We start from the raw sequence: 49,197 nt of genomic DNA, 5'->3' as shown, positions 1-49,197 counted from the left end.
CTCTTGAAATCGGCCAGGCTGTCCCCATTTTAGGGGCTTGACGTCCCGCGTGGACCCCTGACACCCCCTCTGCGACCCTGCTATGGAGCCAACCATGACCAAGCAAACCCATGCCTTCCAGGCCGAAGTCAAACAGATTCTGCATCTGGTGACGCATTCGCTGTATTCGAACAAAGAGATTTTCCTGCGCGAGCTGGTCTCCAATGCCAGCGACGCCTGCGACAAACTCCGCTTCGAGGCCATCAATAACGATGCGCTGTTTGGCGGCGATACCGATCTGGCCATCCGCATCCGCTTTGACAAGGATGCGCGCACGCTGACCATCAGCGACAACGGCATCGGCATGAGCGCCGAAGAAGCTGCCTCGCACCTGGGCACGATTGCGCGCAGCGGCACGCGCGAATTCATGGCCAGCCTGGAAGGCGAGCAGAAGAAAGACGCCCAGCTCATCGGCCAGTTTGGCGTGGGTTTTTATTCGGGCTATATCGTGGCCGACCGCATCACCGTAGAAACCCGCCGCGCTGGGTTGCCCGCCGATCAGGGTGTGCGCTGGAGCAGCGAAGGCACGGGCGAATTCGATCTGGAAACCATTCCGCGCGAGCAGCGCGGGACCGACATCATCCTGCATCTGCGCGAGGGCGAGGATGAGTTTCTGTCCAGCTGGAAAATCAAATCGGTGGTGGGTAAATACTCGGACCACATCTCGATTCCCATTCTGATGCGTGAAGAGAAGTGGGACGAAGAGAAATCCGAATACCAGCTGACCGACACCTGGGAAACCATCAACAAAGCCTCGGCGCTGTGGACGCGCAGCAAAAGTGACATCACGCCGGAGCAGTACCAGGAGTTTTACAAGCAGATTTCCTACGACCAGGCCGACGCGCTGGCCTACACGCACAACCGGGTCGAAGGCCGCAGCGAATACACGCAGCTGCTGTATATCCCGGCCAAGGCGCCGATGGATCTGTGGAACCGCGAGCGCCGGGGCGGCGTGAAACTGTATGTCAAGCGCGTGTTCATCATGGACGACGCCGAAGCGCTGATGCCCAGCTATCTGCGCTTTGTCAAAGGGGTGATCGACAGCGCCGACCTGCCTTTGAATGTGTCGCGCGAGCTGCTGCAGGAAAGCCGCGATGTCAAAGCCATCCGCGAAGGCTCGACCAAGCGCGTGTTGTCCATGCTGGAAGCGCTGGCCGACAGCGAAAGCGCAGACGACAAAGCCAAATACGCCGATTTCTGGACCGAATTTGGTGCCGTGATCAAGGAAGGTGTGGGCGAAGATTTTGCCAACCGCGAGCGCCTGGCCAAACTGCTGCGCTTTGCCAGCACGAAGCACGATGCGGGACAGACGGTGAGCCTGGCCGATTATGTGTCGCGCATGAAAGAAGGCCAGAAAGCCATTTACTACATCACCGCTGATACTCTGGCGGCGGCCAAATCCAGCCCGCAGCTGGAAATCTTCCGCCAGAAGGATCTGGAGGTGCTGCTGCTGACCGACCGCGTGGACGAGTGGATGCTGTCGCACCTGTTCGAATTCGAAGGCCATAGCCTGACCAGCGTCGCCAAGGGGTCGGTGGACCTGGGCGATTTGCAGGACGAGGCCGAGAAAAAGCAGGCCGAGGAAAGCGCCAAGGCCGCGCAGCCGCTGGTGGATCGCATCAAGACTGCGCTGGGCGATCGCGTCAAGGACGTGCGCGCCACGTCGCGCCTGGTGGATTCCCCGGCCTGCGTGGTGGTCGCTGATCACGATATGAGCGCCCACCTGGCGCGTCTGCTCAAGCAGGCCGGGCAGGAGGCGCCCAGCGTCAAGCCGATTCTGGAGATCAACCCCGGCCACGCGCTGATCAAGGGCATGGAAGGCAGCGCGCAGTTCGATGATCTGGCCCACATCGTGCTCGATCAGGCGCTGCTGGCCGAAGGCGCGGCCATCGACGACCCGGCGGCTTATGTCAAGCGCGTGACGGCGCTGCTGGTGCAGGGCGTGCCGGTCTGACTCAGGCTGCGGCGGCCTGATTCCTGCGGGCTTCAGCGATCCCTGAAGCCTGGCCTGGGCCAGGTCTGAACCCGGGCATACCCTGGCGTTCAGCCCGGGATCAGAATCGGGCGCGCCCACCTGGTATCATCCCTGCAGATGGGCGGCAACCGCCCCCCGCGATGCAGGAGCAGCAGGCATGCTAATTGGTGTCCCCAAAGAGACCCTCAAGGGTGAAACCCGGGTGGCGATCAGCCCGGAGGTGACGAAAAAGCTGGTGGCCCAGGGCCACACCGTTCAGGTCGAGCAGGGGGCGGGCCAGTCCGCCCACTGGCCTGACAGCCACTACGAGGCCGTTGGCGCCACGGTGGTCGATGCGGCCACGGCGCTGGCCAGCGACATGGTCATCACCGTGCGCGCGCCGCAGGACGGCACGCGTCGCCAGCTCAAAAGCGGCGCGGTGCTGATCGGCATGCTCGATCCCTTTGACACCGACGGCCTGCAGGCGTTGGCCGATGCGGGCGTGACGGCGTTTGCGCTGGAAGCCGCGCCGCGCATCTCGCGCGCGCAGAGCCTGGATGTTCTGTCCAGCCAGGCCAACTTGGCCGGTTACAAGGCCGTCATGCTGGCCGCGCACCACTACCCCAAACTGTTCCCCATGCTGATGACAGCTGCGGGCACCATCAAGGCCGCCCGCGTGGTCGTGCTGGGCGTGGGCGTGGCGGGCCTGCAGGCCATCGCCACCGCCAAGCGTCTGGGCGCGGTCATCGAGGCGTCCGATGTGCGCCCGGCCGTGAAGGAGCAGGTCGAATCGCTGGGCGGCAAGTTCATCGACGTGCCTTACGAGACCGCCGAAGAGCGCGAAGCCGCTGAAGGCGTGGGCGGTTACGCCCGTCCCATGCCCGCAAGCTGGCTGGAGCGCCAGAAGGCCGAAGTCGCCCGCCGCGTGGCGCAGGCCGACATCGTCATCACCACCGCGCTGATCCCGGGCCGCGACGCGCCCACGCTGGTCACCGCGGCCATGGTCGAATCCATGAAGCCCGGCTCGGTCATCGTGGACATGGCGGCCGGGCGTGGCGCGCAGACCCAAGGCGAGGATGGCCGTGGAGGCAATTGCGAACTCAGCCGCCTGGACAGCACGGTCAACCACGGCGGCGTGACGGTTCTGGGCCCGGGCAACCTGCCCGCCGAAGTGCCCACCGACGCCTCGGCGCTGTACGCGCGCAACGTGCTGGATTTTCTCAAGCTCATCGTCAAGGACGGGCAGCTGGCGCTGGACCTGGACGACGAAATCGTCCGCGCCTGCCTGATGACCCAGGGCGGCGCCCTGCTGCGCGGCAAGGGCCCGGCGCCTGCCGCGCCCGCCCCCGAAGCTCCAGCCGAGCCCGAAGCGACGGCCCCGCAAGCAGAGCCCGAGGTTGCGCCAGCCCCCGAAGCTCCAGCCGAGGCCGCTCCCGAATCTGCGGCCGAGCCCGCCCCCGAAACCCCTGCCAAGGAGTAAAGCATGGAAGCAGTGACGCACGGCATGATGAACCTGACGGTTTTCGTGCTGGCCATTTATGTCGGATACCACGTGGTCTGGACCGTGACCCCCGCCCTGCACACGCCGCTGATGGCGGTGACCAACGCCATTTCGGCCATCGTCATCGTCGGCGCCATGATGGCGGCGGCGCTGACGCATTCGCCCTTTGGCAAGCTGATGGGCGTGCTGGCGGTGGCGCTGGCGGCGGTGAATGTGTTCGGGGGCTTCCTGGTCACCCGGCGCATGCTGGAAATGTTCCAGAAAAAAGACAAGCGAGGGGCCTGACATGGGTGCCAACACCATTGCGTTTTTCTACCTGATCGCGTCGATCTGCTTCATCCAGGCGCTCAAGGGCCTGTCGCACCCGACGACCTCGATCAAGGGCAACAAGTTCGGCATGGCGGGCATGGCCATCGCCATCGTCACCACCTTTTTCCTGATCGCCAGCCAGGCGCGCGCCAACGGCGAAGGCGTGGGCTGGGGCTACATCTGGGTGCTGATTGGCCTGGGTGCTGGCGGTTACGCGGGCGCGCAGATGGCCCGCCGCGTCGAAATGACGAAGATGCCCGAGCTGGTCGCCTTCATGCACAGCATGATCGGCATGGCGGCGGTTTTCATCGCCGTGGCCGTGGTCGCCGAACCCTATGTGTTTGGCCTTGGCGGCATGGACGGCGAAGGCAGCGGCATTCCCACTGGCAACCGCCTGGAGCTTTTCCTGGGCGCAGCCATCGGCGCGATCACCTTCAGCGGCTCGGTCATCGCCTTCGGCAAGCTCAGCGGGCGCTTCAGGCACCGCATCTTCCAGGGCGCGCCGGTCACCTTCCCCAACCAGCACAAGATTAACCTGGGGCTGGGCATCGCCATCGCGGTGCTGGGCCTGCTCTTCATGCTGACGCAAAGCGGCTTTGTCTTCTTCCTGATCGTGATGGTGGCGTTTGTGCTGGGCGTGCTCATCATCATCCCGATTGGTGGCGCGGACATGCCTGTGGTGGTCTCGATGCTGAACAGCTACTCGGGCTGGGCGGCGGCAGGCATCGGCTTTGGCCTGAACAACCCCATGCTGATCGTGGCGGGCTCGCTGGTCGGCGCTTCGGGCGCCATCCTGAGCTACATCATGTGCAAGGCCATGAACCGCTCGTTCATCAACGTCATTCTGGGCGGTTTCGGCGGTGAAGCGGCCGACGCGGCCAGCGGTGAGGCCGTGCAGCGCAACGTCAAGAGCGGCAGCGCCGACGACGCCGCTTTTGTGCTGGGCAATGCCGAAACCGTCATCATCGTCCCCGGCTACGGTCTGGCGGTGGCGCGCGCGCAGCACGCGGTGAAGGAGCTGGCGGCCAAGCTCACCGAGAAGGGCGTGACCGTCAAGTACGCCATCCATCCGGTGGCTGGCCGGATGCCGGGCCACATGAACGTGCTGCTGGCCGAGGCCGAAGTGCCCTACGACCAGGTCTTCGAGATGGAAGACATCAATGGCGAGTTCGGGCAGGCCGACGTGGCCATCATTCTGGGCGCCAACGACGTGGTGAACCCCGCTGCGCACACCAAGGGCAGCCCGATTTACGGCATGCCGATTCTTGAGGCCTACAAGGCGCGCACCGTCATCGTCAACAAGCGCTCCATGGCCGCAGGTTACGCGGGCCTGGACAACGAGCTGTTCTACATGGACAAGACCATGATGGTCTTTGGCGATGCCAAGAAAGTCCTGGAGGATATGGTCAAGGCGGTGGAATAATGCAGACGGCCCCCAGAGGCCGTCGCATCACCCCAAGGAGACCTTCATGCACCGTCGCCCCTGGCTGGCGCACTACCCAGAGAGTGTGCCGCACGAGATCGATCTGAGCCGATACGCCTCGCTGGGGGCGCTGTTCGAGGACAGTTTCCAGCGCTTCCGGGAGCGCAGTGCCTTTGTCTTCATGGGAAAGTCCATGAGCTATGGCGAACTGGACGAGGCTTCGCGCACCATGGCGGCCTACTTCCAGTCGCTGGGGCTCAGGCCCGGCGACCGGGTCGCGGTGATGATGCCCAACGTGATGCAGTATCCCGTCTGCGTGGCGGCCGTGCTGCGCGCCGGGTTGGTGCTGGTCAACGTCAACCCGCTTTACACCCCGCGCGAACTGCGCCACCAGCTCAATGATTCGGGCGCGAAGGCGCTGGTCATCATCGAAAACTTCGCCCGCACTTTCCAGGAGGTGCGCCGCGAGGTCGGCGTCGAGCATGTGGTTCTGGCCACCATGGGCGACAGCCTGGGGCTGCTCAAGGGCCTGCTGGTCAACACCGTGGTGCGCCACGTCAAGAAACTGGTCCCTGCCTTTGATTTGCCCGGCGCAGTGCCCTGGCCCCAGGCCCTGGCCCAAGGTCGCCAGGCGCGCTTCACGGCCCCTGAGATTTCGCCCGACGCCATCGCGGCGCTGCAGTACACCGGCGGCACCACGGGCGTGAGCAAAGGGGCGGTGCTGTCCCATCGCAACCTCATCGCCAACACCCTGCAGTGTCTGGCCTGGATGGCCCCGGCGGCCAACACCGTCCCGGCCGGACAGCAGGTGACGCTGGCCTGCGCGTTGCCGCTGTATCACATCTTCGCTTTCACGGCCAACATGATGTTCGCGCTGGCGCTGGGCGGGCGCAACCTGCTTATCCCCAATCCGCGCGATCTGCCTGCGCTGTTCAAAACGCTGCGCGCCAACCCGGTGCATATTTTCCCGGCGGTGAACACGCTCTTCCAAGGCATGCTCAACCACCCGGATTTCGCCACGGTGGACTGGAGCCAGCTGAAAATCTCGCTGGGTGGCGGCATGGCGGTGCAGAGCAAAACCGCCAAAGACTGGCTGGCGCGCACCGGCTGCGCCATCTGCGAAGGCTATGGCCTGTCGGAAACCTCGCCTGTGGTGTCGGCCAACCTGGTCAACAGCCGCGAGTTCACCGGCACCATCGGCCTGCCGCTGCCGGGCACCGACGTGGCCATCCTGGACGACGCGGGCCAGCCCGTGCCCGACGGCCAGCCCGGCGAGATCAGCGTGCGCGGCCCGCAGGTCATGCAGGGCTACTGGCAGCGCCCCGACGAAACCGCCAAAGTGATGACCCCAGACGGCTATTTCCGCACCGGCGACATCGGCGTGCTGCAGGAGAGCGGCCGCGTGAAAATCGTCGATCGCAAGAAGGACATGATCCTGGTCAGCGGCTTTAACGTCTATCCCAACGAGATCGAAGACGTGATGACGCAGATGCCCGGCGTGCTGGAATGCGCCTGCGTGGGCGTGCCCGACGAGCACACGGGCGAGGCGGTGAAGATCGTCGTCGTGCTGCGCGATCCGGCCGTCACCGAGGCGCAGATCCGCACCTTTTGCAGCGAGAACCTGACCGGCTACAAGCGCCCGCGCCACATCGAGTTCCGCACCGAGCTGCCCAAGACGCCGGTGGGCAAGATTCTGCGCCGCGAACTGCGCGACAAGACCGCCTGAGCGCGGGCCGCTGGCTACAATCGCCCGCTGCACACAGCCCGGGAGTGACCATGTCGGCGCGTTTTTTCTGTCCAGAAGTGGCGCCCGGCGCCTGGCGGGCGGGCCTGGAGCTCGAACTGCCCGAAGGCGCGGCGCGCCACGTCCAGGTGCTGCGCCACCAGCCCGGCGACGCGTTGCGCCTGTTTGATGGCCACGGCGGCGACTGGCAGGCCACGGTGCTGGCCATGGCGCGGCGCAGCGTGCAGGTGCGGCTGGATCAGCCGCTGCCCGTTCACCGTGAGCTGCCCGCGCCCATACACCTGGCCGTGGGCATGCCGGCCAACGAGCGCATGGACGCGCTGGTCGAAAAAGCCACCGAGCTGGGCGTGACCGCGCTGTGGCCGCTGCACACCCGCCGCAGCGTGCTGCGCCTGAGCGGCGAGCGCGCTGCCAAAAAAATCGCCCACTGGCAGGCCGTGGCCGTGTCCGCCGCCGAGCAGTGCGGCCGCGACCGCATCCCCGCCGTGCATCCGGTGCAGGACTGGGCGGCGTTCTGGGGCCAGTCCTGGCCGCGTCTTTCGGCGGGCGATGCTGCAGGCGTCTCTGCTGCCACCATGTCCGCCCATGTCCTGACGCTGGAGGAAGGCGCTGAGCCTTGGTGGCAGACCTGCGCGGCGCAGGCGACGCCAGTCGCTGTCCTGCTGGCCAGCGGCCCCGAAGGCGGGCTGGACGAAGCTGAACTGGCTCAGGCGCGTGCCGCCGGAGCGCAGCCCGCCAGCCTGGGCCCGCGCGTGCTGCGCGCTGACACGGCGCCGCTGCAGGCGCTGGGTGTCTGGGCCGCACGGTGGTCGGCATGACAGGCCCGCGCGGCAGACGCCTGGCCATCGTCGGCGGCGGACCGGCTGGGCTGATGGCGGCGCAGCAGGCCCTGGCGGCGGGGCTGGAAGTGGATCTCTTCGAGGCCAAGGCCACGGTGGGGCGCAAGTTCCTGCTGGCCGGGCGCGGCGGCCTGAACCTGACGCACAGCGAGGCCCGTCCCGCTTTTGACGCCCGCTACAGCGCGGGCGAGGACGCCCACGCGCCGGTGTCCGCCGTGTCGCGCTGGCTGGACGCGCTGGGTCCGCAGGCCGTGCAGGACTGGGCGCAGGCGCTGGGCGTGGCGACTTTTGTGGGCAGTTCGGGCCGCGTTTTTCCGGTCGAGATGAAGGCCGCACCGCTCTTGCGGGCCTGGCTGGCGGCGTTGCGCCGCGCCGGGCTGCGCCTGCACCCGCGCCACCGCTGGCTGGGCGCGCAGCGCGATCCGGCCGGCTCGGACGGCGCCTGGTCACTGCGCCTGGCCACGCCTGCGGGGGAGGTCGAACACCGCGCCGACGCCCTCCTGCTGGCTCTGGGTGGCGGCAGCTGGCCGCAGCTGGGCTCGGACGGTGCCTGGTGGCCCACCCTGCAGGCCATGGGCGCGACGCTGCGGCCGCTGTCGCCCAGCAACTGCGGGCTGGATGTGGACACGGGCCAGCCCAGCGGGCCGGGCTGGAGCGCCCACCTGGCCCAGCGCCACGCGGGGGCTGCGCTGAAATCCATCGCGCTGGCCCTGCCTGAGGCGCAGGACGGGCCCGGCCGCTTCTGGCGCGGCGAAGCGGTCATCACCGCCACCGGCCTGGAGGGCCCGCTGGTCTACCGGCTTGGGCCGCAGTGGCGGCGGCGCTGCGCACAGCCGGGTCGCATCGGCCCTGATCTGTGGATGGATCTGTTGCCCGACTGGTCGCCCGATCGCGTTCGGCAGGCGCTGTCGCGCGGGCGTGGCAGCAAATCGTGGAGCAGCCACTTGCAGAGCACGCTGCCGCTCACGGCCCCGAAAGTGGCGCTGCTGTTCGAAATTCTGGGCCGCGATCTGGGCCGTGATGAGGGCCGTGATGGCGGCCAGGAAGGCAGCGCCGAGGCCATCGCCCGGCTTGGAGCGCGCATCAAGGCGCTGCCGCTGCGCGTGGCGGGCCCGCGTCCGCTGGCCGAGGCCATCTCGACCGAGGGCGGTGTCGCTCTGGAATCGCTGGACGAAGCGTTGATGTGGCCCGCGCAGCCCGGCCTGTTCCTGGCGGGCGAAATGCTGGATTGGGACGCGCCCACCGGCGGCTACCTGCTGACCGCCTGTCTGGCCAGCGGCTGGGTCGCGGGCGAGGGTGCCGCACGGTGGCTGGCCGACCGCCCGGTGCGGGCTTGAGGCAGGTGCCAGACTTCTGCCCCTATAATCACGCCGCCTTTCGTTCACTTTCAAACCGCTGCGCATGACCATCAAAAGCGATCGCTGGATACGGCGCATGGCCCAGGAGCATGGGCTGATTTCGCCGTTCGAGCCGGGCCAGATCCGTCAGGACACCGAAGGCCGCAAAGTGGTCAGCTACGGCACGTCCAGCTACGGCTACGACATCCGCTGCGCGCGCGAGTTCAAGATCTTCACCAACGTGCACTCCACGGTGGTTGATCCGAAGAACTTCGACGAAAAAAGTTTCGTCGATTTTGAAGGCGACGTCTGCATCATCCCGCCCAACAGTTTTGCGCTGGCGCGCACCGTGGAATATTTCAGGATTCCGCGCAACGTGCTGACCATCTGCTTGGGCAAAAGCACTTACGCACGCTGCGGCATCATCGTCAATGTGACGCCGTTCGAGCCAGAGTGGGAGGGGTATGTGACGCTGGAATTCTCCAACACCACGCCGCTGCCGGCCAGGATTTACGCGGGCGAAGGCTGCGCGCAGGTCCTGTTCTTCGAGAGCGACGAGGTCTGCGAGACCAGCTACAAGGACCGCAAGGGCAAATACCAGGGACAGCGGGGCGTCACCTTGCCCCACATCTGACGTCAGGCCCGGTCGGGCGCGGGGCACTGCCGGGGCGGCAGCGGCCTGCATTCCACCCGAACCGGGGATGGCGGCCTCCGCGCTGCGCGTGGAACATGAGAACTAATTCCGGGAACGGACCGTCTGGCATCCAGTGGCCAGGCGGCGAAGGAGTGTTTCTGATGTTTTTTCGCTGTTGCAGTACAAGGAGTTCCCGGCATGAAGGTCTCGCCCCGTCCTGAGCCGCTGGTCAAGCACTGGTTTGATGTTTTGCCCCTGAAGGTCCAGGCCCCCGTTCACGCGCTGTGCGCCCTGGTCCAGTCGTGCGATGACGAACTGCTGCGGGGCGTCCACTGGGGCAATCTGGTCTTCAGTTATCGGGGGCGGGCCCTGCTGGCCATCTCCACCCACCGCACCCACATCAATCTGCAGGTGTTCAACGGATCGCTGCTGCTGTCGCGCTTTCCCATGCTGCTGGGCTCCGACAAGCAGGCCAAGCATCTGAAGTGTCCCTTGGGCGATCCACTGGACGAGGCGCTGGTGTGCGATCTGGTGCGCGCCAGCATCCGCCTGGCGGGCACGCGTGTGCCGCACTTCCAGGAGGGCGCCACGCCCATCCAGGCCCCCGACGCGGGCTGGAGCGCGCCCGCGGGCAGCCGCCCGCCGGTGGTGATTTCGCGCGTCAGCCGCCGCCGCATCGTGCTGCCGCAGGCTGCGCCCGAAACGGGCACCGAGGCGCGGGCCGAAGTCCCGATGCCCGTTTCGGCGGCCGGGGAGGATGAGGGCGTGGAGCGGGGCTGAACAGGCCGCAGGGCCTTCAGCCCCGGCGACTTGCCCCATGCAGGCTCTCGAACACGGCCTGTGGCGATTCATTCTGACGTTTTGAATCGGACCAGGCCTGGCGCCAGCGCCGGGCGCCGTCCACGCCGTGGTACAGGCCCAGCATGTGGCGCGCCATGGCGGGCCAGCGCGGCGGGTGGGGCTTGTCGGCGCCAGCGGCCAACTGCCGCGCCATGTAATCGACCATCTGCGCCTCAATCGCGCGGCGGCGGGCCAGGTCGGCGGCCTGGCCCGCGTCGCTGCGGTCTGCAGCGCAGGGCACCTGGGCCGGATCGCGCCACAGCGTGTCGTCCCAGTCGGCCATCAGCCAGGGCTGGTGGTAGGCAGCGCGGCCGACCATGACGCCATCGACGTGCGCCAGGTGCTGCGCGATGGCGGCGTTGTCGGCCACGCCGCCGTTGAGCACGAGGGTGAGGTGCGGAAACTCGCGCTTCAGGCGGTAGACCGTCTCGTAGCGCAGCGGCGGAATCTCGCGGTTGTCTTTGGGGCTGAGCCCGTCCAGCCAGGCGCTGCGCGCGTGCACGATGAACACGCTGCACCCAGCCTGCGCCACGGTGCCGACAAAATCGCGGACAAAGCCGTAGCTGTCCTGGCGGTCGATGCCGATGCGGTGCTTGACGGTGACGGGCAGATCGCAGGCCTGGCGCATGGCGTCCACGCCGCGCGCGACCAGATCGGCCTCGCCCATCAGGCAGGCGCCAAACGCGCCGCGCTGCACACGCGGGCTGGGGCAGCCGCAGTTCAGGTTGACCTCGTCATAGCCCCAGCGCTGTGCCAGCGCCGCGCAGGCGGCCAGATCGGCTGGTTCGCTGCCGCCCAGCTGCAGCGCCACGGGGTGCTCGGCGGTGTCGAAATCCAGATGCCGCCCCTGATCGCCGTGCAGGAGCGCGCCGGTGGTCACCATCTCGGTGTAAAGCCGCGTGCGCCGCGTGATCAGCCGGTGGAAATAGCGGCAGTGCCGGTCCGTCCAGTCGAGCATGGGGGCGACGGCAAGGCGCCAGGGGGAGGGCCGTTCAAAGGGTTCCAGTTGATGCATGGGGGCTGAGTTCGTCACAGGTGGCGCGCCAGGCTCATGCGCTGATGCAGGATACGCACGACGCCGACGCCGTTCGGCTCCAGGCGGTAGATGATCAGGTGCGAGCCCACTTGGCGGGACCGGTGCGAGGCGGGAAGATCGGGCCTGCCGTGGCCAGCGGCCAGCGGGTCGGCGCTGATCGCAGTCAGGGCCTGGTCCAGTCTGTCGCGGTAGGCCGCAAGCTGAATTGGGCCCCATGTCTTTGCGGTGTAGCGCAGGATGTCCAAAAGATCCTGCTGCGCTCGGGGCGCTAGCCGCAAGGGTCTGGGCTCAGGGCAGGACATCGGGGTCCATGGGACGGCCCTGCTGAGTGGCATCCAGTGCGATGCGGGTGAGATCGTCCATGAGTCGCGGGGTCCAGGCGATGCCTTCCCCCCGGTCGAGCTCGTTGTCTCCCGCCTGGATGGCCGCCCGCCAGGCGGTCAGGCGGGCGTCTTCCGCCTGCATGCGTCGCAGCGCATCGCGGATGACTTCGGTGGCGTTGCCATAAAAGCCCGTCCGGACTTTCTCTCTGACAAAACCTTCCATTTCGGGGGACAGGTTGAGGTGCAGGCTCATCGGATCATCCTTTGAAGTCGATGCTGACACAGCGTATCCATGGCATGGATATCGGTCAAGCGCCACCGCCCTTCTCGTTGCCCTTCTGCGCAATTTTCTCCCCCAGCCTGGCCCGCAGGGCGTTGAGTTTGGCTTTGGGGTCGACGCCCTCGGCGACTTCGTGCAGCTTCATCTCGCCGATGAAACGGCTGGGGATGCCGGCCACCCATTCGCGGCCGCGCTTGCGCCGCTTGAGGGTGGAGACGGCCAGCGTGCGGCGCGCGCGGGTGATGCCGACGTACATCAGGCGGCGCTCTTCTTCCAGGCGCTCGGGCGTCATCTCGTCGGCTTCGGAGCGGAAAGGCAGCAGCCCTTCGTTGACCCCGGCCAGCACCACGTGTGGCCACTCCAGCCCCTTGGCGGCGTGCAGGGTCGATAGCGTGACGACGTTCTGCTCCTCGCCGCGCTCGGCCAGCGAGAGGATCACGTTCACCGTCTGCGCCACTTCCAGCACGGTCTGGCGTGGGGATTCGGTGGTGGCGCCCCCTTCGGCGGAAATCTCGCCGCCGCAGCGTTTGGCGATCCAGTCGATGAAATCCAGCACATTGCCCCAGCGTGTGGTGGCCAGGCGCTCGTTTTCCTCGCTGTCGCGCAGGTGCTGCTCGTAGCCGATGGTTTTGAGCCAGTCCAGCAGCAGCACCTTGGCGTCTTCGGCGCCGCTGGTGTGGCGCGCGGCGTACTCCAGCTCGTTCACATAGCGGCCGAATTCGTGCAGGCCATCGATGGCGCGGGCGGGCAGGGCGGTGTGCAGGCTGTCGCGGAACAGGGCCTCGAACAGGCTGATTTTCCAGCGCCCGGCGAATTCGCCCAGCTTGCCCAGGCTCTGGTGGCCGATGCCGCGCTTGGGCGTGGTGACGGCGCGCAGAAAGGCCGGATCGTCGTCCGGGTTGACCAGCAGACGCAGCCAGCCGCACAGATCCTTGATCTCGGCGCGGTCGAAATAGCTCTGGCCGCCCGACACCTTGTAGGGAATCTGTGCCTTGCGCAGCGCCTGCTCCAGCGGCCGCGACTGGTGGTTGGCGCGGTAGAGCACCGCAAAATCCTTCCACTCGGAGGCGCCCGCGTGCTCGCCGCTGCCGCGCAGGGCCTGGATGCGGGCGACCAGGCGCTCGGCCTCGTGCTCGTCGTTGTCGGCCTCGGACAGCCGCACGGGCTCGCCCTCGCCGAATTCGCTCCAGAGCTTTTTCTCGAAGATTTTCGGGTTGAGCGCGATCACGTTGTTGGCCGCACGCAGGATGGCGCCGGTCGAGCGGTAGTTCTGCTCCAGCGGAATCACGCGCAGGCCGGGGAAATCGTCGGGCAGGCGGCGCAGGTTGTCGATGGTGGCGCCGCGCCAGCCGTAAATGCTCTGGTCGTCGTCGCCCACGGCGGTGAAGGGAATCACCCGCCCGTCCGGCCGCTGCACCAGCGCCTTGAGCAGGTCGTACTGCACGGCGTTGGTGTCCTGGTATTCGTCGACCAGCACATGGCCCAGCAGCGCCTGCCACTTGGCCTGGACCTCGGGCGTGCGCTGCAAAAGCGCCAGCGGCATGCCGATCAGGTCGTCAAAATCGACGGCCTGGTAGGCGGTCAGGCGCTCCTGGTAGAGCTGCATGATGCGCGCGGTCACGCGCTCTTCGTCGTTCTGGGCGGCGGCGGCGGCGCCTGCGGCGTCCAGCCCCTGGTTTTTCCACAGGCTGATCGCCCACTGCCACTGGCGCGCCTGCTTGGCGTCGGTGCTGCCGCCCGCGTCGCGCAGCACGGAGAGCACGTCATCGCTGTCCAGGATCGAGAATTTTTCCTTCAGCCCCAGGTGGTGGCCGTCCTCGCGCAGCAGGCGCACGCCTAGCGAGTGGAAGGTCGAGATCAGGATCTTGCCCGCCGCGCGTCCGCCCACGAGGCTTTTGACGCGTTCGCGCATCTCCTGCGCGGCCTTGTTGGTGAAGGTGATGGCGGCGATCTGGTCGGGGCGGTGGCCCTGGTTGAGCAGGTGGCCGATCTTGTGCGTGATCACGCCGGTCTTGCCCGAGCCCGCGCCCGCCAGCACCAGGCAGGGGCCGGACAAATGGTAAACCGCCTGCATCTGTGCAGGATTGAGCTGGACACTGGCCATGGATCAGTCGGGTTTCACGCGGGCATGATCCAGCGCTGGCGTGCGCCAAACACCGCATCCGGATAAGCCGAACGCCCCCGGCTGCCGTTGTAGCGGCCCAGGGCCATGAAGAGATCGCCGTTTTCGCGGTCGATGTAGTGGCGCAGGATGACGCAGCCAAAGCGCAGATTGGTCTGCATGCGGAACAGCAGGCTGACGTCGCCATTGCCGATCAGCCGCATCCAGAAGGGCATGACCTGCATGTAGCCGCGCGCGCCCACGCTGCTGACGGCGTATTTGCGAAAAGCGCTCTCGACCTGGATGAGGCCCAGCACCAGCGCGATCTCCAGCCCCGCGCGGCGCGATTCGTACCAGACGGTGGCCAGGAAATCCTGGCGGTCCAGATCGTCGTCCATGCGGCCCTGCAGGCGGGCGTTCATGGCGGCGAACCAGCGGCCGTATTGCGCCTGCATCTCGGGCGTGGGCAGCACGGGCACGGGCGGCGCGCCGTTGGACACGGCAGCCGACAGCGCGGTGCGCACGGCGTTGCCCAGTGGCTCTTCGGCCTGGCCCTTGCCGCCGTAGCCGTACTGCGCCTGCGCGCCCGCCGCCAGCGGCAGCAGGCCCGCGCCCAGCGACCAGCGCAGCGCACCGCCCAGCAGGCGGCGGCGGCTCAGAGGGTCCAGCGGCGTGTCGGTGGCGGCGGAAGGCAGATCGGTCAGCAGGCTCATGCCGCCGATTTTAGGTGGCTCAGGATGGCATCCAGCGCCGCATCGGCGCCGATTTTGACCGCCTCTTCATCGCTTCGGCCCTGCATTTCGAGCTGGCCTTCCTTCAGGCCACGGTCGGACAGCACCACGCGCAGCGGCACGCCGATCAGCTCCCAGTCGGCGAACATGGCGCCCGGGCGCTCGCCGCGATCGTCCAGGATCACGTCGACGCCCGCCTCCAGCAGCTGCTGGTAGAGCTGCTGCGCGGCCTGCGCAACGGGCTCGCTGCGGTCCATGCCGATGGGGCACAGCACCACGCTGAACGGCGCCATGGCCACCGGCCAGCGGATGCCGCGCGCGTCGTGGCGCTGCTCGATGCTGGCGCCCAGCAGGCGCGTCACGCCGATGCCGTAGCAGCCCATTTCCATCAGTGCGGGCTTGCCGGTCTCGTCCAGGAAGGTCGCGTTCATGGCCTTGGCGTACTTGGTGCCCAGGTAGAAGACGTGGCCGACCTCGATGCCGCGCTGGATGGCCAGCAGGCCTGCGCCATCCGGGCTGCGGTCGCCCTCGACCACGTTGCGGATGTCGGCGACCAGATCGGGCTCGGGCAGATCGCGGCCCCAGTTGACGCCGGTGTAGTGGGTGTCGACCTGGTTGCCGCCACAGACCCAGTCGCTCATCAGCGCGACGGTGCGGTCGGCGATGACGCGCAGGCCGGCCGGGCGTCCGCCCGCAAAGACGGGGCCCAGGTAGCCGGGCTGGCTGCCAAAAACCGCTTCGATTTCGCGCAGGTGGGCGAAGCGCCAGCCGTGCTCGAAGCCCGGCAGCTTGCCGACCTTGACCTCGTTCATGTCGTGATCGCCGCGCAGCAGAAGCAGCACGACCTGCGCCCGCGCGGGCGTGCCTGCGGCCTCGTCGGCAGGGATGTCGCAGGCCAGAACCAGCGATTTCAGCGTCTGCTGCAGCGGCAGTTTCAGGAAGGCGGCAACATCGGCGCAGGTGCTGGCGCCGGGCGTGGGGGTCAGCGCCAGGGCTTGCGTGGGCGCGGCGCGGGCGTCCAGCAGCGGCAGGGCTTCGGCCAGCTCGATGTTGGCGGCGTAATCCGACTGCGGGCAGTAGACCAGCGCGTCTTCGCCGGTGTCGGCGATGACCTGGAACTCGTGCGACAGATCGCCGCCGATGGCGCCGGTGTCGGCGCGCACGGCGCGGTAATCCAGTCCCAGACGGTTGAATATGGCGCAGTAGGCGTCATACATGCGCTGGTAACTGACGGCGGCGGCCTCGGGGCTGCGGTCGAAGGAGTAGGCGTCCTTCATGGTGAACTCGCGCCCACGCATGATGCCAAAGCGCGGGCGGCGCTCGTCGCGGAACTTGGTCTGGATGTGGTAGAAATTTTTCGGCAGCTGCTTGTAGCTGCGCAGCTCCTGGCGGGCGATGTCGGTGACGACTTCCTCGCTCGTGGGCTGGACGACGAACTCCTTGTCGTGGCGGTCGCGCACGCGCATCAGCTCGGGGCCCATGGTGTCGTAGCGGCGCGTTTCCTGCCACAGGTCGGCGGGCTGGATCACGGGCATCAGCATTTCGATGCCGCCTGCGCGGTTCATTTCTTCGCGGATGATGTTTTCCACCTTGCGGATCACCCGCAGCCCCATGGGCATATAGGTGTAGATGCCCGCCGCGAGGCGCTTGATCAGCCCGGCGCGCATCATCAGCCGGTGGCTGGTGATTTCCGCGTCAGCGGGCGCTTCCTTGAGGGTGGAGATGAAGAACTGGGATGCTTTCATGGGGTGGTGCGCCGGGCCGGTGATGCGATAATGGCCACAATTGAAAATTGGGGTTCGATTATGCTTGACCGTGACGGGTATCGGCCTAACGTCGGCATCATCCTGTTGAATGCGCACAACCAGGTCTTCTGGGGCAAGCGCTTGCGCACCCACTCCTGGCAGTTTCCCCAGGGCGGGATCAAGCAGGGTGAGACGCCGGAAGAGGCCATGTTCCGCGAACTGCACGAAGAAGTGGGCCTGACGCAGGCCCATGTGCAGATTCTGGCGCGTACGCGCGACTGGCTGCACTACAACGTGCCCGCCCACTTTGTGCGGCGCGAGGCGCGCGGCCATTACAAGGGCCAGAAGCAGATCTGGTTCCTGCTGCGCCTGACCGGCCGCGACAGCGACCTGGACCTGCGCGCCACCAGCCACCCCGAGTTCGACGCCTGGCGCTGGAGCGAGTACTGGGTGCCCATGGAAGCCGTGATCGAGTTCAAGCGCGGCGTCTACGTGGCAGCGCTGTCCGAGCTGGTCGGCCATCTTCCGCCCGACGCGGGCCGCGTGTCGACCGTGCCGCCGGAGGGCTACCAGCGCATGGGTCAGCCTCGGGCGGGACGTCCGCGCAGCGGCCCGCGCCCACCGCGCCGCGAAGGGCTGGATGCTCCGGCGACCGAAGCCGATCCCGGCGCCGCAACCCCCGACACCCGTCCCGGCTGAACCGTGTTGTGCAGTCGCCAGCACCCCCTTGTGCAGGTGCAGCAAAATCGGGCGTTTGGTGGTTTAATCCGCTGTCACTTTCATTTGGACACCTCTCATGGTCCCTCATCTGGTTACGTCACTGACTGGTCCCATCAACGAGCTGGAACAGCGCATTCTTGAATCCATGCCCGTCATCGAGCGCTGGTTCCGCCTCGAGTGGATGGAGCACACGCCGCCGTTTTACTGCTCGGTGGACGTGCGCAATGCGGGTTTCAAGATCGCGCCGGTGGACACCAACCTCTACCCGGGCGGCTTCAACAACCTGACGCCCGACATGCTGCCGCTGGCGGTGCAGGCGGCCATGGCCCTGATCGAGAAGATCTGCCCCGAGGCCAAGAACCTGCTGCTCATCCCCGAGAACCACACGCGTAACCACTTCTACCTGGCCAACGTCAAGCAGCTGATGACGATTTTCCACATGGCCGGGCTGAACGTGCGCCTGGGCAGCCTGGACCCCGCCGTCACGCAGCCGACCGACATCCAGCTGGCCGACGGCTCGGTGCTGACCACCGAGCCGCTGATCCGCGAGCGCGGCCGCATCAAGCTCAAGCACTTCGATCCGTGCACGATTCTACTCAATAACGACCTGTCGGCGGGCATTCCGGACATCCTGCGCGACCTGCACGAGCAGTATCTGCTGCCGCCGCTGCAGGCCGGCTGGGCGGTGCGCACCAAATCGCGCCACTTCCAAAGCTACGAGGAAGTCGCCAAGAAGTTCTCCAAAGTGCTGGGCATGGACCCCTGGCTGATCAATCCGCTGTTCGAGAACTGCCCCGCAGTCGATTTCGCCGAAGGCACGGGCCTGGAGTGCGTGCAGAACCACGTCGACAGCCTGCTGGGCCGCATCCGGCGCAAGTACAAAGAGTACGGCATCACCGAAAAGCCCTTTGTCATCGTCAAGGCCGACAACGGCACTTACGGCATGGGCATCATGACGGTGCGTGATGCCAAAGATCTGGACAGCCTGAACCGCCGCTCGCGCAACAAGATGAGCACGGTGAAAGACGGCCAGGCGCTCAGCCGCGTCATCATCCAGGAGGGCGTGCCGACCTCCGAGCGCATCGAGGATTCGGTGGCCGAGCCCGTCGTCTACATGATGGACCGCTACGTGGTCGGCGGTTTTTACCGCGTCCACGGCGAGCGCGGCATCGACGAGAACCTGAACTCCCCCGGCGCGCGCTTCGTGCCCATGGAGCTGGCGCGTCTGATGGGCCAGCCGCAGATTGGTCCCGCCGAGCCCAACCGCTTTTACATGTACGGCGTTCTGGGCCGCCTGGCGCTGCTGGCCGCTTCCTACGAGATGGAAGCCACCGACCCGCAGGCCGAGCAGTACGACTGACAGCCCGCTTGCCCGCGTCTCACGGTCCGCAGCGGACCTGAAAGCCATCATGCAGAAAAAAACCTCTCTGGCCGCCCTCACCCTGGCGGCTCTGGGCGTCGTTTATGGCGACATCGGCACCAGCCCGCTGTACGCCGTCAAGGAAGTCTTCCTGCTGGGCCACGTGCCCATCGACCACGACAGCATCATGGGCGTGCTGTCCCTGATGTTCTGGGCGCTGACGCTGGTGGTGTCGCTCAAATACGTGCTGCTGGTGCTGCGCGCCGACAACCACGGCGAAGGCGGCGTGATCGCGCTGCTGGCGCTGGCGCTGTCGGCGGTGGGGGACCGCGTTGGCCTGCGCGCCCGCGTGGCGCTGCTGGGGCTGTTCGGCACGGCGATTTTCTTTGGCGACGGGGTCATTACGCCGGCCATTTCGGTGCTGTCGGCGGTGGAAGGCCTGTCGCTGATCGCGCCCAGCATGGATCGTCTGGTGCTGCCGGTGTCGCTGGCGGTGCTCACGGCGCTGTTTGCCGTGCAGCGCCTTGGCACGGCGCGGGTCGGGCGCGCTTTCGGGCCGGTGACGCTGGTCTGGTTCGTGGCGATTGCGCTGGTGGCCCTGCCGCACATTGCGTCCAACCCGCATGTGCTGCTGGCGGTCAACCCCTGGTACGCGCTGCACTTTTTCGCGCAGCACGGCTTTGTCGCTTTTGTGGTGCTGGGTGCGGTGGTGCTGTGCGTGACGGGCGGCGAGGCGCTCTATGCCGACATGGGTCACTTTGGCGCCAAACCCATCCGCATCGCCTGGTACGGCCTGGTCATGCCCGCACTGCTGATCAACTATTTCGGCCAGGGCGCGCTGCTGCTGGCCAACCCCAAGGCGGCGGAAAATCCCTTCTACCTGATGGTGCCGCAGTGGGCGCTGTGGCCCATGGTCATCCTGGCGACCATGGCCACGGTGATTGCGTCGCAGGCGCTGATCTCGGCGCTGTTCTCGGTGGTTAAGCAGGCCATCCAGCTGGGCTATCTGCCGCGCATGCACATCCTGCACACCTCGGTGCGCGACACGGGCCAGATCTACGTCCCGGTGGTCAACTGGGGCCTGTATGCGGCGGTGGTCTTCGCGGTGCTGATGTTTGGCTCGTCGGGCAAGCTGGCGGCGGCTTACGGCATCGCGGTGACGGTGAACATGAGCATCACCACCATCCTGACTTTCTTCGTGATCCGCTACGCCTGGAAGCTCAACCCGGTGCTGTGCGTGGCCGCAACGGCTTTCTTCCTGGTCATTGACCTGGCCTTCCTGGGCGCCAACCTGCTCAAGGTGATCGACGGCGGCTGGTTCCCGCTGGTCATCGGCGCGGTCATGTTCATGCTGATCTCGACCTGGCAGCGCGGCCGCGCCCTGGTGCGCCAGCACCTGCGCGACGATGCGCTGAACCTGTCCGAGTTCCTGGACGGTGTCTTCTACAGCCCGCCTGCGCGCGTGCCGGGCACGGCGGTCTTTCTGACGCCCGACGTGGGCATGACGCCCAATGCGCTGCTGCACAACCTCAAGCACAACAAGGTGCTGCACGAGTACAACCTCTTTGTCACCGCCCGCACGCATGAAGTGCCGTGGATCGGGTTCCAGAAGCGCGTCGAGATCGAGCAGCTGGGCCACGACTGCTGGCAGGTCATCCTGAACTTCGGCTTCAAGAACGATCCGGACGTGCCCGAAGCGCTGTCGCAGCTGACTTCGCGCGGCGTGCCGCTGGACGAAATGGACACCAGCTACTTCCTGTCGCGCGATTCGGTCATGCCCACGGTGGGCTCGGGCATGTCGGCCTGGCGCGAGAAGCTCTTCGCCAGCATGCACCGCAACGCCGCCGATACGGCCGACTTCCTGGGCCTGCCGGCCAACCGGGTCGTTGAACTGGGTTCCAAGGTCGAGATATGACAGACAGCGCCGCACGCACCCCTGCGTCCATCCTTTTCGTGGCCGACGCGCCCGAATCCTTTGCCATTTACAAGGACAGCACCTACGTGATGATGCGCGAGGCGCAGCGCCGTGGCCTGCGCGTCTGGGTGGCGCTGGTCGACAGCCTGACCAGGACGGAGCAGACCGGCGTTCAGGCGCAGGTGCGCGAGCTGCTCCTGCACGATCTGCCGCTGCCTGTGGCGGCGGGCACGCATCCCGAATGGTTTGACGTGGCGGCGGGCGGCGACGCCCCGCTGTGGCAGCCCCTCAAGGACTTTGCCGCCGTGCTGATGCGCAAGGATCCGCCCTTCGATACGGCCTTTTTCTACGCCACCCACCTGCTGGCGCAGGCCGCGCGCGAAGGCGCCCGCGTGTTCAACCGCCCGGAGGCGCTGTTCGGACATCCGGAGAAGCTGTCCATTCTGGAGTTCCCGCAGTTCACGCCGCCCACGCTGGTCACGCGCGACGCGACGCAGATTCGCGCCTTCTGGCGCGAGCACGGCGACATCATCCTCAAGCCGCTGGACGGCATGGGCGGCGCGGGCATTTTCCGCGTGGCGCAGGACGGCATGAACCTGGGCAGCATCATCGAGATGCTGTCGCAGGACGGCGCGCAGACGATCATGGTGCAGCGCCGCCTGCCCGAGATCGACCAGGGCGACAAGCGCGTTCTGCTGATCGGCGGCGAGCCCGTGCCCTACGCGCTGGCGCGCATCCCGCAGAACGGCGAGGTGCGCGGCAACCTGGCGGCCGGGGGGCGCGGCGAGGCCCGCCCCCTGACGGACGACGACTGGCGCATCGCCCGCGCGCTGGGCCCGGTGCTGGCCGGGCGCGGCCTCTTCCTGGTGGGGCTGGACATCATCGGCAGCCACCTGACCGAGATCAACGTCACCAGTCCGACCTGCTTCCAGGAGATCACCTGGCAGACCGGCTGCGATGTCGCCCGCCTGTTCTGGGACGGGCTGGCGAAGCAGGGCGTGGGTGGCTGATGGGGGTGCGCCGGTAAAGAATTGCGCCGTAGGGAACCCGGGACGCCGTGAGGACTCGAAATCTTCACGGCGATTTTTATTTGGATTCAATCACTTGTATCAATGTGTTGCGTCGTCTGCACACATTTGAGGCCAATCCCGCCGGATTCCGGGGAAATCACCCGCCAAGTCTGGACGGGCCAGGGTAACTCCCTAGAATGACCACACTACCTCTCGTAAACCCTTAGATCAACAGGAATCCATCATGTCCAAATTCGTGAAACTGTCCGTTCTGGCCCTGAGCCTGGCCGCTGCTGGTACTGCCATGGCGCAAGCGCAGGACGGTCAATGGCGCGGCAGCGTCGGTGCCTCCGGTGCCATCACCCAGGGCAACAGCGAGTCGCGCAGCGTTGCCATCAGCGGCAACCTGAACCGCGCCACCGCCGTCGACCGCATCACCCTGAACGCGCTGATCAACCGCGCCCAGGGCACGGCCCGTGTGCTGAACGCCGATGGCACCCTGAGCTCCACCAGCCAGAACGTCGCCGCCAACAACGCCAGCCTGTTCGGCCAGTACGACTACAACATCACCTCCGACATCTACGGCTACGGCAATCTGGGCTTCCTGCGTGACGGCCAGCAGGACCTGAACCTGCGCACCTCGGTGGGCGCTGGTCTGGGCTACCACGTCATCAAGGCCCCGGACATGACGTTTGACGTCTACGGCGGTCTGGGCTACAGCGCGGACAAGTACGGCAGCAACAAGACTGTCAACGGCGAGACCGGCACCAGCTTCAGCCGCGCTTCCGTGGTGCTGGGCGAGGCCTCGACCCACGCCATCGGCCCGCAGCTGACCGCCTACCAGAGCGTCGAACTGCAGCCCGGCATCAGCGGCGACAAGGCCATGCTGATCAAGGCCACCGCAGGCGGCAGCGTCGCGCTGACCAACACCATCAGCGCCACCCTGGGCCTGACCAACAACTACAACAGCAAGCCCGCCCTGGGCAACAAGAAGAACGATCTGTCCATCCTGACGGGCGTGAACGTCAAGCTGGGCGCGAACTGATCGCCTGAGCGCTGACCTTGCCGACAGCCGGGCGATACAATCCCCGGCCCGATGATGGTTCAGCCAGCGGCTGCGTGGACGGGAGTCCCGCAGCCGCTTTTGTTTTATCCGCCGATTTTCCCGAAACGGACCGCGCCCATGGCACTGCTTTCCCTGACCCAGGCCTGCCTGGCCTACGGCCACGTGGCCCTGCTGGACCACGCCGACGTGTCGCTGGAGGCGGGCGAGCGCGTCGGCCTGATCGGGCGCAATGGCGCGGGCAAATCCTCGCTGCTCAAGGTCCTGGCCGGGCTGGAGCCGCTGGACGACGGCCTGATCCAGCGCCAGCAGAACCTGCGTCTGGTCTACGTCCCGCAGGAGCCGCGCTTTGACGCGGGCCTGTCCGTTTTCGAGGCCGTCTCGCAGGGCGTGCAGGCCGAGCGCGACGCCGTCGAGGCCTGGACCGCCCAGCATGAGCTGCCCCAGCCCGATGCCGCGCTGATCGAAGAGCTGGAAACCCGCATCACCGCGCTGGACGCCTGGAGCTGGTCGCGCCGCGTGGACGAAACCCTGGACCGGCTGGATCTGGACGGCACGCGCGTCGTCGCCGAGCTGTCCGGTGGCCAGAAAAAGCGTGTGGCGCTGGCGCAGGCGCTGGTCGCCCGGCCCGACGTGCTGCTGCTGGACGAGCCCACCAACCACCTCGACCTGTCGGCCATCGCCTGGCTGGAAGGCCTGCTCAACGGCTTTGCCGGGGCGCTGGTGCTCATCACCCACGACCGCGCGTTTCTGGACGCTGTTACCACGCGCATCGTCGAGCTGGATCGCGGCACGCTGCGCAGCTATCCCGGCCGCTACAGCGCCTACGAAGCCCGAAAGGCGCAGGAGATTCACGACGAGCAGCTCGCCAACGCCCGCTTCGACAAGCTGCTGGCGCAGGAAGAAGTCTGGATCCGCCAGGGCGTCGAAGCGCGCCGCACGCGCAGCCAGAGCCGCATCACCCGCCTGCAGGCGCTGCGCGAACAGCGCGAACAGCGCCGCGAGCGCGTCGGCCAGGTCCGCCTTCAGGTTGATGGCAGCCAGCGTTCGGGCAAACTGGTTGCCACGCTGGAGCAGGTCAGCAAGCGCTACGCCCACACCGAGGGTGAGCGCCAGATCGCGCACCAGCTGGACCTCACCGTGCTGCGCGGCGACCGCATCGGTCTCGTCGGCCCCAACGGCGCAGGCAAGACCACGCTGCTGCGCCTGATTCTGGGGCTGGAGCCGCCCGACAGCGGCACGGTGGCGCTGGGCACGCAGATTCAGGTCGCGTACTTCGACCAGATGCGCGCCCAGCTCGACGACAGCGCCACGCTGGCGCACACCATCAGCCCGGGCAGCGACTGGGTCGAAATCGGTGGCGCGCGCAAGCACGTGATGTCGTACTTGGGCGATTTCCTGTTCTCGCCCGCGCGCGCCAATGCGCCGGTCAGCACGCTGTCGGGTGGCGAGCGCAACCGCCTGCTGCTGGCGCGCCTCTTTGCCCGCCCGGCCAACGTGCTGGTGCTGGACGAGCCGACCAACGATCTGGACATCGAAACGCTGGAGCTGCTCGAAGAGCTGCTGCAGACCTATCCCGGGACCGTGTTTCTGGTCAGCCACGACCGGCGCTTTCTGGACAACGTCGTGACCAGCCTGCTGGTCTGGGAAGGCCCCGGGCAGTGGCGCGAATTCGAGGGCGGCATCACCGACTGGGCGGTGCAAAGCCAGCGCATGGCGCAGGCCCAGCGCAGCGCCGCGCAGGCCCAACCCGCAGCAGCGGCACCGCCTGAGCCCGTGGCTGCGCCAGTCAGCGCTCCGGCGGCGCCCGCGCGCGTCAAGCTCAGCTACAAAGAGCAGCGCGAACTGGACGCGCTGCCCGCGCACATCGAGGCCATGGAGTCCGAACTGGCCCGCCTGACCGCGCTGCTGGCCGACGGCTCGCTCTACCAGGGGCCGGGCGTGGCCGTTCCGGTCCAGGCGCTGGACGGACAGGCCCGCACGCTGACGGCGGCGGGCGAGGTCCAGGCCCATTTCGATCGCCTGGAAGAGGCTTTGATGGCCGCTCTGGAGCGCTGGGAGCAGCTCGATGCCCGAAAGCCCGGCGCCAGCTGAGCCTTTCTCGCCGCGCTTTCACAGTAATCGCTCCAGGTCTGTTGCCTGCAGACAACAGCGCGAAGCGTCTTTTGGAGGGCTGTCTACCCCGCATCTGCAGGTGAACGCCGCTGTGGCTAGAGCGGGCGCAGGGTGATGGAGGCAGTTGCTTTCACGCCAATGAAAAAGAAAGCCTTCAGATTTTGTGAACAGATGGCGCATTGACCGTGATAATGCGTCCAGAGAGATCAGGAGACAGTCAGTGTCTGCATGTCAGTGCGCTGTTCCGGATGTCTCTCCTGGCCGATGGGCCGGGGAGTCAGCGGAGACCGGCTAAGCCGGTTGGCGCATTTTGAGGTTATTTGAGGAGCTTTCCCCATGGGAAACAAGTTGTATGTGGGCAATCTGGCCTATAGCGTGCGCGACGAGTCGCTGCAAACTGCTTTCGGCCAATTCGGCGCTGTGGTCTCTGCCAAAGTGATGATGGACCGTGATTCGGGTCGTTCCAAGGGCTTCGGCTTCGTGGAAATGGCCAGTGATGCCGAGGCGCAAAGCGCCATCGCCGGCATGAACGGTCAAAATCTGGAAGGCCGCCCTCTGGTGGTCAATGTCGCCCGCCCGCGCGAAGAGCGTCCGGCCGGTGGTCGTCCTTATGGCGGTGGCGGTGGCCAGCGCAACGGCTTTGGTGGCGGCGGCGGCTACGGCCAGCGCGACAGCTACTGAGTCGCGACCGGTCGAAAGGCCGGTTCAGACACAGCCCGCAGCCTGACTGCGGGACATCAAAATGGCCGACCTGTCGGCCATTTTTTTCGCCCGGATTCCTGTCGCGATTTCCCTTGCGCTTTTCGCCCGATTTTTACTCCCGCAAGCGGGTGGCCCTGCGGCACAATGCCTGCCTCAGTCACACGCCCCGACGGGAGCCCCCATGAGCGATACCCCCGAAACCACCCTGATGCAGCGGGCCCACGCGGGCCGTGAACGCGCATACGCGCCTTATTCGCGCTTCAAGGTTGGCGCCGCGCTGCTGGCGCGCGACGGTCAGGTGTTCGAAGGCTGCAACATCGAAAACGGCGCTTACCCGCTGTGCAACTGTGCCGAGCGCACGGCCATTTTCAGCGCCGTGGCCACCGGCCTGCGCCGGGGCGATTTCGCCGCGCTGGCCGTCATTGGCGATACGCCGCAGCCCATTTCGCCCTGCGGCGCCTGCCGCCAGGTGATGAGCGAATTCTTTGATCCCGACATGCCCGTCTGGCTGGGTAATCTGGGCGGGTTGCTGCAGCGCACCAGTGTGCGAGAATTACTTCCCGGCCATTTTGAAATGGCGCCGCCCGCCACAGACTGATCCGTCCCTGATGAACGACACCACCCACTTCGGCTTCGAGACCGTGCCCGCAGAGCACAAGGCGCGCCGCGTGCGGGGCGTGTTTGATTCCGTGGCTCAGCGCTACGACATCATGAACGACCTGATGTCCATGGGCCTGCACCGCATCTGGAAGGCGTACACCGTGCGCGTCGCCAATGTCCAGCTGGGCGACCGCGTGCTGGATATCGCAGGGGGCACGGGCGATCTGGCGCTGGCTTTTGCGCCGCTGGTGGGCGAGCACGGCATGGTCGTGCACACCGACATCAATGCGGCCATGCTGGGGCAGGGCCGCAACCGCCTGGTCAATCAGGGCGTGGTGCTGCCCACCGCGCTGTGCGACGCGCAGCATCTGCCTTTTCCAGACGAGAGCTTTGATCTGGTCACTGTGAGTTTTGGCCTGCGCAACATGACCGACAAGGATCAGGCGCTGCGCGAAATGACGCGCGTGCTGCGTCCCGGCGGCCGCCTGATGGTGCTGGAGTTCTCGCAGGTGGCGCAGCCGCTGCGCAAGCCCTACGACCTCTATTCCTTCCACATCCTGCCGCGCCTGGGGCGCTGGGTGGCCAACGACGAGGCCAGCTACCGCTATCTGGCCGAATCCATTCGCATGCACCCCGATCAGGCCACGCTCAAGGCCATGATGAAGCAGGCGGGCCTGGGCCACGTCGATTGCCACAACCTCAGCGCGGGCGTGGTCGCCCTGCACGTGGGCATCAAATGCTGACGCTGCCGCTGCTGTGCGCCGCTTTTGATTCGCCGCGATGGCGATGGCGGGCCTGATCGGGCTTGCAGGCCCGAATGCCACGATGGCGCGACCTGGTTTCGCGCCCGGGGCCCGCTGGCGGTTGTGCCGCGCCGGGCCTGTGACTCCGGCGCACCGCGCTGCGCCGGTCGATTTCTCCGAGCAGAAAGATCCTGACCGTGAAGGCACTGACCCTCTCCGAAGACGCATTCCTTGATCTGGGCCGACAGGGCTACAACCGTGTGGCGCTGGTCCAGCAGGTGCTGGCCGACCTGGAAACCCCGCTGACGCTCTACCTCAAACTCACCGGCCAGGCCAGCGGCAGCTTCCTGCTGGAATCGGTGGTGGGCGGTGAGCGCTTCGGGCGCTATTCCTTCATCGGCCTGCCGACCGCCACGCGCATCGAAGCCAGCGGCGGCGAGACCGTGCTGCGCCGCGATGGTGCCATCGCCGAGCGCTGGGCGGGCAATCCGCTGGACGCCATCCTGGCCTACCAGAACCGCTTCAGGGTGGCGCCGCAGCCCGAGCTGCCGCGTTTCTGCGGCGGTCTGGCGGGCTACTTCGGCTACGACGCCATCCGCTACATCGAGCCGAAACTGGCGCAGTTCAAGACCGAAGGCGCGCTGCCCACGCCCGACATCCTGCTGCTGCACACCGAAGAGGTGGCGGTGATCGACAACCTGTCGGGCAAGCTGCACCTGCTGGTCTGGGCCGACCCGACGCAGCCGGGCAGCTACGCACAGGCACAGCTGCGGCTGGGGGCGCTGGCCGCGCGGCTGTTTGATCCGTCGCCGGTGCTGGACGTGCTGCGCAGCGACTGGCAGCGCAGCACGCAGGCGCCGGGGCAGCCGCAGCAGGCCATCCGATCCTTCGACAAGGCCGACTACCTCGCCGCCGTGGCGAGTGCCAAGGAATACATCGTCGACGGCGACATGATGCAGGTGCAGATCGGCCAGCGCATCGCCAAGCCCTACACCGAATCGCCGCTGAGCCTGTACCGCGCGCTGCGCACGCTCAACCCGTCGCCGTACATGTACTTTTACAACTTCGGCGAGTTCCAGGTGGTGGGCGCTTCGCCCGAGATTCTGGTGCGCCAGGAGACCGTGCCCGAAGGGCAGAAGGTGGTCATCCGCCCGCTGGCCGGGACGCGCCCGCGCGGCGCCACGCCCGGCGAAGATGTGGCGCTGGAAGCCGAGCTGCAGGCAGACCCGAAAGAGCGCGCCGAGCACCTGATGCTGATCGATCTGGCGCGCAACGATCTGGGCCGCATCGCGCAGACCGGTTCGGTGAAGGTCACCGAGGCCTTCGTGATCGAGCGCTATTCGCACGTCATGCACATCGTCAGCCACGTCGAAGGGCTGCTGCGCGAGGGGCTGGGCAATATGGACGTGCTGCGCGCCACCTTCCCGGCCGGCACGCTGACGGGCGCGCCCAAGATTCGCGCCATGGAAATCATCGACGAGCTCGAACCCATCAAGCGCGGCATTTACGGCGGCGCCTGCGGCTACCTGAGCTACGCGGGCGACATGGACCTGGCCATCGCCATCCGCACCGGCATCATCCACAACGGGATGCTGTATGTGCAGGCGGCAGCGGGCGTGGTGGCCGATTCCGTGCCCGAAATGGAATGGCGCGAAACCGAACACAAGGCCCGCGCCCTGCTGGCCGCCAGCGACATGGTGCAGTCGGGCTTCTGAGCGGCCCGCGATTTCCGGAGAATCAGGATGAATGGACGTTACATCGACATCGCAGCCGCCGACGGCAGCGGCCAATTCCGCGCCTATCTGAGCACCCCGGCCAGCGGGCGCGGCCCCGGCCTTGTGATGCTGCAGGAGATTTTCGGCGTCAACGCCACGCTGCGCGCCCTGGCCGACCACTACGCCGAAGAGGGCTACACCGTGCTGGTGCCCGACCTGTTCTGGCGCCAGACGCCGGGGCTGGAGCTGGGTTATGGCCCCGAAGACCGCGAGCAGGCCCTGGCCTGCTACCGCGCGTTTGATATTGCGCTGGGCCTGCAGGACATCCAGAGCGCCATCAACGCGCTGCGCACGCAGCCAGGCGTGGCCGAGGCGGTGCAGGCCGCGAAGGTGGGCGTGGTCGGCTACTGTCTGGGCGGCAGCCTGGCCTACCTGGCCGCCTGCCATACCGACTGCGACGTGGCCGTGGGCTATTACGGCGTCGGCATCGAGAAGCGCCTGGACGACGCGGCGACGCTGCGCTGCCCGCTGGTGCTGCACATCCCGGCCGAAGATGCGCACTGTCCGCCTGACGCGCAGCAGGCCATCACGCAGGCGCTGGCCGGACGGGATGCCGAGGTCTACATCTACCCCGGTGCCGACCACGCTTTTGCGCGGCCGGGCGGCGATCACTTCGACAAGCCGTCCGCGCTGATGGCCCACCAGCGCAGCGTGGCCGCGCTCAAGCGCGCCATCGGGCCGCATTTTGATCTGTCGGCGCTGTGGGACAGGCACTGCGAGTACGAGTTCGCCACCCGCGACGTCGATGCCACCATGGCCACGATGGTCGCCGAGCCCTACGTCAACCACATCCCGACGATGACGGGCGGCGTGGGTTACAGGCACCTGCACCACTTCTACAGCAACTTCTTCGTCAACAGCAACCCGCCGGACACGCGCCTGGTGCCGATTTCGCGCACGGTGGGCGCCACGCAGGTGGTGGACGAGATGCTGTTCTGCTTCACCCACACCTGCGAAATCCCCTGGATGCTGCCGGGCGTGGCCCCGACGGGGCGGCCGGTGGAGATTCCGCTGGTGGCGATTGTGCAGTTTCGGGGCGACAAGCTCTGTCACGAGCACATCTACTGGGATCAGGCCAGCGTGCTGGTCCAGCTCGGGCTGCTGGACGACAGCCGCCTGCCCGTCGCGGGCGTGGCCACCGCGCGCAAGCTGCTGGACGAAACCCTGCCTTCCAATGCGCTGATGGCGCGGCGGCCGTGACGCGCTGCAAGGAGCCGACATGCTTTTGATGATAGACAACTACGACAGCTTCACCTTCAACCTGGTGCAGTATTTCGGCGAGCTGGGCGAAGACGTGCGCGTGCTGCGCAACGACGAGATCGACGTGGACGGCATCGCCGCGCTGCGCCCCGACCGCCTGGTGCTGTCGCCCGGGCCGTGCGCTCCGGCGCAGGCGGGCGTGTGCGTGCCCGCGCTCAAGGCCTTCATGGGCAAGCTGCCGATTCTGGGCGTGTGCCTGGGCCACCAGAGCATCGGCGAGGCGCTGGGCGGACGCATCGTGCGCGCGGGCACGCCCATGCACGGCAAGGCCAGCACGATCAGCACCGATCAAAAGGGCGTGTTCGCTGATCTGCCCGAGCGCTTTTCCATCATCCGCTACCACTCGCTGGTGATCGAGCGCGCCACCCTCCCGCCCGAACTGGAGGTGACCGCCACCAGCGAGGACGGCGAGATCATGGGCGTGCGCCACACGGGCCTGGCTGCCACGCACGCGCCGCTGGAGGGCGTGCAGTTCCACCCGGAATCGATCCTGTCCGAGCATGGCCACGCCATGCTGCGCAATTTCCTGCGCATGGGCGCCGGGGTCGCCGCATGAGCGATTACGGCCAGACGGCGGCCACTGAACAGGATGCCGCGCCGCGCATCCGTCACGACTGGCGCAGCGACACCGTCACCCGCCCCACGCCCGCGATGCAGGCTGCGATGGCGCGGGCCATGGCCGACCCCGCGCAGATCGGCGACGACGTGTTTGGCGACGACCCCACCGTGCTGGCGCTGCAGACGCGCCTGGCCGGCCTGCTGGGCAAGGAGGCTGCGCTGTTTGTGCCCAGCGGCACGCAGTCCAACCTGTGCGCGCTGATGGCGCACTGCGGCCGGGGCGACGAGGTGCTGGCCGGGCAGCTGGCCCACATCTACCGCTACGAGGCGGGCGGCGGCGCCGTGCTGGGCAGCATCCAGCCCCAGCCGCTGCCGCAACAGGCCGACGGTACGCTGCGCCTGGACGACATCGCCGCAGCCATCAAACCCGACGACGAGCACTTTGCCCGCACCCGCCTGCTGTGCCTGGAGAACACCTGGAACGGCCACGCGCTGCCGCTGGATGATCTGCAGGATGCCTGCGCACTGGCCCGCCAGCACGGCCTGGCCACGCACCTGGACGGCGCCCGCCTGTTCAACGCAGCGGTGGCCGGTGTCGCGCCCGGCGGGGACGCTTATGCCCAGGCCCGCGCCATAGCGGCGCCGTTTGACAGCGTTTCGGTCTGCCTGAGCAAAGGCCTGGGCGCGCCGGTGGGCTCGGTCCTGGTGGGTTCTGCCGAGCTGATCGCGCGGGCGCACCGCATCCGCAAAATGGTCGGCGGCGGGATGCGCCAGTCGGGCATTCTGGCCGCGGCCGCCCTGTTCGCGCTGGACCACCACGTCGAGCGTCTGGCGCAGGACCACGCCCGAATCCGCGCGCTGGCGCAAGGCCTGGCGAACGTGCCTGGCCTGCGCGTGACTTCGGCGCAGACCAACATCTTGTTCGCCGAAGTGGACGGCGGACGCGGCGCGGCGCTGCTGGCGCACCTGGCCACGCGCGGCATCGCCGCCACCGGGCTGATCGGCCTGCGCTTTGTCGCCCACCTTGATCTGGGCCCCGACGCGGTGACCGAGACGGTGCAGGCGGTCCACGATTTCTTTTCATGAGGGATTTGGCATGATCACCGACACCCAGGCGCTGCAGCGCGTTATCGAGCACCGCGAAATCTTCCACGACGAAATGCTGCACCTGATGCGCCGCATCATGGCCGGCGAGATGTCGCCCCTGATGATCGCCGCCATCACCACCGGGCTGCGCGTCAAGAAGGAAACGGTGGGCGAGATCGCCGCCGCCGCGCAGGTCATGCGCGAAATGTCCACCAAGGTGGACATTGCCGATTGTACGCATCTGGTTGATATCGTTGGCACGGGCGGCGACGGCGCGCACACCTTCAACATTTCGACCTGCAGCATGTTTGTCGCGGCCGCAGCGGGCGCGCGCGTGAGCAAGCACGGCGGGCGCAGCGTCAGCAGCACCTCGGGCAGCGCCGATGTGCTGGAAGGCCTGGGCGCCTGCATCAACCTCACGCCGCAGGCGATTGCGCAGTGCGTGTCGCGCACGGGCATCGGCTTCATGTTCGCACCCAACCACCATCCGGCCATGAAAAACGTGGCGCCGGTGCGCCGCGAAATGGGCGTCAAGACTTTCTTCAACCTGCTCGGGCCGCTGACCAACCCGGCGGACGCCCCCAACATCCTGATGGGCGTTTTCCACGAAGACCTGGTCGGCATCCAGATCCGAGTGCTGGAGCGTCTGGGCGCGCAGCACGCCCTGGTCGTGTACGGCCGCGATGGACTGGACGAAGTCAGCCTGGGCGCGACCACCGTGGTGGGCGAGCTGCGCGATGGCGTGGTGAGCGAATACACCATCCACCCCGAAGATTTCGGCCTGCGCATGGCCAGCACCCGGGCGCTCCAGGCCGACAGCCCCGAAGCGTCGCGCGCCATGCTGCTGGCCGTTCTGGACGGCGAACCCGGCCCGCCGCAGGACACCGTGCTGCTCAACGCCGGGACGGCGCTCTACGCCGCCAACGTGGTGGAGCGCATCGAAGATGGCATCGCGCTGGCTCGCACCGCGATTGAGAGCGGCGCCGCCCGCCGTCGCCTGGACGAGTTCGTCGCGCTGACGCAGCAACTGGCGGGGTGAGGGCGTGCGCTGGCTGCAGGGCCACCCGGATCCGCTGTTCGATCCCTTGATGGCGCATCTGCGCGACAAGGTGCGCGCGGAGGAGCGGTTTTTCCTGCCGCAGACTTGGCCGACCACCCGGGCCACGACGGTTCGCCGGGCTGTGTTCGATGTGGTGACGGGAGCCACGCTGGCTGGGTTTGCGGGTCTTTTGCTGGTCCCGACATTGCTGGCGGGGGCTTGGGCGCTGGACAGGCTCTGGCCCCGGCGCTGGCCCCGGCGCTGGCAGGACTACGATCAGCAACCCGGCTGGTGGATCGACGTGGTGCAGCGCCGCATCTCCCCGCAGGGTTTTGCGGACAAGAGCTTTGATCTGGATGACGATTTCAGCCTGCTGTGCTACGGCGCTGATCCGGTGATCGAGCTATCACACCGCCGCAAAGGCCCGCAGGCCGCGCTGACGTCGGTGTGTCCGCCGCTCTTCTGGTTTAACGCAGGACCGCCGCCTCAGGCGCTGGCCGTCCAGGAGCTCGCCGACAACCTGGCGCAGCGTCTGCAGATCCGGCGGGCGGGGTCGCGGTATGCGCAGTAGGTTCATTGCCATTCAAAATCTGATGCGTTAGCATCACCGCATCAAAAGGCTAAACCATGCGCACCACGCTTGATATCGCTGACGACGTGCTGCTCGCCGCAAAAGCGCTCGCGCAGCGGGAGAAAAAAAGCCTGGGCGCGGTCATGTCGGATCTGGCCCGTCAGGCCTTCCAGGGCAATGCTCTGAAGGGCAGCCCGGCGGCTGGCGGGCTTCGGGTCGCCGAGCCCCTCGCGGCATTTGGCATTGGGCCGCTGCCCTCGCGGGGCGGGGTGGTCAGCACGGAACTGGTCCAGCGACTGCAGGACAGCGAAGGGCTTTGAGGCCCATGGCACAGCGCGCCTTGCTGGATGTCAACGTCCTGATCGCCCTGTTCGATCCGGATCACGTTCATCACCCCCGCGTCACGGACTGGATGATGAGGCAGGTGCCTCACGGCTGGGCCACCTGCCCGCTGACACAACTGGGGCTTTTGCGCATCATGAGCCAGCCGGCCTACCCCCATCCGATCGGCCTGTCTGTGCTGCGCGCCTCTCTGGCCAAGGCCACCTCGCATCCTGCGCACCAGTTCTGGGCGGCGGACATCAGCCCGCTGGACGACCGTTTGTTCCCGCCGGACCGGCTGCACGGGCACCAGCAACTGACCGACGCCTATCTGCTGGCTCTGGCCGTGGCCAATGAGGGGGTTCTGGCGACGCTGGATCAGCGCATTCCCCTGAGCGCCGTCGCGGGGGCCAGGCCCCATCACCTTCAGCTGATCTGATTCCCGCTACGACTCCGCCACCGCCTTGGACCCCTGGCGCGCCACCCAGTCTTTCAGCACGGCATCGATCCGGCTCTGCCAGCCCGCCCCCGAGGCGCGAAAGTGCTGGATCACCTCTGGCGACAGCCGTATCGTTGTCGAGACCTTGAGCGGCCTGTCCGATGGCGGGCGACCCACGCGTACCAAAGGCTTTGCTGCTTGCCATTCGGCGTCGGTGTAGGGCAGTGCGTCCGGATCGGACAACGCTGCGGCCGTGATGATGGCGTCTTCTTCCGCGGTGGGGACGTAAACTTTTCGGCCGGACTTAGTGGTCATGTACATATCGGATCACCTCTCGAGGGTTGGGTTTGCGCAAGCCGATTCCCGCAAGGATCGCACGGAGGCTCCCGGTCTAAACGGGATGTATTAGCATCCTTGCAATTTAATCTCCTGCGCCTGACCCGATCTGCCATGCCCGAACTCCCCGAAGTCGAAGCCACGCGCCGCAGCATTGCGGGCCCTCTGAAGGGCCGCCGCATCCGGGCGGTGGCGCTGGGCAAGGTGCTGCGCTGGCCGCTGGGCTGCGATCCGGCGGACCTGGTGGGCGCGCGGCTGGGGGCGGCGCAGCGGCGCGGCAAATACATCTGGCTGCCGCTGGAGGACACGCAGGTCGCGCAGGACGGGCGGCTGCACACCCGGGGCGGGCTGCTGGTTCACCTGGGCATGTCGGGTGCGCTGTCGCTGCTGGAGCCGCGCCCGGACTGGCCGGAGGGCGACCTCGCCGCCGTGCAGCGCGAGCGCGGCCCGCATGTGCATGTGGCGCTCTGGCACGACGCCGGGGTGCTGCTCTACACCGACCCGCGCCGCTTTGGCGCCTGGCTGTGGTCGCCGGGCCTGGATGCGCCGCCCGCCAGTACGCGCCTGGCCGGTCTGGGCCACGAGCCCTGGGACGAGGCCCTGACCCCGCAGCGGCTGCGCGCGCTGTGGCAGGGTAAATCAGTCGCGGTGAAATCGGCGCTGCTGTCGGGCCAGGCCATTGTCGGCGCGGGCAATATCTACGCCTGCGAGGCGCTGTTTCGCGCCCGCATCCACCCGGCCACGCCCTGCGGCCAGCTGACTCTGGCACAGTGCACCCGGCTGCTGTTTGAAGTGCGCGGCGTGCTGCAGCAGGCGCTGGATCTGGGCGGGACCACGCTGCGCAACTACAGCGACGCGCTGGGGCAGACGGGCGAGTTCCAGTTCGCCACCACCGTCTATGGCCGCGAAGGCCTGCCCTGCCGCGTCTGCGCCCGCCCGGTGCAGCGCTTTGTGCAGCAGCAGCGTTCGACCTTTTTCTGCGCGCATTGCCAGAAGCCGTACAAGCCAAAGGTGCCCCGCTGATGGCTTCGGGCGCTGCTACGGGCGTTGATTCGGGCTCTGATTCTGGCCTTGAGGCCCCACTGCCCGACGATTTCGCCGGGCGGCTTGTGCGCTGGCAGCGGCTGCACGGCCGCCACGGCCTGCCTTGGCAGGGCACGCGCGACCCCTACCGCGTCTGGCTGTCGGAGATCATGCTGCAGCAGACGCAGGTCGCCACGGTGCTCGATTACTACCCGCGCTTCCTGGCGCGTTTCCCGGATGTTGCCGCGCTGGCGCAGGCGCCGCTGGACGACGTGCTGGCGCTGTGGGCGGGCCTGGGATACTACAGCCGGGCGCGCAATCTGCACGGCTGCGCGCGGCGTGTCATGGCCGACTGGGGCGGCGTTTTTCCGGCGCGCGCGGCCGATCTTGTCACCCTGCCGGGCATCGGTGTGTCCACGGCGGCAGCGATCGCTGCTTTCTGCCATGGCGAGCGCATCTCGATCCTGGATGGCAACGTGCAGCGCGTGCTGGCGCGCCACCGTGGGCTGGACGAGGATTTTTCGCGCGCCGCGCCGCGCCGCGAACTGCAGCGCCTGGCCGACGCGCTGGTGCCGCACGCCAGCGAAATGCCCGTCTACACCCAGGCGCTGATGGACCTGGGCGCCACGCGCTGCACCCCGCGCCAGGCGGCGTGCGACGTCTGTCCGGTCCGCCGCGACTGCATCGCCCTGGCGCAGGGCCGGGTCCACGAACTGCCGCGCAAGGCGCGCGCCACGGTGCAGAAGGTCTGGGCGCACGCGCTGCTGCTGCACGCGCACTGTGACTGCGCCGGGCTGTGGCATGTCGCGCTGGTGCAGCGGCCCGCGACGGGCGTCTGGTCCGGGCTGTGGACGCCCCCGCTGCTGGACGAGGCGCAGCAGGCGCAGCGCCGGGCCCATGCTCCGCCGATACGTGCGCACGAGGCTTTTCTGCACGTGCTGACCCACCGCCGCTGGTTCCTGACGCCCTGGCTGTGTGCGACGCGCGGGGGCGATCTTCCCGATGCGGTGGCGCTGGGCCTGGATGGCGATCAGGCGGCCGCGATGCGCTGGTGGACGCTGGATCAGGCCGCCGGTCTGGCGCTGCCCGCCCCCGTGCGCGCCCGCTGGCTGGGCTGGATGGAAGAGCTCACGGCCGCCTGATTGTTGCGCCATCTGCACCAGTCAGTTGGTTGGCCCGGGGCTTACGGATTTACCCGCCGCCTTTATGATCGCCGTCAGACCTTGAGGCATCCCGTGCAGCAGGGTGTTTGAACCACTTTCAGGAGATTCTCATGGCGAATGTTGCAGTCATCTATCACTCGGGCTACGGCCACAACCAGCGCGTGGCGCAGTTCGTTCTGGAAGGCGTGAAGACCGCCGCCACCGCGCACGAAGTCGTCATCGACGCTGAAGGCAATGTCAGCGACGCCGACTGGGCCGTGCTGGATGCCGCGGACGCCATCGTGTTCGGTTCGCCCACCTATATGGGCATGGCTTCGTGGCAGTTCAAGAAGTTCGCCGATGCCTCGTCCAAGCGCTGGTTCACCCAGGGCTGGAAGGACAAGATCGCGGGTGGTTTCACCATTTCGGCCAGCCCCAGCGGCGACAAGTTCTCGACGCTGCGCTACTTCTTCACGCTGGCGATGCAGCACGGCATGATCTGGGTGAGCCAGACGGTGCCCAACGACGGCACGCTGAACCGCCTGGGGTCTTACGGTGGCCTGATGGCCCAGGTCGGCCCGACCAGCCCGCCCGCAGACATCCCCCAGGGCGATCTGGACACGGCCCGCGCTTACGGCCAGCGCATCGCCGAGTTCGCCCACAAGGTCAAGGGCTGATCGCTGCCCGTCACGGTGACTTGTCCCCTGTGGCGCCAGCCGGAGCGGCTGCCGCTGCGGGGTTCGACCAGAACGGCCGCAGCCGCGTCAGCAGATCGTTGTAGCGTTTGCTGATGCGCTGCATTTCCAGCTGCTGGTTCTGCACCACGACACGCTGGCTATTGGCCATGCTGGCCTGCAACTCGATGCTGGCCGCCAGATGCGGCGCCACTTTGCCACCGGTTTTTTTCTGCCCGTCGGCCTGAACCTGCAGCGCACTGCGCTTGCCTTCGATGTCGGCCAGGCGTTTTTGTGTGTCGGTCAGCGCGGCCTGGTAAGGCTGCAGGCTGGCGGCGCGTTCGGCCTCCAGCGCCTGCTCGCTGGGGTAGCGCGCCAGCCAGTTCTGCATCTGCTGGCGGTTCAGCTCGGCCTGCTCGCGTGCGCGTGCAGCGCTGCGTTCACGGGCCAGTGCGTCCTGGCGCTCGGCGATGGTCGGCTGGGCGCTAAGGGTGTCGCGCGTCGAGCCATCGCGGTTGAGCACGCGCTGGGATGATCCCTTGCAATTGGGAATTGGCCGGTCCGAGGTGACATTCTGGCCCGTGGTCGTCACGCAGCTGTAGATGCCTGCCGCAGCAGCGGGCAGGGGGGCTACGCCCAGCGTCAGCAGGAGCGTGATCAGCGGCAGTGATGCAAGGGTTTTCAGCATGATCCGGATGCGCTGGCCTGCAAAAACAGGTCAGCGCAAAAAACAAAACACGATCAGGCCGATGCGGGCGCGGCACCAAACTGGCGCCGGTAAGCCTCGACCTTATCCAACTGTAAGGACATATCGGCGTGCTGATGCAGGAAATTAAGCAGGTCATCCAGGCGCGCAATCGGGATCACTGACAGCCCGAGTGTGCTTTCGACATGCTGCACCCCCGACAGACGGCCCTGCGGGGTCTCGATGGCCCACTCCTGGCGGTCCAGCGCGATGATGACGCCCACGGGTTCGGCGCCTGCCGCGCGGATCAGGTCAGCCGCTTCGCGCTTGCTGGCGCCGTCGCTGATGACGTCGTCCACGATCAGCACCCGGCCGCGCAGCGGTGCGCCAACCAGCGTGCCGCCTTCGCCGTGGTCTTTGGCTTCTTTGCGGTTGTAGGCCCAGGGCACGTTGCGGCCCAGGCGCGCGAGTTCGATCGCCATGGCGCTGGCCAGGGTGATGCCTTTGTAGGCCGGGCCGAAGACCATGTCGAATTCCAGCCCGCTGTCCAGTGCGGCGCGGGCGTAATACTGGCCCAGGCGCGAGAGCAGGGCGCCGTCATTAAATAGCCCGGCGTTGAAGAAGTAAGGCGAGGTGCGCCCGGCCTTGGTCACGAACTGGCCAAAGCGCAGGATGTCGTGGCGCACGCAGAAATCAACAAATTCCCCGGCGAGGGCGGACGGTGCAGGCGTGGCGGCAGTTGACATGGCGGTGGGCGGAAAAGGGGTGGGAATCAGCCCGGCATTGTAGGCGGCGCGTGCAGCCAGGCTTCCAGCGCGTCGGCCACCGGGGTCAGGCCGAGCGCGCCGCGCCCGCGCAGCGCACATTCCCAGACCACGGCCGTGCGCCAGCCCAGCGCGGTCAGGGCGGCCAGGTGATCGGCATCGCGCTCGCGGTTGCGGGCGATCTTGTCCTGCCAGAAGCCGGTGCGCGTGCCCGGCAGGCGAAACAGCGCGCAGTCGTGGCCATGCCAGAAACAGCCGTGCACGAAAATCACCGCCTGCCATCGCGGCAGCACGATATCCGGCCGCCCGGGCAGATCGCGCCCATGCAGCCGGTAGCGGTAACCGCGCCGGTGCAGCTCGTGCCGCACGGCCAGTTCGGGCCGCGTGTGGCTGCCGCGTATGCCCGCCATCATGCGGCTGCGCACGGCGGGAGGAACGATGTCGGTCATGGGGTATTGTCGGCCGGTCTTCTGGAGCGATTTGGGGGCTATGGGAGAATCGGGGATATTCCGTATTTTTGATGGCCATCGGCACATCTTCACCATGCGCATCATCTCCGCCAATCTCAACGGCATCCGCTCTGCGACCAGCAAAGGCTTTTTCGACTGGCTGGGCCAGCAGCAGGCCGATGTGGTGGGGGTGCAGGAGCTGAAAGCGCAGGACGCCGACCTGAGCGACATCATGCGCGACGCGCACGGCCTGCGCGGACACTTCCAGTTTGCGCAGAAAAAAGGCTATTCGGGCGTGGGCCTCTACACGCGCCACGAGCCCAGCGACGTGATCACCGGCTTTGATGGCGGCGGCGAGTTCGACCAGGAAGGCCGCTGCGTCGAACTGCGCTTCGACCGCCCGGGCCGCCGTCTGAGCATCCTCAGCAGCTACTTCCCCAGCGGCTCCAGCGGGGATGATCGCCAGGCGGCCAAATACCGCTTTCTGGCGCTGATGCTGCCTTATCTGAAGGCGCTCGCGCAGGATCGCGAACTGCTGCTGATGGGCGATCTGAACATCGCGCACCGCGAGCAGGATCTGAAAAACTGGAAGGGCAACCTGAAAAACAGCGGCTTCCTGCCCGAAGAGCGCCAGTGGCTGAGCACGCTGCTGGCCGACGCCGGGCTGGTGGACGTCTACCGCGCCCTGCACCCGGACACCACCGACGCCTGCTACACCTGGTGGAGCAACCGCGGCCAGGCCTGGGCCAAGAACGTGGGCTGGCGCATCGACTACCAGCTCGCCACGCCCGCCCTGGCGGCGCGTGCCCGTGCGGCAGCCATTTACAAGGACGAACGCTTCAGCGACCACGCGCCACTGGGCATTGATTACGAAAGCGAGCTCTGAAGGCCATGATTTCCTTTCCCCGCTTTCTGGATGCACTGCGCACCGAACTGAGCAACCGCCGGGTCTGGCAGACGCGCGTGGTGGTGGCGGTGTTTGGCGCGCTCTCTGGCCTGACCGTGGTGGCGCTGACCTGGCTGGGTGAGCAGTCGATTTCGCTCTTCCAGCAGGGCTGGGCGGCGTATTACTGGCTGCCGCTGGTGTGGACCCCGCTGCTGACGGTGCTCGTCGTCTGGCTGACGCAGCGCTTCGCGCCGGGCGCGGCCGGGTCGGGCATCCAGCAGGTGGTGGCGGCGCTGCACTCGCACACGCCGCTGGCGTCGCGTTCGCACTTCATCTCGATGAAGCTGACGATCTCCAAAATGCTGCTGACGGCGGGTGGCCTGCTGGGCGGGCTGTCGCTGGGGCGGGAGGGGCCTTCGGTGCAGATCGGCGCCGGGGTGATGCATTCGGCGCGGCACTTTCTGCCGCGCAACAGCACGGTGTCCGACCACGGCCTGCTGATCGCAGGCGGCGCCGCCGGGATTGCCGCAGCCTTCAACACGCCGCTGGGCGGGATCATGTTCGCCATCGAAGAGCTGTCGCGCCGCCCCGAGCAGCGCAACAACGGTCTGATCATGGCGGCCATCGTCATTTCCGGCCTGATGGGGATCTCTTTCTTCGGCAACTTCAGCTACTTTGGCATGATCCACGTCGGCGCGATCAGCATGTCGCTGCTGGGGCCAGGCCTGCTGGTGGCGATCTGCGCGGGTGTGCTGGGCGGCCTGTTTTCGCGGCTGCTGGTGATGTCGCTGTCCGGTCTGTCCAACGACCGTTTTTCGCGCTGGCGGGCGATTTATCCGCTGCGCTTCGCGGCCGGTTGCGGCCTGGTGGTGGCCGTGGTGGGACTGGCCACGAACGGCGACACCTTCGGCAGCGGTTACGAGCCCACGCGCGCGCTGCTGTCGGGCGAGGGCGATACCTCGCCGCTGTATGTGCTGCTCAAATTCGTCGTCACCTGGATCACCGCATGGTCGGGTGTGCCGGGGGGCATTTTCGCGCCCTCACTGTCGATTGGCGGGGCGCTGGGGGCCGACATTGCCAACCTGACCGGCCATCTGGACGCGCCTGCGCTGATCGCGCTGGGCATGGCCGGGTTCCTCGCCGCCGTCACGCAGGCGCCCCTGACCTCCTTCATCATCGTGATGGAGATGGTGGACGGCCACGGCCTGGTGCTCACGCTGATGGCCGGTGCGCTGCTGGCCAGCGGCCTGTCGCGGCTGATTTCGGCGCCGCTGTACGAAAGCCTCGCCGAACTGCAGCTGCAGCGCCTGTCAAAATCGGCTGCTGCGGCGGCGCCTGTGGCCGCCAAATCTGAAAAAACGGATGCCGAGACGCCCCATGCCCCAACGCCCCTTCCGCCAGGTTGATGTTTTCACCCGCGAGGCCTTTCGCGGCAACCCGGTCGCCGTGGTGCTGGACGCCGATGGGCTGACCGACGAGCAGATGCGCCGCGTGGCGAACTGGACGAATCTGTCGGAAACCACGTTTGTGCTGCCGCCCACGCAGCCTGGCGCCGATTACCGTCTGCGCATTTTCACGCCGCAAACCGAACTGCCTTTCGCCGGACACCCCACGCTGGGCACGGCGCATGCGCTGATCGAAGCGGGCCGCATCACGCCACAAGCGGGGCGTTTGGTGCAGGAATGCGCCACCGGGCTGATCCAGCTGACCGTGACCACGCAGCCTGGCGCCAGCCCGCTGATCGATTTTGTCCTGCCCGAACCGGGCTTTACGCCGCTGTCAGACGCCGACGTGGCCGCGCTGGCGGAGGCGCTGGGAGCGCCCGTGCTGACCGATCCGGCGCCGCAGCACGTTCGCGTCGGGCCGGTCTGGACGGTGGTTCAGCTGCCGAGCGCGCAGGCCGTTCTGGCGCTGCGCCCGGATTTCGCCCGCCTGGCGCGACTGTCCGGTCAGGACGCCACCACAGGCGTCGCTGTTTTTGGCGTCTGGCCCCAAGGCGCTTCGCCGGGCCCGGCGGCCATCGAGGTGCGCGCCTTCGCGCCCGCCGACGGCATCAACGAAGACCCGGTCTGCGGCAGCGGCAATGGCGCTGTGGCGGCTTTCATCCGCGCAACCGGACAGACTCCTGCCGTGGGGCGTCAGTACCTGGCCACTCAGGGCGCGGTTGTCGGCCGCAGCGGCGAGATCCACATTGCTTTTGAGGGCGACAGCGTGATTCGCGTCGGGGGTCAGTCGCTGACGTGCATTGAGGGGCAGGTGACGCTCTGATGTACATCCCCGCCCATTTCGCCGTCGATGACCCCGCCGCGCTGCACGATCTGATCCGTCAGCATCCGCTGGGCGATCTGGTCACGCACGGCGCGCAGGGGTTGGACGCCAATCCGCTGCCTTTCGAGCTGGACGCCCAGGCCGGGCCGCACGGCACGCTGCGCGCGCATGTGGCGCGGGCCAATCCGCTGGCGCAGCAGGTGCGCGATGGCGATGCGGTGCTGGTGATTTTCCGGGCGGAGCAGGGCTACATCTCGCCGGGCTGGTATCCGTCCAAGGCCGAGACGCACCGCCTGGTACCGACCTGGAACTACCGCGTGGCCCATGCTCATGGGCGCATCCGGCTGCGCGATGACGGGCGCTTCCTGCGCGGTCTGCTGGCGCGCCTGACGCGCACGCACGAGGCTGGTCAGCCCCAGCCCTGGAAGATGGGCGATGCCCCGCCTGGGCACATCGACACGCTGCTGCAGTCCATCGTGGGGCTGGAGATTGAGCTGACGCAGCTCGTGGGCAAATTCAAGCTCAGCCAGAACCGGGAGGTCCGTGACCGCCTGGGCGCCGCCGACGCGCTGGACGCCACGGGCGACAGCCAGAGTGCTGCGCTGGCAGGGGCGATGCGGGGGGCTGGGCAGGGCTGACCCCGCCCCTCACCTCACATTGAAATTCATCTGGAACTGCACCGCCGCCGTGCCCAGCAGGTTGACCTGGACTTCGGTCTGCGGACTGAAGCGGTAGCCCAGCGCGACGAACAGGCCAGGCGAGAAGCCGCCGTGGTTGAAGGGCACCTTGTCCTTGTACTCGCCCCGGTAGCCGTAGATGATCCCGGCGTTCCATTTGGCGAACAGGTTAGGCTGCCCCAGCAGGTTGTCAAAGCGCTGGCCCCAGGGCGAGAAATACACCGACGGCTGCCCGAACGAGTTCGTGAACAGCACCAGACTGCGCGTGTGATTGTCCTTGAGCGTCTGCTCGTAAGCCACGGACACGGCATGCTTGTGCTCCGGGCTTGGATGAAAATGCAGGGTCAGCGGGCTGAACTGCCAGGACGTGTAGGCCACATCGTCGCCCGGCGTGGGCATGACACCCTGCGCAGACGCTTGAGAACACAGCAGGCTGGCCGTCAGTGACAGCGACGCCAGAACAACAGAACGGATCATGAAAGACACCTTCAGACTGAGCTTTTCCCGGCGCTTGCGGCGCGGGCTGGCGGTATTGTCCGTCATCTTGCCCGTCACCCTGTTGCTGGGCGGCTGCGCCAGCGCGATCGACTGGCTGCGGCTCAAGGCCTATCGCCCGACGCCCGCCACCGAAACCATGCTGCAGCGCATTCCGGCCTCGGCGCAGACCTTCCGCCTGGCGCTGGCGGATGGCGAGCACCTGGGCATGGTCTACTGGCCCGCCGATCAGGCCGGTGCGCCGACGCTGCTGTTCCTGCACGGCACCTTCCGCAACCTGGCGCAGCTGGTGCCCAAAATGAGCGCGCTGCACGAGGCGGGCTACACGCTGCTGGCAGTCGATTACCGGGGCTGGGGCGAGAGCAGCGCGCGCGTGCCCAGCGAGGCCAGCATCGTCGCCGATGGACGCTCGGCGCTGGCGCTGCTGGACCGCATCGAGCCCGATCCGAAGTGCCGCATCCTGTACGGCCACTCCATGGGCACGGGCGTGGCCATGCATCTGGCCAGCACGGCGCACTTCCCCGGCGATTACGCGGGCCTGATCCTGGAATCGGCCTTCAGCAGTTTCCCCGATGTGGCGCGCCAGGCGGGCGAGGTGGCGGGCTGGCTGGCGGCGCGGCTGCCCGACCAGTTCCGCTCCATCGACCGCGCCCCCGCCATCGACGCGCCCGTGCTGATGATGCACGGTGGCCAGGACACGACGGTCTCGCCCGCCTCGGGGCGGCGCCTGTTTGACGCGCTCAGCCACGCCCCGGTGCGTCGCTGGTGGCTGTCGCCGCAGGCCAGTCACAGCAATGTTGCCAGCCTGGATGCGGCGGGCTACCAGAACGAACTGCGACAATGGCGCCAGCAGGTGCAGGCTGAAGGCGCCGTGTGTGCGCCGGGCCGCGTGCGCGCACAGGCGGTGGCGGCTTTCGAGGCCGAACTGGCCGCCGCCCGCACGGCCAGTGCGCCGACTGCGCTCCTGCCCGCAATTCAGACCCCGAGGTGATCATGCTGCGATACGACTCCCTGCCGGTGACGGCGTTTGCCCAGAACTGCAGCCTGCTGTGGTGCGACGAAACGCTTGAAGGCGTGCTGATCGACGTCGGCGGCGATCTGGACCGCGTCACGGCCCTGGTCGAGCGCCACGGCGTGACAGTGAAAGCGCTGTGGCTGACCCATGGCCACATCGACCACGCGGGCGGCACGGGCGAGCTGTCCCAGCGCTGGCAGCTGCCCGTGATCGGGCCGCACGCCGACGACCAGTTCCTGATTGACGCCCTGCCGCAGCAGGCGCAGGCCTACGGGTTTGCGCCCGCGCAGCCCTTCACGCCCGACCGCTGGCTGCAGGCGGGCGACAGCCTGCGCGTGGGCGCCCACGAGGTGCACGTGCTGCACACGCCGGGCCACACGCCGGGGCATGTGGTTTTCCACTGCCCGGACATCCGCCGCGTCTTTGTGGGCGACGTGCTGTTTGTCGGCAGCATCGGCCGCACCGATTTCCCGCGCGGCAATCACGACGACCTGATCCGCAGCATCATCACGCAGCTTTGGCCACTGGGCGAAGACACCGGCTTCATCTGCGGCCACGGCCCCGAGGGCACGCTGGGCCAGGAGCGGCGCAGCAACCCCTTTGTCGGCGGAACCTGATCCCGCAACAGAACGGATCAGGCCGGATCAGAACGTCTCCTGCAGCCCGAAGCGCTGCGCCGCCTGCTGCACGGCCCGCGTCAGGCGCAGCGCGGTCTCGGATTCGCGCTGCCAGTGCTGCCAGTACAGGGCGACATCGCAAGTGCAGCCGGGCAGCAGGTCGATCAGCGGCGGTGCGTGCGCCGGGCGCGCATCAAGCTGCTGGGTGGCGACCATGCCCCAGCCCAGGCCCAGATCCAGCGCCTGGGCGTAGCCGTCGCTGGCGGGCAGATGGTGGCGCGGGTACTGCGGCTGGCGCAGGCCCAGATGGCGCTCCAGGAACTGATCCTGCAGCGCGTCCTTGGGGCTGAAAATCAGCGCGGGCGTGTCCAGCAGGGCGTGCACGTCCAGCCGCCCACCGCGCTGCACGCGCTGTGCCACCGCCGGAGCGGCCACGCAGCGGTAGCGCATCACGCCCAGCGGGTCGGCCACGCAAGCGCGCAGCGGTTTGGACAGGGTCGAGACGCAGCCCAGCACCTCGCCCGCCAGCAGCGCCGCGTTGGTGTGGTCCTGATCGTCCACGCGCAGATTGAGCAGCAGCCGCTGCCTGGCCAGAAGCGGCGCCACGCCGGGCAGAAACCAGGTGGTGACTGAATCGGCGTTGACCGCTACGGGCAGCGTCTGCCAGCGGCCGCTTTCGGCCGTGGCGGCGTAGCGCGCGAGCAGATCCGCCTCCATCACCTGCATCTGGCGCACATGCGCCAGCACCGCCTGCCCGGCGGGCGTCGGCCGCACCGTCTTGCCGCGCACCAGCAGGCGCTGGCCCAGCTGCTCCTCCAGCGCGCGGATGCGCTGCGACACCGCCGCCAGCATCACGCCCAGATGCTGAGCGGCCGACGCGAAACCGCCCTGGTCCACAATGGCGGCCAGGGTGTGCAGGTGTTTGCTGTCCAGCATGGTGAGATCAGGGGTTTTGGCGATGCAGGAAAAATCCGCTCAGGACGGGTCGCTGGCCGTCGTTGGCGCTGCGGGGACTTATGTCGGCCGCTTTGCCCCCTCGCCGACCGGATTGTTGCACGCAGGCTCGCTCGTCGCCGCGCTGGCCAGCTGGCTGGACGCCCGCGCCCACGGCGGACGCTGGCTGGTCCGCATTGAGGATGTCGACACCACGCGCAACGTGACCGGCGCGGGCGAGGCCATTCTGGCGCAACTGGCTGCCTGCGGCCTGCTGTCCGACGCGCCCGTGCTGTGGCAGACACAGCGCGAAGCGGCTTACGCGCAGGCCCTGCAGCGCCTGGCGGAGCGGGGGCTGGCCTACGCCTGCGCCTGCAGCCGCAGCGACATCCAGGCCGCGCCCGTGCAGCCCGGACGCCTTCCCGGCGTCTACCCCGGCACCTGCCGCGCGGGACTGAACGGCCGCCCGGGCCGCGCCTGGCGCGTGCGCTGCGGCGAGGGTCCGAACGAGCCCGCCCTGCGCTGGCACGACCGCTGGCTGGGCGCGCAGCAGCAGTCGCTCTGGGCCGAGGTGGGCGATTGTGTCGTGCATCGCGCCGACGGCTGCTGGGCCTACCAGCTCGCGATGGTGGTGGACGACGCCCACCAGAGCATCACCGATGTGGTGCGCGGCGCCGATCTGGCCGACAACACGCCGCGCCAGATCCACCTGCAGCGCCTGCTGGGCCTGCCCACGCCGCGCTACCTGCACACGCCGCTGGTGCTGGCGCCAGACGGGCAGAAATTGTCCAAGCAGACAGGCGCCCAAGCGCTGCACCTCGAGACCCCGCAGCAGGCCATCGCCGCTTTGGCCCAGGCCGTGCGCACGCTGGGTTTAAGTCCGGGCCTGGATCAGGATCTGGCCCGCAGCGCCAGCGTGCCCGAGCTGCTGGCCCGCGCCGTGGCGGCCTGGCGCCAGCACGCCGTCTGAGCCAGCCGCTACACTGGCGCGCTGGTGCATCGCCCGTGGAGTTCGCATGTCTGACATTCTGGAAAAAATCGTCGCCGTCAAACACCGGGAAGTGGCTGCAGCCCAGGCCGCCCGCCCGCTGGAGCAGGTCAAAAAAGACGCGCTAGGCCGTCTGACCACCCGCGATTTCGTCGGCGCCCTGAAGCGCCGCGCTGCTGCCGGTCAGCCGGCCATCATCGCCGAGGTCAAAAAAGCCAGCCCGTCCAAAGGCGTGATCCGCGCGGATTTTGTCCCCGCCGACATCGCGCAAAGCTACGCCCAGCACGGCGCCGCCTGCCTGAGCGTGCTCACCGATGTGGAGTTCTTCCAGGGCAGCACGGACGCCCTGAAGCAGGCCCGCGCCAGTTGCGATCTGCCCGTGCTGCGCAAGGATTTCATGATCGATGTCTACCAAGTCTGGGAGGCGCGGGCCATGGGTGCCGACTGCATCCTGCTCATCGTTGCCTGTCTGGGCGACGGGCAGATGCTGCAGCTCGCCACGCTGGCCCACGAGCTGGGCATGGCGGTGCTGGTCGAGGTCCACGATGGCCCGGAGATGGACCGCGCCCTGGCGCTGCTGGCCACCGTGCCGCAGCCCGGCCGCACGCTGATCGGCGTCAACAACCGCAACCTGCGCACCTTTGAGGTCTCGCTGGAGACCACACTGTCGCTGCTGCCGCGTGTCCCGCCCGGCACGCTGCTGGTTGCCGAGAGCGGCATCGCCACGCCGCAGGATGTGCAGCGCCTGCGCGACGCCGGGCTGCAGGCCTTTCTGGTCGGCGAGGCCTTCATGCGCGTGGCCGAGCCGGGCGAAGGCCTGCGCGCGCTGTTTGGCGACCTGTCGTGAACGCCGCTCCCGCCACCTGGTCGGCACGTTGGCTGGCGTCAGCACAGGCGCTGCCGCCCGCCTGGCGCGAGCCGGTGCTGTCGTTTGCCAGCTCAAGCGTGGGCGAGGCGCTCCTGGCGCAGATCGACGCCGATGCGGCCGCGGGCGCCGAGATTTATCCGGCCGTCGACCATGTCCTGCGCGCCCTGCACGATACGCCGTGGGAGAAGCTGTGCGCGGTCATCGTCGGGCAGGACCCTTACCACCAGCCCGGTCAGGCCGATGGTCTGGCGTTCTCTGTGCCGCAGGGGACGGCGTTGCCGCCCAGCCTGCGCAACATCGTCCAGGAGGTGCTGCGCGGCGCGCGCGAGGCGGGCTGGCCCGGCGCTGAGGACATTGCCACCCAGCCGCTGCGCCCCAATCTGTCGGCGTGGTCGCGTCAGGGCGTGCTGCTGCTCAACACCAGCCTGACGGTGCGCCGCGATCAGGCGGCGTCGCACTCGTCCTGGGGCTGGCAGGCGCTGACCAGTGCGCTGCTGGCGCAGGTGGCGCAGGTGGCGCGGCGCAGCCAGCCCACGGTTTATCTGCTGTGGGGCGCGCACGCGCAAAAGCTCTGGCCTGCACTGGAACTCGATCTGGCCTACAGCCGCCAGCCTTACCGCGTGCTCAAAAGCAATCACCCGTCGCCGCTGTCGGCCAACAAGCCGCCCGTGCCGTTCACCGGCAACCAGCACTTCGTGCAGGCCGCCCACTGGCTGCGGGAGCAGGGCGTGGCGCTGGACTGGCTGGGAATTTTTCGCGACAAAAACACATCAGCTCAACATCAGGCCAAAATTAGCCTATAATCTGCGGTTCATCCGGAGGGGTGGCCGAGTGGTTAAAGGCAGCAGACTGTAAATCTGCCCGCATAGCGTACGCTGGTTCGAATCCAGCCTCCTCCACCAGATGAATCGCTACACGCGGTTTCGCGGGAGTAGTTCAATGGTAGAACCTTAGCCTTCCAAGCTAATGACACGGGTTCGATTCCCGTCTCCCGCTCCAGGTTGGTTGACGGTGTGGTGATCGCCAGTGGCTGAAGCATGCTGTGTTTCAGCCGGTGTCGATGCCCATGTGGCTCAGTGGTAGAGCACTCCCTTGGTAAGGGAGAGGTCGCGGGTCCGATTCCCGCCATGGGCACCACAATTCCCGCCCGCCCGAAAGGGCTGGGCGCAGTCGCCGGGGGCTTTCAGGCCTTCCGGCTCAAGTTTTGGGTTATTTCCAGCGGGTCTTGGTGGATCCGCCTCAACGTCAGGAGCGCATCATGGCC

At 67.3% G+C, this 49,197-nt stretch carries 49 protein-coding genes, 3 tRNA genes and 1 pseudogene; 41 read left to right on the top strand and 12 right to left on the bottom strand.

Annotated features, from left to right (window positions below; translation table 11 throughout):
* The first annotated feature begins 94 nt into the window (after nucleotides 1–94).
* The 9 genes from htpG to RV045_RS12605 all read left to right on the top strand — a co-directional run bounded on the left by htpG (nucleotide 95) and on the right by RV045_RS12605 (nucleotide 10,560).
* Nucleotides 95–1,993, top strand: a complete 1,899-nt coding sequence (gene htpG / locus RV045_RS12645; protein ID WP_423236151.1) for a molecular chaperone HtpG — start codon at nucleotides 95–97, stop codon at nucleotides 1,991–1,993.
* Nucleotides 1,994–2,171: 178 nt separating this feature from the next.
* Nucleotides 2,172–3,473 (top strand): Re/Si-specific NAD(P)(+) transhydrogenase subunit alpha, encoded by a 1,302-nt coding sequence (locus RV045_RS12640; protein ID WP_423236150.1) that lies wholly within the window; start codon nucleotides 2,172–2,174, stop codon nucleotides 3,471–3,473.
* 3 nt (nucleotides 3,474–3,476) lie between these two features.
* A complete protein-coding gene (locus RV045_RS12635; protein ID WP_423236149.1) occupies nucleotides 3,477–3,779 on the top strand; it encodes an NAD(P) transhydrogenase subunit alpha part 2 in 303 nt (100 codons plus the stop codon).
* A gap of 1 nt (nucleotide 3,780) precedes the next feature.
* Complete coding sequence (locus RV045_RS12630; protein WP_423236148.1) at nucleotides 3,781–5,226, top strand: NAD(P)(+) transhydrogenase (Re/Si-specific) subunit beta; 1,446 nt, start codon at nucleotides 3,781–3,783, stop codon at nucleotides 5,224–5,226.
* Nucleotides 5,227–5,272: 46 nt separating this feature from the next.
* Nucleotides 5,273–6,952 (top strand): long-chain-fatty-acid--CoA ligase, encoded by a 1,680-nt coding sequence (locus tag RV045_RS12625; RefSeq protein WP_423236147.1) that lies wholly within the window; start codon nucleotides 5,273–5,275, stop codon nucleotides 6,950–6,952.
* A 50-nt stretch (nucleotides 6,953–7,002) separates the two neighbouring features.
* Nucleotides 7,003–7,788: a 16S rRNA (uracil(1498)-N(3))-methyltransferase gene (locus tag RV045_RS12620; protein ID WP_423236146.1), complete on the top strand. Its 786-nt coding sequence runs from the start codon at nucleotides 7,003–7,005 to the stop codon at nucleotides 7,786–7,788.
* A complete protein-coding gene (locus RV045_RS12615) occupies nucleotides 7,785–9,146 on the top strand; it encodes a BaiN/RdsA family NAD(P)/FAD-dependent oxidoreductase (RefSeq protein WP_423236145.1) in 1,362 nt (453 codons plus the stop codon). The genes RV045_RS12620 and RV045_RS12615 overlap by 4 nt, the downstream gene beginning before the upstream one ends.
* A gap of 64 nt (nucleotides 9,147–9,210) precedes the next feature.
* The gene (gene dcd / locus RV045_RS12610) at nucleotides 9,211–9,780 is read left to right on the top strand and encodes a dCTP deaminase (protein WP_423236144.1); all 570 of its coding nucleotides are present in this window, start codon (nucleotides 9,211–9,213) and stop codon (nucleotides 9,778–9,780) included.
* 198 nt (nucleotides 9,781–9,978) lie between these two features.
* The gene (locus RV045_RS12605; RefSeq protein ID WP_423236143.1) at nucleotides 9,979–10,560 is read left to right on the top strand and encodes a DUF1801 domain-containing protein; all 582 of its coding nucleotides are present in this window, start codon (nucleotides 9,979–9,981) and stop codon (nucleotides 10,558–10,560) included.
* A gap of 16 nt (nucleotides 10,561–10,576) precedes the next feature.
* Here the strand turns inward: RV045_RS12605 and dusA are convergent, their stop codons facing one another.
* From dusA to RV045_RS12575, 6 genes are read right to left on the bottom strand one after another with little or no spacing between them, the layout of a single operon-like run.
* Nucleotides 10,577–11,635, bottom strand: coding sequence for a tRNA dihydrouridine(20/20a) synthase DusA (gene dusA / locus RV045_RS12600; protein WP_423236142.1), 1,059 nt, complete (start codon nucleotides 11,633–11,635; stop codon nucleotides 10,577–10,579).
* 14 nt (nucleotides 11,636–11,649) lie between these two features.
* Entirely contained in the window at nucleotides 11,650–11,901 is a 252-nt protein-coding gene (locus RV045_RS12595; protein WP_423236141.1) for a type II toxin-antitoxin system RelE/ParE family toxin, read from the bottom strand.
* A 43-nt stretch (nucleotides 11,902–11,944) separates the two neighbouring features.
* Nucleotides 11,945–12,232 carry a type II toxin-antitoxin system ParD family antitoxin gene (locus RV045_RS12590; protein ID WP_423236140.1) on the bottom strand — a complete coding sequence of 96 codons (288 nt, stop codon included), beginning with the start codon at nucleotides 12,230–12,232 and terminating at the stop codon, nucleotides 11,945–11,947.
* Nucleotides 12,233–12,287: 55 nt separating this feature from the next.
* On the bottom strand, nucleotides 12,288–14,363 hold the full coding sequence (locus RV045_RS12585) for an ATP-dependent helicase (protein ID WP_423236139.1): 2,076 nt from the start codon (nucleotides 14,361–14,363) through the stop codon (nucleotides 12,288–12,290).
* A gap of 14 nt (nucleotides 14,364–14,377) precedes the next feature.
* Complete coding sequence (locus tag RV045_RS12580) at nucleotides 14,378–15,073, bottom strand: lytic transglycosylase domain-containing protein (RefSeq protein ID WP_423236138.1); 696 nt, start codon at nucleotides 15,071–15,073, stop codon at nucleotides 14,378–14,380.
* Complete coding sequence (locus tag RV045_RS12575; protein ID WP_423236137.1) at nucleotides 15,070–16,836, bottom strand: proline--tRNA ligase; 1,767 nt, start codon at nucleotides 16,834–16,836, stop codon at nucleotides 15,070–15,072. Before RV045_RS12575 ends, RV045_RS12580 begins: the two co-directional genes overlap by 4 nt.
* A 60-nt stretch (nucleotides 16,837–16,896) precedes the next feature.
* On the opposite strand from RV045_RS12575, the gene RV045_RS12570 reads away from it, so the two are divergent.
* The 17 genes and pseudogenes from RV045_RS12570 to RV045_RS12490 all read left to right on the top strand — a co-directional run bounded on the left by RV045_RS12570 (nucleotide 16,897) and on the right by RV045_RS12490 (nucleotide 34,113).
* Nucleotides 16,897–17,535, top strand: coding sequence for an RNA pyrophosphohydrolase (locus RV045_RS12570; protein ID WP_423236136.1), 639 nt, complete (start codon nucleotides 16,897–16,899; stop codon nucleotides 17,533–17,535).
* Between the two features lie 97 nt (nucleotides 17,536–17,632).
* Complete coding sequence (gene gshA, locus RV045_RS12565; protein WP_423236135.1) at nucleotides 17,633–18,916, top strand: glutamate--cysteine ligase; 1,284 nt, start codon at nucleotides 17,633–17,635, stop codon at nucleotides 18,914–18,916.
* A 46-nt stretch (nucleotides 18,917–18,962) separates the two neighbouring features.
* Entirely contained in the window at nucleotides 18,963–20,831 is a 1,869-nt protein-coding gene (locus RV045_RS12560) for a potassium transporter Kup (protein ID WP_423236152.1), read from the top strand.
* Nucleotides 20,828–21,841 carry a glutathione synthase gene (gene gshB / locus RV045_RS12555; RefSeq protein WP_423236134.1) on the top strand — a complete coding sequence of 338 codons (1,014 nt, stop codon included), beginning with the start codon at nucleotides 20,828–20,830 and terminating at the stop codon, nucleotides 21,839–21,841. The genes RV045_RS12560 and gshB overlap by 4 nt, the downstream gene beginning before the upstream one ends.
* A 244-nt stretch (nucleotides 21,842–22,085) precedes the next feature.
* Nucleotides 22,086–22,886, top strand: a complete 801-nt coding sequence (locus tag RV045_RS12550) for a DUF481 domain-containing protein (protein ID WP_423236133.1) — start codon at nucleotides 22,086–22,088, stop codon at nucleotides 22,884–22,886.
* 138 nt (nucleotides 22,887–23,024) lie between these two features.
* Entirely contained in the window at nucleotides 23,025–24,998 is a 1,974-nt protein-coding gene (locus RV045_RS12545) for an ABC-F family ATP-binding cassette domain-containing protein (RefSeq protein WP_423236132.1), read from the top strand.
* 357 nt (nucleotides 24,999–25,355) lie between these two features.
* Nucleotides 25,356–25,682, top strand: a pseudogene (locus RV045_RS12540) (RNA recognition motif domain-containing protein); the annotation flags it as partial.
* Nucleotides 25,683–25,902: 220 nt separating this feature from the next.
* Complete coding sequence (locus tag RV045_RS12535; protein WP_423236131.1) at nucleotides 25,903–26,319, top strand: cytidine deaminase; 417 nt, start codon at nucleotides 25,903–25,905, stop codon at nucleotides 26,317–26,319.
* Nucleotides 26,320–26,329: 10 nt separating this feature from the next.
* Nucleotides 26,330–27,064, top strand: a complete 735-nt coding sequence (ubiE, locus tag RV045_RS12530) for a bifunctional demethylmenaquinone methyltransferase/2-methoxy-6-polyprenyl-1,4-benzoquinol methylase UbiE (protein ID WP_423236130.1) — start codon at nucleotides 26,330–26,332, stop codon at nucleotides 27,062–27,064.
* A gap of 197 nt (nucleotides 27,065–27,261) precedes the next feature.
* A complete protein-coding gene (gene trpE / locus RV045_RS12525) occupies nucleotides 27,262–28,779 on the top strand; it encodes an anthranilate synthase component I (RefSeq protein ID WP_423236129.1) in 1,518 nt (505 codons plus the stop codon).
* Between the two features lie 27 nt (nucleotides 28,780–28,806).
* Entirely contained in the window at nucleotides 28,807–30,039 is a 1,233-nt protein-coding gene (locus tag RV045_RS12520; protein ID WP_423236128.1) for a dienelactone hydrolase family protein, read from the top strand.
* Between the two features lie 19 nt (nucleotides 30,040–30,058).
* Nucleotides 30,059–30,655, top strand: a complete 597-nt coding sequence (locus RV045_RS12515; protein WP_423236127.1) for an anthranilate synthase component II — start codon at nucleotides 30,059–30,061, stop codon at nucleotides 30,653–30,655.
* Nucleotides 30,652–31,743, top strand: a complete 1,092-nt coding sequence (gene ltaE / locus RV045_RS12510; RefSeq protein WP_423236126.1) for a low-specificity L-threonine aldolase — start codon at nucleotides 30,652–30,654, stop codon at nucleotides 31,741–31,743. The genes RV045_RS12515 and ltaE overlap by 4 nt, the downstream gene beginning before the upstream one ends.
* Nucleotides 31,744–31,753: 10 nt before the next feature.
* On the top strand, nucleotides 31,754–32,782 hold the full coding sequence (gene trpD / locus RV045_RS12505; RefSeq protein WP_423236125.1) for an anthranilate phosphoribosyltransferase: 1,029 nt from the start codon (nucleotides 31,754–31,756) through the stop codon (nucleotides 32,780–32,782).
* A 4-nt stretch (nucleotides 32,783–32,786) separates the two neighbouring features.
* Nucleotides 32,787–33,353 carry a hypothetical protein gene (locus RV045_RS12500; protein WP_423236124.1) on the top strand — a complete coding sequence of 189 codons (567 nt, stop codon included), beginning with the start codon at nucleotides 32,787–32,789 and terminating at the stop codon, nucleotides 33,351–33,353.
* A gap of 56 nt (nucleotides 33,354–33,409) precedes the next feature.
* Complete coding sequence (locus RV045_RS12495; RefSeq protein WP_423236123.1) at nucleotides 33,410–33,673, top strand: hypothetical protein; 264 nt, start codon at nucleotides 33,410–33,412, stop codon at nucleotides 33,671–33,673.
* 5 nt (nucleotides 33,674–33,678) lie between these two features.
* Nucleotides 33,679–34,113, top strand: a complete 435-nt coding sequence (locus tag RV045_RS12490) for a TA system VapC family ribonuclease toxin (RefSeq protein ID WP_423236122.1) — start codon at nucleotides 33,679–33,681, stop codon at nucleotides 34,111–34,113.
* A 6-nt stretch (nucleotides 34,114–34,119) separates the two neighbouring features.
* On the opposite strand, the gene RV045_RS12485 is transcribed toward RV045_RS12490, so the two are convergent.
* Nucleotides 34,120–34,434 (bottom strand): BrnA antitoxin family protein, encoded by a 315-nt coding sequence (locus RV045_RS12485; protein ID WP_423236121.1) that lies wholly within the window; start codon nucleotides 34,432–34,434, stop codon nucleotides 34,120–34,122.
* Nucleotides 34,435–34,563: 129 nt separating this feature from the next.
* Between RV045_RS12485 and mutM the strand changes: the two genes are divergently transcribed.
* From mutM to RV045_RS12470, 3 genes are all read left to right on the top strand, one after another.
* Nucleotides 34,564–35,472 carry a bifunctional DNA-formamidopyrimidine glycosylase/DNA-(apurinic or apyrimidinic site) lyase gene (mutM, locus tag RV045_RS12480; RefSeq protein WP_423236120.1) on the top strand — a complete coding sequence of 303 codons (909 nt, stop codon included), beginning with the start codon at nucleotides 34,564–34,566 and terminating at the stop codon, nucleotides 35,470–35,472.
* On the top strand, nucleotides 35,472–36,614 hold the full coding sequence (gene mutY, locus RV045_RS12475) for an A/G-specific adenine glycosylase (RefSeq protein WP_423236119.1): 1,143 nt from the start codon (nucleotides 35,472–35,474) through the stop codon (nucleotides 36,612–36,614). The genes mutM and mutY overlap by 1 nt, the downstream gene beginning before the upstream one ends.
* Before the next feature lie 131 nt (nucleotides 36,615–36,745).
* Nucleotides 36,746–37,291, top strand: a complete 546-nt coding sequence (locus RV045_RS12470) for a flavodoxin family protein (RefSeq protein WP_423236118.1) — start codon at nucleotides 36,746–36,748, stop codon at nucleotides 37,289–37,291.
* A gap of 10 nt (nucleotides 37,292–37,301) precedes the next feature.
* Here RV045_RS12470 and RV045_RS12465 read toward each other — a convergent pair whose 3' ends face one another.
* Genes RV045_RS12465 through RV045_RS12455 form a run of 3 tightly spaced genes read right to left on the bottom strand, consistent with a single transcriptional unit; the run spans nucleotide 37,302 to nucleotide 39,186 of the window.
* Entirely contained in the window at nucleotides 37,302–37,976 is a 675-nt protein-coding gene (locus tag RV045_RS12465) for a DUF4124 domain-containing protein (RefSeq protein ID WP_423236117.1), read from the bottom strand.
* Between the two features lie 53 nt (nucleotides 37,977–38,029).
* Nucleotides 38,030–38,719: an orotate phosphoribosyltransferase gene (gene pyrE / locus RV045_RS12460; RefSeq protein ID WP_423236116.1), complete on the bottom strand. Its 690-nt coding sequence runs from the start codon at nucleotides 38,717–38,719 to the stop codon at nucleotides 38,030–38,032.
* 26 nt (nucleotides 38,720–38,745) lie between these two features.
* Entirely contained in the window at nucleotides 38,746–39,186 is a 441-nt protein-coding gene (locus RV045_RS12455; RefSeq protein ID WP_423236115.1) for a very short patch repair endonuclease, read from the bottom strand.
* Nucleotides 39,187–39,280: 94 nt separating this feature from the next.
* On the opposite strand from RV045_RS12455, the gene RV045_RS12450 reads away from it, so the two are divergent.
* The 4 genes from RV045_RS12450 to RV045_RS12435 are packed head-to-tail and all read left to right on the top strand — an operon-like array spanning nucleotide 39,281 to nucleotide 42,978.
* Nucleotides 39,281–40,072: an exodeoxyribonuclease III gene (locus RV045_RS12450; protein ID WP_423236114.1), complete on the top strand. Its 792-nt coding sequence runs from the start codon at nucleotides 39,281–39,283 to the stop codon at nucleotides 40,070–40,072.
* Nucleotides 40,073–40,077: 5 nt separating this feature from the next.
* Nucleotides 40,078–41,478 (top strand): chloride channel protein, encoded by a 1,401-nt coding sequence (locus RV045_RS12445; RefSeq protein WP_423236113.1) that lies wholly within the window; start codon nucleotides 40,078–40,080, stop codon nucleotides 41,476–41,478.
* Nucleotides 41,450–42,340 (top strand): PhzF family phenazine biosynthesis protein, encoded by an 891-nt coding sequence (locus RV045_RS12440; RefSeq protein WP_423236112.1) that lies wholly within the window; start codon nucleotides 41,450–41,452, stop codon nucleotides 42,338–42,340. Before RV045_RS12445 ends, RV045_RS12440 begins: the two co-directional genes overlap by 29 nt.
* Nucleotides 42,340–42,978 carry an FMN-binding negative transcriptional regulator gene (locus RV045_RS12435; RefSeq protein WP_423236111.1) on the top strand — a complete coding sequence of 213 codons (639 nt, stop codon included), beginning with the start codon at nucleotides 42,340–42,342 and terminating at the stop codon, nucleotides 42,976–42,978. Before RV045_RS12440 ends, RV045_RS12435 begins: the two co-directional genes overlap by 1 nt.
* Before the next feature lie 9 nt (nucleotides 42,979–42,987).
* On the opposite strand, the gene RV045_RS12430 is transcribed toward RV045_RS12435, so the two are convergent.
* Entirely contained in the window at nucleotides 42,988–43,494 is a 507-nt protein-coding gene (locus RV045_RS12430; protein WP_423236110.1) for a hypothetical protein, read from the bottom strand.
* On the opposite strand from RV045_RS12430, the gene RV045_RS12425 reads away from it, so the two are divergent.
* Nucleotides 43,493–44,503 (top strand): alpha/beta hydrolase, encoded by a 1,011-nt coding sequence (locus tag RV045_RS12425; protein ID WP_423236109.1) that lies wholly within the window; start codon nucleotides 43,493–43,495, stop codon nucleotides 44,501–44,503. The genes RV045_RS12430 and RV045_RS12425 overlap by 2 nt on opposite strands.
* Before the next feature lie 2 nt (nucleotides 44,504–44,505).
* Complete coding sequence (locus tag RV045_RS12420) at nucleotides 44,506–45,144, top strand: MBL fold metallo-hydrolase (RefSeq protein WP_423236108.1); 639 nt, start codon at nucleotides 44,506–44,508, stop codon at nucleotides 45,142–45,144.
* A 27-nt stretch (nucleotides 45,145–45,171) separates the two neighbouring features.
* Here the strand turns inward: RV045_RS12420 and argP are convergent, their stop codons facing one another.
* Nucleotides 45,172–46,080, bottom strand: a complete 909-nt coding sequence (gene argP / locus RV045_RS12415; RefSeq protein ID WP_423236107.1) for an HTH-type transcriptional regulator ArgP — start codon at nucleotides 46,078–46,080, stop codon at nucleotides 45,172–45,174.
* A 22-nt stretch (nucleotides 46,081–46,102) separates the two neighbouring features.
* Here argP and gluQRS point away from each other — a divergent pair, with 22 nt between their 5' ends.
* From gluQRS to RV045_RS12385, 6 genes are all read left to right on the top strand, one after another.
* Entirely contained in the window at nucleotides 46,103–47,047 is a 945-nt protein-coding gene (gene gluQRS / locus RV045_RS12410; RefSeq protein WP_423236106.1) for a tRNA glutamyl-Q(34) synthetase GluQRS, read from the top strand.
* A gap of 46 nt (nucleotides 47,048–47,093) precedes the next feature.
* The gene (trpC, locus tag RV045_RS12405) at nucleotides 47,094–47,912 is read left to right on the top strand and encodes an indole-3-glycerol phosphate synthase TrpC (protein WP_423236105.1); all 819 of its coding nucleotides are present in this window, start codon (nucleotides 47,094–47,096) and stop codon (nucleotides 47,910–47,912) included.
* Nucleotides 47,909–48,736 (top strand): uracil-DNA glycosylase, encoded by an 828-nt coding sequence (ung, locus tag RV045_RS12400; RefSeq protein ID WP_423236104.1) that lies wholly within the window; start codon nucleotides 47,909–47,911, stop codon nucleotides 48,734–48,736. Before trpC ends, ung begins: the two co-directional genes overlap by 4 nt.
* A 14-nt stretch (nucleotides 48,737–48,750) precedes the next feature.
* Nucleotides 48,751–48,835 (top strand) — tRNA-Tyr (locus RV045_RS12395).
* Between the two features lie 23 nt (nucleotides 48,836–48,858).
* Nucleotides 48,859–48,932 (top strand) — tRNA-Gly (locus tag RV045_RS12390).
* A gap of 63 nt (nucleotides 48,933–48,995) precedes the next feature.
* Nucleotides 48,996–49,070, top strand: a tRNA-Thr gene (locus tag RV045_RS12385).
* Nucleotides 49,071–49,197: the final 127 nt, after the last annotated feature.

Origin of the sequence: Amphibiibacter pelophylacis, from assembly GCF_037688875.1 — a bacterium.
GTDB lineage: Bacteria > Pseudomonadota > Gammaproteobacteria > Burkholderiales > Burkholderiaceae_C > Amphibiibacter > Amphibiibacter pelophylacis.
The sequence above is the reverse complement of the archived record's forward strand: the minus strand, read 5'-3'. Positions and strand labels throughout refer to the sequence as shown.

Coding starts and splice junctions, on each gene's coding strand:
- htpG (WP_423236151.1), top strand. CDS start 95: ATGACCAAGCAAACCCATGCCTTCCAGGCCGAAGTCAAACAGATTCTG.
- RV045_RS12640 (WP_423236150.1), top strand. CDS start 2,172: ATGCTAATTGGTGTCCCCAAAGAGACCCTCAAGGGTGAAACCCGGGTG.
- RV045_RS12635 (WP_423236149.1), top strand. CDS start 3,477: ATGGAAGCAGTGACGCACGGCATGATGAACCTGACGGTTTTCGTGCTG.
- RV045_RS12630 (WP_423236148.1), top strand. CDS start 3,781: ATGGGTGCCAACACCATTGCGTTTTTCTACCTGATCGCGTCGATCTGC.
- RV045_RS12625 (WP_423236147.1), top strand. CDS start 5,273: ATGCACCGTCGCCCCTGGCTGGCGCACTACCCAGAGAGTGTGCCGCAC.
- RV045_RS12620 (WP_423236146.1), top strand. CDS start 7,003: ATGTCGGCGCGTTTTTTCTGTCCAGAAGTGGCGCCCGGCGCCTGGCGG.
- RV045_RS12615 (WP_423236145.1), top strand. CDS start 7,785: ATGACAGGCCCGCGCGGCAGACGCCTGGCCATCGTCGGCGGCGGACCG.
- dcd (WP_423236144.1), top strand. CDS start 9,211: ATGACCATCAAAAGCGATCGCTGGATACGGCGCATGGCCCAGGAGCAT.
- RV045_RS12605 (WP_423236143.1), top strand. CDS start 9,979: ATGAAGGTCTCGCCCCGTCCTGAGCCGCTGGTCAAGCACTGGTTTGAT.
- dusA (WP_423236142.1), bottom strand. CDS start 11,635: ATGCATCAACTGGAACCCTTTGAACGGCCCTCCCCCTGGCGCCTTGCC.
- RV045_RS12590 (WP_423236140.1), bottom strand. CDS start 12,232: ATGAGCCTGCACCTCAACCTGTCCCCCGAAATGGAAGGTTTTGTCAGA.
- RV045_RS12585 (WP_423236139.1), bottom strand. CDS start 14,363: ATGGCCAGTGTCCAGCTCAATCCTGCACAGATGCAGGCGGTTTACCAT.
- RV045_RS12580 (WP_423236138.1), bottom strand. CDS start 15,073: ATGAGCCTGCTGACCGATCTGCCTTCCGCCGCCACCGACACGCCGCTG.
- RV045_RS12575 (WP_423236137.1), bottom strand. CDS start 16,836: ATGAAAGCATCCCAGTTCTTCATCTCCACCCTCAAGGAAGCGCCCGCT.
- RV045_RS12570 (WP_423236136.1), top strand. CDS start 16,897: ATGCTTGACCGTGACGGGTATCGGCCTAACGTCGGCATCATCCTGTTG.
- gshA (WP_423236135.1), top strand. CDS start 17,633: ATGGTCCCTCATCTGGTTACGTCACTGACTGGTCCCATCAACGAGCTG.
- gshB (WP_423236134.1), top strand. CDS start 20,828: ATGACAGACAGCGCCGCACGCACCCCTGCGTCCATCCTTTTCGTGGCC.
- RV045_RS12550 (WP_423236133.1), top strand. CDS start 22,086: ATGTCCAAATTCGTGAAACTGTCCGTTCTGGCCCTGAGCCTGGCCGCT.
- RV045_RS12545 (WP_423236132.1), top strand. CDS start 23,025: ATGGCACTGCTTTCCCTGACCCAGGCCTGCCTGGCCTACGGCCACGTG.
- RV045_RS12535 (WP_423236131.1), top strand. CDS start 25,903: ATGAGCGATACCCCCGAAACCACCCTGATGCAGCGGGCCCACGCGGGC.
- ubiE (WP_423236130.1), top strand. CDS start 26,330: ATGAACGACACCACCCACTTCGGCTTCGAGACCGTGCCCGCAGAGCAC.
- RV045_RS12520 (WP_423236128.1), top strand. CDS start 28,807: ATGAATGGACGTTACATCGACATCGCAGCCGCCGACGGCAGCGGCCAA.
- RV045_RS12515 (WP_423236127.1), top strand. CDS start 30,059: ATGCTTTTGATGATAGACAACTACGACAGCTTCACCTTCAACCTGGTG.
- ltaE (WP_423236126.1), top strand. CDS start 30,652: ATGAGCGATTACGGCCAGACGGCGGCCACTGAACAGGATGCCGCGCCG.
- trpD (WP_423236125.1), top strand. CDS start 31,754: ATGATCACCGACACCCAGGCGCTGCAGCGCGTTATCGAGCACCGCGAA.
- RV045_RS12495 (WP_423236123.1), top strand. CDS start 33,410: ATGCGCACCACGCTTGATATCGCTGACGACGTGCTGCTCGCCGCAAAA.
- RV045_RS12490 (WP_423236122.1), top strand. CDS start 33,679: ATGGCACAGCGCGCCTTGCTGGATGTCAACGTCCTGATCGCCCTGTTC.
- RV045_RS12485 (WP_423236121.1), bottom strand. CDS start 34,434: ATGTACATGACCACTAAGTCCGGCCGAAAAGTTTACGTCCCCACCGCG.
- mutM (WP_423236120.1), top strand. CDS start 34,564: ATGCCCGAACTCCCCGAAGTCGAAGCCACGCGCCGCAGCATTGCGGGC.
- mutY (WP_423236119.1), top strand. CDS start 35,472: ATGGCTTCGGGCGCTGCTACGGGCGTTGATTCGGGCTCTGATTCTGGC.
- RV045_RS12470 (WP_423236118.1), top strand. CDS start 36,746: ATGGCGAATGTTGCAGTCATCTATCACTCGGGCTACGGCCACAACCAG.
- RV045_RS12465 (WP_423236117.1), bottom strand. CDS start 37,976: ATGCTGAAAACCCTTGCATCACTGCCGCTGATCACGCTCCTGCTGACG.
- pyrE (WP_423236116.1), bottom strand. CDS start 38,719: ATGTCAACTGCCGCCACGCCTGCACCGTCCGCCCTCGCCGGGGAATTT.
- RV045_RS12455 (WP_423236115.1), bottom strand. CDS start 39,186: ATGACCGACATCGTTCCTCCCGCCGTGCGCAGCCGCATGATGGCGGGC.
- RV045_RS12450 (WP_423236114.1), top strand. CDS start 39,281: ATGCGCATCATCTCCGCCAATCTCAACGGCATCCGCTCTGCGACCAGC.
- RV045_RS12445 (WP_423236113.1), top strand. CDS start 40,078: ATGATTTCCTTTCCCCGCTTTCTGGATGCACTGCGCACCGAACTGAGC.
- RV045_RS12440 (WP_423236112.1), top strand. CDS start 41,450: ATGCCCCAACGCCCCTTCCGCCAGGTTGATGTTTTCACCCGCGAGGCC.
- RV045_RS12435 (WP_423236111.1), top strand. CDS start 42,340: ATGTACATCCCCGCCCATTTCGCCGTCGATGACCCCGCCGCGCTGCAC.
- RV045_RS12425 (WP_423236109.1), top strand. CDS start 43,493: ATGAAAGACACCTTCAGACTGAGCTTTTCCCGGCGCTTGCGGCGCGGG.
- RV045_RS12430 (WP_423236110.1), bottom strand. CDS start 43,494: ATGATCCGTTCTGTTGTTCTGGCGTCGCTGTCACTGACGGCCAGCCTG.
- RV045_RS12420 (WP_423236108.1), top strand. CDS start 44,506: ATGCTGCGATACGACTCCCTGCCGGTGACGGCGTTTGCCCAGAACTGC.
- argP (WP_423236107.1), bottom strand. CDS start 46,080: ATGCTGGACAGCAAACACCTGCACACCCTGGCCGCCATTGTGGACCAG.
- gluQRS (WP_423236106.1), top strand. CDS start 46,103: ATGCAGGAAAAATCCGCTCAGGACGGGTCGCTGGCCGTCGTTGGCGCT.
- trpC (WP_423236105.1), top strand. CDS start 47,094: ATGTCTGACATTCTGGAAAAAATCGTCGCCGTCAAACACCGGGAAGTG.